The sequence below is a fragment of the Bradyrhizobium sp. STM 3566 genome, from assembly GCF_045571445.1.
GTDB lineage: Bacteria > Pseudomonadota > Alphaproteobacteria > Rhizobiales > Xanthobacteraceae > Bradyrhizobium > Bradyrhizobium vignae.
Window position 1 is genome coordinate 6,689,389 of the sequence record NZ_CP120692.1, and the last position, 57,671, is coordinate 6,747,059.

The following is a 57,671-nucleotide window of genomic DNA, read 5'->3' on the forward strand; positions in this document are numbered from 1 at the left end:
TCCCATCAATCTGCGGCCATTTGAGGCGAGAATTTCGGTCAGCCATTCATGAGCATCCCGCCGTTCACGTGAACGATTTGCCCAGTCATGTAGGACGCTGCGGGGCTTGCGAGGAAGACGGCCAGGCCCGCGATATCTTCGGGTACTCCCACCCGTCCCAAGGGGATCCGGCCGCTGTGCCGCGCTTCGGTCTCCTCTCGCGGGCGGCCGTGCATCGGCGTATCAATAATGCCGGGCGCAATCGCATTCACATTGATGCTGAGGGGAGCGCATTCATAAGCAAGCAGCTTCGTGACATCGTGAACGATCGCCTTCGACAAACAATAATCGGCTCCGCCCGCCTGGTAGTTGAAGACGGCTCCCCTCGATGACAAGGAGGAACCTACATTGACGATGCGCCCCCCTTTTGTCCTCATGAAGCGCTCAATGGTCAATTTTGAACAACGAAGGACACCGACCGAATTGATCTGGATCGTGCGTTCAATTTTTTCTGCGCTGCCGTTCAGGAGCGGCTGGGCTGATTTGATACCTGCATTGTTCACCAGCACGTCGAGCCGGCCAAAGCGCTTGCCAATCTCATCGAGCACTTGGACAACGTCTTCTTCGCGCGCGACATCCATGGCCATCGGCAATATGCCGTTGCCATAGGGCAATCTCACCAGAGTGTCCCTGAGGTGTTCCAGACTGGCATCGCTAGCTACGACGTTCGCCCCTCCCTGGCGAAACGCATTGGCAATGGCAGAACCGATGCCCCCTCCGGCGCCGGTCACGAGCACGGTTCTGCTTGACACTGAGAACTGTTCGATCATTCCAACTCCACGATCGTTTGAGATTTTAGAAGCTCGTCAACCGCCTGGGCGGTCGGCATGGAGCTTTGAGCCCCCCGCCGTGTTACACACAAGGCGGCCACGGCCAGCGCCTTCCTTACAGCTTCCCTCAGAGGCAGCCGTTGAGCCATCGAGGCGGCGAATGCTCCATTGAAAGCATCTCCCGCCGCTGTGGTATCGACGACTTTGACGGGAAAGGCCCGCAAGGCAAATGAGATCTTCGCATCGGCGTAATAGGCGCCCTGTGCTCCCAGCGTGATCAGCGCGGCTCTCGGCCCAAGATCAAGAAGCTTCGCGGCCGCGTGGGCGGCAGTCTCGAAGTCGCTCACCTCTACTCGCGTCAGTTCAAAAGCTTCAGTCTGGTTTGGCGTGACGAAGTCGACGCTTTTCCACGCCGCGACCGAAAGCCCTGGCCGCACCGGCGCCGGGTTAAAAATGAGCTCAAAGCCCTTGTCGCGCTTTATCTCGAAGAGCCGATTAAGCGCCGGGATCGGCATGCCCATTTCGGCCACGACGATTGCGTCGCGCTCTATGAACTTGGTTGCGCTCTCGACCATGTCTGGCGTCATCTTCGAATTGGCGCCCGGGTCTATGACGATCAGGTTGGAGCCATCGTCGCCAACCAGAACCAAGGCCGAACCCGAGACTTCGCCTGCACAGACTTTGATTGCGTCAGTGCGAACGCCTGCTTCTGTGAGTGAGTTAAGGAGCAACTGGCCGGCATCATCATCGCCGAGGCGCGTGTAGAAGTGTGGCCTCAGTCCAAGCCGCGCGGCCGCAACGGCCTGATTGGCGCCTTTTCCTCCAGGATGGCGGGTCAAAGCACCCATCAGACTTTCACCCGGCATCGGAAGCCGCTCGACATTGAAGCAGATATCGAGATTCGTTGTTCCGAAGAACATCAATGGCCTGTCAGTCATTTTACGGCACCGAAGGTAAGGCCACGTTCAAGGTGACGCTGACCGACCACGATCAGAATGACCGGAATAATCATCGTGCCCGCGTCCCGATTGGATCTGACTTTCTGTGACGCCAATCATAAACAGCGTCGTCATTGCTCTCGGCTCCGCAATCATCTCTCTGCTCGTCGGTATGCCCGCCGGCTACGTCCTGGCGCTGAACGCGATCGACTCGGGCGTGTCGAGGCAAGTGTCTCGCTTGCCGTCCTTGACCACGAAATCATGCACCCTGTACGACCTAGCAATCGGTGTTAGCCTGTCCCAATAGGCATCGTCCGGATAAAGCTCAGGCCTTACCTTGATGCCGGTGAGCTTCTCAAATTCCGACAACTGGGCTGCGACTGCATCAGCATACGGGTGAATGTCGTACGCCCACACGATTGACGCACCTTCGAACTGGCGCCAGTTGATGTCGTCCGCCTTGGCTCGGATCGACGCTACGGCCATTCCGGCAAAAAGCGTCGCGCAGATAAGAGCTGTTTTGGCGATATTGGCAGGACCGCCGCAACAGCCGGTAAGCTTCCTTGGCATAAATCCCTCCGATGGCTCTCTGGCCCTTAAACCAAGCCCTCCTTTTCAGGAGACCGTGTAATGACAAGGCTATCTCCTGTCTTTCCGTCGTAAGCGATTTTCCAAGATCTCATTGGGTAAGGTTGGGTAAGTTCGACAGTTCGGCAATTAAGAAACCGATCTACTGATCGCGGCACGCGTGCTCAACTTTTTTTCTACGCGTAAGCAAGGCTGGCGAGAGCCGACCTCAACAAATCAGTTGGCAGCTCAAAGACCTGGGCGCCTTGCAGCTTCGGCACGCAGGCGACCGTCCACCAACCTGAGCCAGTCAGCTTCGAAATGTGATGTGTTGTTCGTAGTGCCGTGCGCGAAACGGAAACGGCCCCAATTCTCGATGGCAGGTCTCACAGTCTTCTCGGGCCGGCTTCTACCCCTAAGGTGATCGGCACGGAGCATGCCGCACAGCGTCTTCAAAACCTTGACGGCATCGCCAAAGGTCGAGAGCTCGACGCTCTCCGACCCGGGACGAAAGGCGTTGCCGGCCACGCCCGCCTTCTGTTGGGCACATGGCTGGACGGCGCTCTTCGAACTGGCCGATATCGCCCAGAATGCTCGCGGCCGAAGATCGGCGACGGCGATCTCGCCCGTTGCGCTGGAGCGGTTCGTCGGATTGACCAATTGTTCGAGATCGAGCGCGACATCTATGGCTGAGCGCTGAGGAGCGGCTGCGGATCCGCCGGGAGAGAAGCGTGCCACTGCTGACCGACCTTGAGTCTTGGCTCCAGGCGGAATCTGCCTGGCTCCCCGGCGCGATAGCTACCCTACCAATTCGTGCAGGAGATCTCGCAGCTCACGTCAGTTAGCTTTCCGGGCGTTAGTTATCTTGGGAGATTACTCCGATGCTGATTATTGAAACTATTTTGAAGCCCGACCAGTTTGGCGGCATTGGACTTTTCTCCGCAACTCCTTTGACTAAAGGTACGTTAGTTTGGATTCACAACCCCCTCGTCGACATTACGGTGACACCTGAACAATACCAAACTCTAGCTCCAACATTTCAAGCTCTGCTTGATAAGCACGCGTATCCGAGAGACTACAAGGCTGATGATGGTGTTATAGAGTACAATGCCGACAACGCTCGGTTCATGAATCACAGCAGCCACCCAAACACATATCAAGACGATCATGGCCGTATTTTCACAGCCCGTGACATACAATATGGTGAAGAACTGACTTGCGATTACTTATCTTTCGATCCAGGGTGTGACTTATGGTGGAATAAGGAGCTATCGCCGAACGTTGGTGCCGCAGCGGCGTAGGCGCTAATGATTGGGGCAGGGTCCGGTGACCTTGATTTGTGAGCACGTTGTACGCTGTGATCGCGTGCAAAAGCGGTTCGTGGCGCCGGAATTCTGCGTATGAAAGCTGGTTTCGAGCGATTTCCCATGAGCGAGTGTGTGTAAAGGTGCTTTGCACCTAAGCAGCTAGCTTCGTCACGGGCGTTTCTGTAAAGAGGGTTGGCACGGAAGCGAGTTGGTGATTGCGTATTGACCCGCGATTCGGCGGTTCGAAGTCGGTGCATATGTTGGCCCCAGCAACTGCGCTCTGCTCGCCCGGAATAGTTTTAGGATGGAGGCTTCCCGAAATCTGATGCCGTCCAAACTGCCAACACTGAAAAGACGGCTCGAGAAGAGCCCTGCCGCGAGTCAGGATGTACTCAGGCGGTTCACGTGGGAGATCAGAGCCATTAATGTGTGTCTGGACGACCTTCGTTATTTCCAGGCGCATGCGCTGGGCCTTGCTGCACCACAAATGATGATCTTGATGGCCCTGATCGACTTGGAACAGGGCGACGGTGTTCCGGTAAATGTGGTTGCAAAGTTGATGAAGGTTGAGTCGGCCTTCATTACCAAGCATTCGAAACAGCTGGAGGATAAGCGATTCGTGCGACGTAAGCGCTGCGCGAACGATGCACGAATCGTCAACCTGTCGCTAACGGACAGCGCTCGCAGACGACTCGCGAGCATCGCGGCGCAGCAGGAAGAACTCGATCAGTTTGTTTCTGGTTATCTCGATATTGCGGACTTTGCAAAGCTGGCTAGTTGCCTTAGCGGGGTCAGGCAACGGCTGGAAAAAGCCCGCCTGCACGCCGCGTTAAAGATGCAAGAACCTTCAAGAGAGCAGCAGCTGCGGGACACCTAGCGGGTCAACAACTTGAGACGACGAACCTACTCGCCGCGCGATCGCAGCGAGCACAGCTCAACGCCTGGATCCGCGAGCTCGAATTTACTCGGCCGCTATGTAACAGCTCTAGCGCGGAGCCGTGTGACCAAATTCGGTCCTCCAGGCTATGGCTGTGCGCATGCTGAAGGAGCCATGCGTCCACAGAAGCTCCAACTCAGCGATTTAGCCGACTCTAGCAATCGTTTCCGCGTATCCTGCCCCGTGAGACGCTGAAGGCGCGGAATTCTGCGAGCGTCGCCCCCAGAGCGCTATCGCTATCCTGGACAGCTCATCGCGTCGTTCTCGGTTACGCAGTTTGGACTAATCATCAGAATGATTTCACCGTCTAATGTGAGGACAACTGACCGAGATGTGCTCATTTTGCCACAGCACCCTACACCTTTGCTTGATAGTTCTCTTCTGTTAGGAACACATCATTTTGCAGCCAACCAAGACGTGCCATCGAATAGCGGCCAGCACCATCGTCGATGTCTTGCAGCAGAGAAGCAGGGATTCCTGGACAACTACCCCTGCGGGCAACCGGCTGGTTGAGAGCCAAAGCGCTCCGTGATCAAGCGCGCCTGAGCGGGGGCGCATCGTATATTCTCGCGTTTTCGTAGCAATTGTCACATGACTCCTGTTGAAGCAATCAAACATTGGTACATGTCCCTGGACGACGAACTTCAATCAGATATCGCGTATATGTTCGTATCTCTCACGCTCGGCGACTGCCAGTTTTCGCCTACTGCAGCCGTTCGAAGACTGCTGCAATGGTTCGACCTGCGCAGCGCAGGCACGGAATATGAGGATGCGCTAGCCGCGGTCATGTTTCGCGCCTCGTTCGAATACATGTTTGCCGACCGCTTCACAGCTGCCGGTTGGGCCTTTCCCGAACAATTGTTCAAAGACGTGATCCGCGAGGCTGCTGAAGGGAAAGAGGCAAGCAAATTCGCAACGAGGGCATTTCGGTTGCTGCGTAACCTTCCGAACCGAAAAGCGAAATGGAGAGAGGCAGGTGAGAATTGGAATGCCTTGGTCAACTCGGTCCTCAACGACGATGCGCTGAAGCAATGGACGCACGAGCAACTCCTGGCGAGCGACTTCGGGTCGACGCAAAACTGAAAATACCCGGAAATATTGGAAGAGTGCCAATTCAGAATGAAATTGCCTGAGACCAGGCAGTGCGGCGATTAGAACGGCAACTTCCAAAGAGAGTAGAAGGGCCGGCCGAGAGCGCCCCAAAAGAGGACCGCCGCGACAGCGAAACGCATTGATCTAACCACTGGCCCGGTCTCCCTTACGGATATTTGGCGGCGTCGCATCCGCAACAAGCAGGAAAGCGGCGATTGCAAAAGGCTCAGGCGGTATCTCTGCTCGGAATTAGCGCCTAGCGGCCGAGTGCTCCCGAGGAGCCCATCAGAGCAGTGAGGCCGCCCAGGCTTGGCTTTGGTGACGATGGCGTCGACAACTGCGGAGGTAGACCCACGGCTGGTGGGCGCCTTCACTGTTGGTGTCCACCGGGATGCCGAGAACGTCGAGAGACGGAGGACAAGCGCCAGCTCTGCGCGGGGATGACCGTGCTCGACGTCAATCAGCCATTGACGGCTAACGCCAATCCGCTTGGCCAGTGTCGACTGGTCTAGCGTGAGGCGTTTGCGTCTGTCGCGAATGACGGCGCCGAGGTCGGCAGGTGTACCGATGAGCATCGCAATCCCAAATGTCGGCGATCGCCTACATTATTCTATGTCGCCGTTTGCTGACAGCCGATATGTCGCCATTCGCCAACATTCCAATTTGTCGTCGATCGCCGACATTTGCGGCCGGGAAGTAATGGTCTTTTCAAACGATGAAGAGAATAACCCCGCACTAACAAGCAATGCCGTTCCGCGCTGCGGCAAGTTCCCGGCCTGTTCGGTGCCTCTTGCTCGGATGTGACGCCGAATGGCGGCTCCTCGCGCCAAACCTCGATCCAAGAGGGGATATAGGAGGCGTGCCCCTCCCTCACCTCCGGTCGCAGGCCGAGACCGGCGGACAGAAGGCCCCGCCAAGCTCTACGACGAACTCTTCCACGGCATAGCCTTCATCGCCGATTTGCTTGCGGCCGCACTCGCGATTCAGGCGGCTCTCGTGGGCGTATGTCGTGCCCAACGCCACTCATTGCGCGCGTCGCGGCAGAAAATGGAAGTACGCGGCCCTCACCTTTTCAGGTGGTGTATCGACCTTCGCCAGAGTGCCTGCGAAGCCTGTCGAGATAGCTACTGCGATCGGGTCGGAGCGAGATGTAGAACAGTGCGGCGCGGCTCGGTGCTAATCGACCCGGGGGCTGAAACCAGGCCACTAGTCCCTACCACATCCGCACTGCCGTTGAGACTAGCGGAAAGGTGACTCGGCGCTGACTGATCTGGAGCAATAGCGCTGTCCCTGCCACATCCCGTTAACCCCAAAGGGCTCTGTATCTATGATAGCTTACCGCAAGCTGACAGGCCTTTGCGCATTCGGTCAAGAGTGTGTGGTCAATACCCGCTCAATCTGCCGCGGAAATTCCCGCAATCACTCAGACATGCTCTCAGTCTGTCAGCCGTCGCGGCTTCAGGATCACCCGGACGGTTCGGGCTGCTGATCAATGAGACATTGTCGGTTGCGGACCATACCGTCGTAGATTCTCCACCCGTTAGGGGCCAGGCCCCGCTGTGGCGTCAAATTGCGAATTCGGTGCTTTGCGTCTGCCCATCCCTCAGCCGTGCATATTGTACTGCTATGTTCGTTGCAGCTCCGTGTACCGGTCGATTGTCGGAGTGCATTTATGGAATTCCAGTAAGCCTTCAATCTGGGAATACTGCTGATGACGAACGGCGAGGCCCGATGATCATTGCGCCCCTAAATTGTAGTCATGCGACAGAGAATACATCATCGCGCGACTGAGCGACAAACTGGCGGTCAGCCATAGCTGGAAAGCAGCGGCGATACGACTTGGCGGCTGCATCGGCGGGACTTGATGGGAAAGGCGCTGTCCCTATCCGCATCCGCACTGCCAATGAAGTGAGCCTCGGAATCGAGAGGCTAACGCACCGGCTTTGCCCCTGGGGGCTGTTCACAGAGAATGCCTCGTGGGTGTCAACGAGAACTCGGCCTTGAGTTACGTACCCGGACTGATAGGCGAGACTGAGGGCGTAGATGATTGCTCGGATTCATCCACAGGGAGATCCATAGTCTGCGGAGAATGAGCAAACACGGGCTTGCTCACGCTGCTGCCGATCACGTCGTCCGCCAAGCGTCATCATTGAAGTAAATCTTAGTCCTCGACATCACTCATCGACAAGCCGCCGGGATGCATAAGTATATTCCAAAGAGATCCGGCGTGCCTGTTCAATGAGGTTGGCGGCGGCGCTATGCCCCCCGTCGATATTCTCATAGTAGAGGTACGGTTGGCCCAACGCAGCAAGCCTCGCCGCTGCCTTGCGGCCATGCGCTGGATGAACGCGGTCGTCCTTGGTGGACGTGAGAATGAAGGGGGCCGGGTAGGTCTTGCCTGGCACCAACCTCTGATAGGGCGAGTAGGCCTCGAGCCATTTGCGTTGTTCGGGTATGGTGGGATCGCCATACTCGCCGATCCAAGAGGCTCCGGCGCCCAGCTTGGTGAACCGCACCATGTCGAACAGCGGAACCTGTAAGATGGCCGCATTAAAGAGCTCGGGTCGTTGGGTGATTGCGGTCCCTACCAGCAGGCCTCCTTGGCTACCGCCGACTACGCCCAGCCGGCGGGGAGAAGTGATTTTGCGCCGGATCAAGTCCTCCGCGACGGCGATAAAATCATCCCATGTGCGCTGCTTCGTTGCTCCTTGGGCAGTCTGGTGCCATTGGGGCCCGAACTCACCCCCGCCGCGTAGGTTCGCGACAACATACGCGTTGCCCTGCTCGAGCCAGAGCCGTCCGGTGAGGCCCACGTACGAGGGGACGAGCGGGATCTGAAACCCACCATAGCCATAGAGAAGTGTTGGAGTTGATCCGTCAAACCTTGCGCTCTTGGGTCGTAGCAGAAAGTAAGGAATGCGGGTGCCATCGCGCGAGATTGCCTCGAACTGTTCGACGACAAGTCTCGAGGCGTCGAACCTCGGAGGTGTCGCTTTCAGTGCCTCAAGGCGTTCGGTTGCCGCGTCGAAGTACCAGAGCATCGTCGGGCTAAGAAAGCTGGAGACGGTGAACATCGCCTCGTCCGTTTCATGCGATGCTGCAGCCAGACCGACACTCGCATTCTCTGGAAGCGGGATCGGCGTGGCCCGCCAGGCGCCCTGATGGTACTTGTAGACGAACGCCTTACCCTGAACATTGTCGAGAATCGTTAGGATTAACAGGTTTCTTGTGGCGGTGAATCCGCTGAGCGCTTGTCGAGGCCCAGGCTTGAAAACGAGCGAGGGTCTGGCGCGCAGCGGATCCTGCTTCCATTCGGCCAGGTCATACGAGATGATCGAGCCAGCTGAGAAGGTGGTGTCTCCGGACGGCGGCATCCAGTCTTCGTTGAGCCTCACCAGCAGGCGACCACTGGCGATGGCCCCGATGGTCGCCTTCTTTGGCAGATTGAGCTTAGTCGGCTTGGCCCCAAAGAGAACATACTCATGTTCGAACGAACTGATGCCGCGCACCGCGCCGATCGCATGGACCCTGCCTTCACTGTCGTGCAGCACGAATGGAGTGGCCCCGACATCGGTTGGCTCGCCACGGAAGACCTCGCGCGCTTCCGCGAGCGACTGACCGCGCTTGATCTCCTTCACGACGAAAGGGTAACCGGCTTGCGTCATGGTCCCTTCGCCCCAATCTCGTGCAATTAGGACCGTGTCGCTGTTTACCCAAGTGACCTGCTGTTTTCCCTCCGGAAGTGCGAAGCCGTTCGTGACGAAGGTTTTGGCGACAGCGTCGAATTCCCGGACAAACACAGCGTCCTTTCCGCCGTCAGACAGGTTGAGCAAGCATAGGCGCTCTTCGGGCGGAAGGCAGCTCACCCCTTTAAGGACCCAGTTTTTCTTGTCCGCGTCGGCGAGAGCATCCACGTCGAGGATGGTCTCCCATCGAGGGCTCTGGGTGCGATAGCTTTCAAGTGTCGTGCGTCGCAAGACGCCGCGCACCTGGTTCTCGTCCTGCCAGAAATTATCGAGGCCGCGCCGTCCCAATGAGACGTACGGAATTCGGTCCTTGGCCTGAAGAACGTGGAGCGCTTCCCCGTAGAATCGCTGGTAACGTGGATCCGATTGCAGCGAACTGAGTGTCTTGGCGTTCTCGGTGTGAGCCCAATCCAATGCGCGCGACCCTTCGATTTCCTCAAGCCAAAGAAAAGGATCCTCAGCCCCGCTCGCAGGCGCTAGCGCATGCGACAGCCCTGCGGCCATCAAACAGCTCATGGATAGCGACGCTGCGAGAAAAAGCGAATTTTTCATGGGAGTGTCCTGAAGTTAGCCAGGCGGACTTGGGCCTCGTGCTAGGTGAGTGGAAGCATTTGGAAGATGCATACTCCGCTTCAAAGAGCTGGCATGCGGGAACCGCGTCCGTTAGCTTTACATGGTGCAAGCAGCGTGCCGCTTGAAAATTGGAGGTTCTCCAGTCGTTTCCAACCCATGTAAGTGTCGACTTTTGGACGTCGGTCTCAAACCTGACAGCCGGTTCTTAGCAAGAGCGGCATGTTGCGCAGCGCCCGCCTTGCTCATCGTCGCCAGTACGTAAATCTTCGACGATCGCTTGCGCGACCGTTCGGCCACTCACAACTCGGCTATGGGCAGCATCATCCGTCGACAGTTTCGACGTTAGGTGTGAAGTGCGAGCACAAGTCCGATCTTCGCGCCCTGCTGATCGTGTTGGCCGGCACCATCAGTGCACCGCGCAGGCTCCCGGTACTCGATGTGATTTGCTGCCTGTTGGCTGGAAGAGACTTGAAGCGATTGCCGTTGGGCAAGGCTTTTATCCGCCAGCCAAACGCGTAACCTGCGGCAGGTTCGGTGGCCGAGCCGGCATGCGCTCGATGCCACTATTTCTAGATTCCGCAGCGGGATCTCTCCTGAGCAATCGTGACGCGGAGAGCCCCAACATCACGTCGCGGGTGACTCCGAAATGGAGACGGTAGAGCCACCAGATTGCGCAGCACCGATCGAGATCGTACATGGCGCACGCGCGCCTTATTGCTACGGCCATCCGCGCCATCGGCTTCGTTCCTCGTATCATCTGGAAACCTCGACGTCTCGGGCCAAGCGTTCTCCATGTCGTGTTTTGATCGGCGATGGTTCGCTGTGAGCATGCATCCGCAATGGATTGGCAGCTCAGATTGCTGTTCGTCATGAGCTCTTTTCCGGGTTTCGAAGCTGGCTGCACACGGCTATGTGCATGCGATCTACCGTGACCCTACGGTGGAGGTACTGCTTGCAAAACGCCCAGATCTGGTAGGGCCCAATTGACAGTCCGATAAATACGCTCGCGCAGTCCCACTGCTACGCAGAGCGACTGCGCCACTTGCGACGGTCGGTTGCGGCTACGCGACCTTTGCTGCCACTTCCTTAAGAATACCTCCGCCAAGGCTATGTAGGGTCGCACCGGCAAAGGCTAGGCCGCTTCCCACGGCCGCCGATTTCGCTGCCCAATTTGCGCGAACCCAGTCGACATCGAGCGCTCAGTACTTGTTAGATCGCTCAGTCGCAAAGCAGCCGAGACGATCATCCCGCGCACGGCTAGGGGTGCGAGCGCTGGCCGCGTATAATGGCATTCCGCGATGTCCTCCAGTCCTCCGATCCTGCGTGCTATGGTGCAACCTCGGACTGGCGGACAGCCGGAGCTACATCGGTCCAGCGAAAGTAACATCCTCAGGCGAGGCAATACGGGGCTTGCAGCCCGCATGACGGGGCCGGCGCCACCAAGACCGAAATGCCAGGATGACCTTGCATCTGGTGGCTAGCCAGCGGGTACGATCATGCGTACCCACTGGCGTCGCGAGCAACCCACTGCTAAGCGGTGAATTGTCTATCCAGGTAAGGACAACCGAAATGACCGCAGGGTGCCAGTCCGGCGCGATCCGTTTCTCCCCGCCTTGCGTCTCATACCCGCGTAAGCCTGACGAACCCTCCTTCGGCTAATTCGGCTTTGTAGGCCCGTCCGTTAAGCTGGATTGTTGTGGGGTTATCAGCGGTCGGCATGAAACCTTCTTCGCGCAGCTTGTCCATCAGGGCAGGTGTGGCCCATTGTTGTGGTAGCGGCGTTCCGAAGCGCCGGTGCTCCGTAAAGAATGCTCCGAAGTCCGGTACCCCCTCCCGGCCGACCCCAACCACTTGGTCTTCCGCAGGGTTATGAACAAGAAGAACTCGATTGGACCCATCCAAACCGGCCGTGTAGCGGTGACCTCGGATTTTATAGGTCATCGTCGGCTGGTCCGAGTCCGGCAAGAGACCCTGGTGGAACAGCCTCTCGACCATGAAGTCAGGCGCGATTTGCGAACCGTGTGAAAATCTCTGGGGAGCGGCGAATGAGACATCTACCGCTTCTTCACGTGCGGCAGATGATGATGGTCCCGCTTCATTCATGATCTGACTGAACAAATCATGATCTTCCTGTGTCCAGACGTGCGCCGTTGGTGATCCTGGTGAACGGGCATGGTCGATCGGGTTCGGATTCATAAAGCTCTCCTTTCTATTATGAGAACAAGGCCTCTTGAAGATCTCCCCACAGGAGTGAGCTGAAGGTCGTCACGAATTCAGACATGGGCGGCTTCGTCATCGAGAGGCCACGTTCGAATGTTAAGGAGGTTGGCTTTCGAGAAGCTGACAAAGATCGAAGAAGGGAGGCAAACCCGCGACCGCATTTGCCACGTCGGATACGATCATCTCCGAGCCAAATCCCATTTCGCCTGATCTGCCGGTCGGCGTGCAGGTCTGCGTCGTCCATCGCATCGAGCGCCGCCGAACGCACGGACGACGGATGGTCCGGGTTTTGATTGTCGGCAGATGCGAGCGGCCCCTGAGCAGACTGGGTCGCCCGCTCGCTGGCTACCCGGCGGCGGCTGTAGCTGGAGCATCTATAAATGGCGATCTTGCAGGCGCGTGAGAAACCGCCGCAGGCGCACTGAGTGGGGGCAAGCGCTGGCGCTGAAGGCCGTGGCCCACTTCTCCTTAGGGTGTGGACGCAACCAGGCGCCCCTGAAAGGGCTCAAGTCGTGGTCAATCGTGTTCGGCGCATCCCAATTTGTCGCAAACTCGCGACAGCCGCGCAGTTTCTGCGGCGCCCGACAACAGCAGCAGGTCCGCATATTTGTCCTTGCTGGCCAGGCCAACCATCAGATCAAGGGCTAAATGGTTGGCGCAGAGGCCGGCATTTTTATTGCAGATGTTACGGTCCGCTTCGTCGTGACCGCTTCAGCCTACAAGTTGAATGGTGCAATGGCGATGAGGGACAAGTTCGGCGCGTGGAATGCAACAGTGCGACCTGCCTGTTCAAAATGTTTGGGTCAGGGAGCGCGCTTCAGATTAGGTCGAGGATGTCGAGGCAATCTACTCGAGAGAGGCTGGATCCGGTCCTTGATCCCGCAGACGAACGCTTGACGAGCCGCGCTGTGATGGGCGCAACCATCGGCAATATTCTCGAATTCTACGACTTCGGGACCTACAGCTTTTTCGCGATACAGATCGGCCAAGCGTTCTTCCCGGCAACCGACCCGTTCGCCAGCCTCATGCTGTCACTCGCAACCTTCGGCGCAGGTTTCGTGACCAGACCGATCGGGGCGATCGTACTCGGCTCGTATTCGGATCGGGTCGGCCGACGACCCGCGATGACCGCTAGCTTTACCATGATGAGCGCCGCGGTCCTATTGTTAGCTATGACGCCATCGTACGAGACAATAGGACTTGCCGCTCCGTCACTGGTCGTCTTCGCACGCTTGCTGCAAGGCTTTGCCCTCGGAGGTGAAGTGGGGCCGACGACCGCCTACTTGATGGAAGCGGCCCCCGCTGACGCCCGCGGTCTTACTGTCTCCTTTCAGCCCGCGAGCCAACAGACAGCTGCGACGGCTGGAGCGTTGGTTGGAGAAATACTGTCGCTCACCATGACGAGCGAAGCTCTCAATGCGTACGGATGGCGGATCGCGTTGTTGCTCGGCGCCGCTACGTTGCCGTTTGGACTTTGGTTGCGGAGCGCCCTGCCTGAAACGTTGCACCGGCCCGAGCACGTTCTGGTCACCCAGCCTTGGGGCCAACCACGTGCCGATCGTCGCATCATGAGCTTGGGATTTGTGATCCTGGCCAGCTGCACGATCACTACTTATGTTACAGGATATATGACCACCTACGCGATCAACACTCTCCACGTTTCCGCGCCGCTTGCCTTTGGTACTACGCTCATCAGCAATACGGTGGGAATTGCTGCAGCACTGCTGGGCGGCCTACTCGCCGACCGCGCAGGCCGTCGCCGCACCATGATATGGCCGCAGGTTACTGCATTGCTGATGACCTATCCGGTATTCTTGTGGATTGCAGAGAGTCGCAGTGCGTTCGCACTTCTAGGAGGTCTCGGCGCCCTCACCCTGATCGGAACGATTCCGTATAGCGCCTTCTACGTAAGCATGGCCGAAGGTTTACCCAGGAACCTTCGTGGTGGCGCTCTCGCGACGATTTACGCTTTAGCGATAGCGATTTTCGGAGGCACAGCTCAGCCAATCGTCACTTGGCTGATCCACCTGACCGGGAGCGCACTCGTGCCCGCATGGTACATGCTTTTCGCGAGCGCGGCCGGGCTCCTTGCCATGCTCATGATGCCGCAGACGGCGCCACTCAATTTTACACCCAGCCATAAATGATCCTTCCTGACGCCACGACGGCTACCCTAGGCATAGCGGGAAGAATGGACATCCATGACGTCCGAAATTCGAATCATCGGATCGTAGGACTATCGGTGCAGCATGGAAGAGCAATAGATACTGATGATTGATCAGTTTTGGATCGAGCAGGGGCTCGCAGCGGAACACAGCGTGGCGCTCTCAACGGCTTCTCCCGTCTACCCAACCTTCGCTGATGCGGCGGTTGCGCGTTAGCTACCGACTGGCTGAAAGTGAGCAATCGCTTCGAATAAGGTGGCGCCGCCTGCACCATCTGCCAGTGTAACTGTACGGCATGAGGGCGCGGCCGCTGTTGGAGCAAGCGGCCGCACGAGGATCGATCCTCATTCTCTGCTTGAGTTGTTTTGCGTTCTCAGTGTCGCACGCACGAGGGATCGGCCAAACAAAAAAACAGATCGCAGATACCATCCAGCGGGTCGTCCGCGCACTGAGGATACGAAGTATCGGCTACATGCACCCTGGCGGCCACCGGTTGCGCGGAAACTGTTGCAGCAAAAGAAGGCACCGCCGCCGTTGCGAGCGCGAGGGCGCTCGCCGTCACTAACACAGACTTTTTCATGCGAGAAATCGCTTCCCTAGGTTGGCCCCAACCCTCCTCGGGTCTATATGAGGACGCTGCAAGCGGTAAAATTGATTTTCTTGATCAGATCTATCTAGGGAATGGATAAGTCCGGACATCTCCGTAAGGTTCGATGTTAGCGCGCGCCGAACCTGCAATCTGCTTGATCGAACGCTGGAGGAGCCTCGGAGTAGTCGATGACGTCTGGGAGCACTCGAGTTAAGCTTGAATCGGACGGATCGTACGAGCAAGGCGACAGTAGGCTTGCATGCTCCCGCACATGCGGCGCCGCAAGGGGAGAGCCGTTGACCCGCGAACGTGTTCCCGAAGATCATGCAGCAATTGAGGAGCGGCTCTCGAGGCGATGGAAGACGAGTTTCACGCTCGGCTGAATCAACGGCTCGCCAAAGCAGTCCTGACGGGCAATGCCGAGCGAACGGTCGGGGCTCAAATTGTCGACGAGCTCGCTCGCGAGATCAAAGGCGCGGCGATGCACCGGGCGCTTACGGCTCATGGCGTCGAGCTAAAAAAGACGGTCAGACCTATGTACGGGTTGCTATCGTGAGCTCGGTCTTAACTCAATGGATAGCCTCCGCCAAGCTGATCGGCTGGTGGAGGCTGCTCTTCGGGCAATGCCGCCGTCGTGTGCTCGTGACGGCGGCTGAACACGCAGCGACATGACTGACCATACGCCCACATGTTGGGATTGTCGGACGGCTCCGCGCGACATCGCAGTTGAAGGGAAGCAGCTCCGACGCCACTTGGCTTGAGACGCTCGAGCAAGAACGACAGCCCCAGCATCTTGGGGGCCAAGGAGGCTTGATGCTGGGGCCGTCGTAGCCTTATGCAAGAGTAGCAAACAGGCCACGTTATTGTGCACCGCCCGATCCGATTCGTCAAAGCGGCCGTGATGCTCAGCTCCCGTGCCACCGAACCGTTCGCGATCCGTTGAAACTCCGCCGAAGGTTTGCGCGCCAGCTTGCCGCGGGCAAACAGGCGAAAGCACTGTTACATCCGAGCGGGTCGCCGCCGGCATCAGGTACATGTTTTCGGTCTGCAATGCTCAGCGGCCTAGCTTCTCGCCCGAGCGCCGATGTTTGCCACACCTCGGAATGGCAGCTTGCTTGTGGTCAATCCTCCGGGATGGCCCACTCGCTACCCCGCGCGTGAGGTGCATTCTTTCCCAGGCTCCATCTTTTTGTAAGATGGGCCCGAGATGGCTCGGCCCTGCTCCGGCAATCCACCGAGCCGATCCGAAGGCATGAAGGCTGCCACCGAACGGCTGCCCCCAAGACAACCCACTCACGAGATCCCCAGTCGAGCGATGTGCGCTGAAACGTGCCCGGGATCGGGAAGGGGCTGCCACGGCCGGCCAGCGGCGGCGCTCAACAAGGACCTACAAAACGCAGGCGTCAGCTTGCCGCGGTGGATCACGACGTTCTCGTGGCCCTCAGCGGCTCGCGCGTTCTGCCAATGCTGATTGTATCCGCGCTGTTCGTCGGACTTCACGTGGCATGCAGCGAATTCGCGATCGCTCAGCGTTGCCAATTGCCGGGCACGAACCGGCTGCTCGGTATGGATGTGCACCCACATCGGCCGTGGCATCGCGCCGCTGCGCAGCGCCTTCGGCTGCAGCTTGATCTCGAATAGCTTCCCTGGCTCTCCCTTTAAGGCGCGCGGCGGATCCACTGACTCCAGTTCCCCCGCCGCGCGTAACTGTTCGAGGTAGTTTTGCGATGGAAACGGGTAGGTCTTCATGCAATCGCTCGTGATCGCTGCCTTCTGCTCTTTCCATGATCTTGCCTGCCCCTGCAGCTCGGACAACATCCCGTTGAGCCGGACTATTTTGTCGTGCACCTCGGGAACTTGCGAAGGTGTGAGCAGGCCACGTCGGCGCGGCTCCTGCAGCGCGGTTACACAGCCATCAATTTCGTCGGCCTGCGTCCGCAAGCGCGTAATAACCCGATCCAAGACGTGTTCGGCGTCCTCAGGCTTCATCTGGCGCGCCTGCGAGACCGCTCTCTGCTGCGCCCGCAGGTCGAACTGCAGCAGCTTATCCAATCGCTCAAGTAATCCCGCCAGGGCTGCTTTGGACGGCGGCGCCTGCCACACCTGCAGATGCTCGGTTGCAGCGGATGAGGCGCGTGCTTCCTCCGTGGTCGCCAGCTTCTTGGTACCGAGATCTGAGCGCACGATAACCTTGCGCGTCGGAGCCGTAGCGGTATCGGGTCTAGCGAGTTGCGGCTCGGATGAGCTGGCCGTTGAACTCCCCTCGCCTGCAGCCGGTGCGCGCCTATCTCTTGCTTTTCCTTTTCCTTTTCTGCGACTTGAATTGCCTTGGCTCACCCCGGCAGTATTTTCCGGCAGCGCAGCCCAAGCCGGCGCTTCAATCGTGGCTGGCGTAGTTGGCTGCAATGCCAGCAGCCGCATGACCTCGTTCGCGGTCACCCACGCCCCTTCCACGATCTCGTCCAGCAACTGCAGGGGAACTTCAGCGCCCGTTCCGACCTGCCTCAGGCTGGCAACGATGCCGCTCAGCCCGGATGCAAATTCCGAAAGCCGCTCCATGACTCCTTCCAGAACGACGCGATGCTCCGCGTCGAGCGCTGCTCCATCGCTGTATAGAACGGCCTGGCTCGTCGAGACGAATGCCGGAAAAACGTCCTCGATGAAGGTCCCGAGCAGACGCACCCGCCCGCTCTCGTCCAAGAGGGCCTCGCGCACGTCTGGGTCGATCGTGCTCGCTCGGGAGTCAATCAAGAGCTCCGCGAGAGCGATCCGCGCTTGCAGATACATGCACTTTGTATTCAGAGCCCATCCGGTATGCAGTCTTAGTGCGGCCTCTTCGGCCTTGCGCATCTCGGGCGTGCTGCTTGGCAAGTTGGCAGTAGCCGCACAGACAGACTGCGTCCGCTCCGAGCGCAACACCTTTTTTCCCCACCATTCCATGCAGGCTGCATAGTGCTTCGCCACGCTTTTAAACGCGCCGATCACCTGGGCGGGCGTACCGCTGGCTCTGATCTTCGGGAGCCAGCCTAATGCTTCCTTTCTTTTGTCCTCCAGCTCGTAAATAATCCGGGTCGCCACTGCGTTACATTCTTCGGCCGCGTTCAGCGTGTCATCGCGGAGCCGGCGAGCCCGATCGTCGGGCAGAATGCGACGCGCCAAATTGGCAGGCAAATCCGCGTAATACTCCAGAACTGTTGAGCCTGCTTTGACGACTTGATCGATCAGCTCTTGCGCTTGTTGGAAGGTCTGGGCGTGCGTGGCCGCTCGACGGCTAGCTTCAAGCTCCTCGAGCAGGCCGCCCATTTTTCGCCTTGCTGCCTTGATCTCATCCCGGGTTGGCGCTGCCACATCCGAAGTTGGGTTGCCCAGCGCCGCGGTCCTGTCTTGAGGCCCAGAGCGCATCCGCTCCAAGACGGCATCGAAAGATTGACTGCGTCCTCCCGGGAAGAGGCTGGGCCCTCCGCTCGAACCGCTCACGTCTGTGGCGTTGCCGGCTCCTGCGGCCCCAGCTTCCGATGCGCCGGCGCGGCCAATGCCTGTCATGCTTCGTCTCCGATAAAAGTCGCGAATGTGCAGCCCGTCTGGATAGACCGCCTGACTGACGACTAGCTGACCAAAAGCGTTCTTGCGGATGCAAAAGAAAGCCGACATCACCTGAAGTTCCGTTTCCTCGGAGCTGAGGCGGAGTTGTGATTCAAGACCTCCGAGTCGAAGGGGGGCTTGATGGGGCAAAAGCTATATTGGCTGAGTGAGGCGGAGTGGAAGCGGATTGAACCGCTGTTGCCACGTGGGCGGCGCGGCGCCCATCGCGTGGATGACCGACGCGTTATCAGCGGGATCCTCCACATGCTGCGATCGGGCGCACGCTGGCGAGACTGCCCGGCAGATTACGGCCCCTACACGACCATCTATAACCGCTTCAATCGCTGGAGCCGCCAAGGCGTGTGGGGCAATATTTTCTACGCCTTGACCGGCTCAACCGGCCGGGTCGGGACAATGTCCATCGACGCGACCCACATCAAAGCCCACCCCTCGGCGGCGGGCGCAAAAGGGGGGACTTCCAGGAGGCGGTCGGCCGCTCGCGAGGCGGACGCACCACCAAAATCCACGCGCTGACCGACGATTATGGACGTCCGATCGCCTTCGTGATCACGCCTGGCAACTGCCATGACCTCACGGCGGCGCGCGATCTGCTGCCTGCCGTCTCACCTGCTCGACGATTGCTTGCTGACAGGGCCTATGACGCCAATAGCCTGCGTGAGTGGTTGGCCGAGCGCGGAACAAAGGCAGTAATTCCGCCCAACCCAACTCGCAAGCATCCGCACCGGTACGACGTGAAGGCCTACAAAGGACGCAATCTCATCGAACGCATGTTTTGCCGCCTCAAGGACTTCAGGCGGATTGCGACCCGCTACGACAAGCGAGCCGACAACTTCCTCTCGGCCATCCTCTTGGTCGCCGCCGTTACTTGGTGGATCAATTGAGTCCGGACCCTAATGTTGCTGAGAGAGCGATGCGGGTAACACCGTCGGTGGTAAGCAGCCGAGAGGTAACCGCGGCTGAGGTGCCCTCGCATCGGACGCGATCCGGTACGAGTCTTGCCCCTCTGCCGGTGGCTTCGTCCACGCCGACTGAGTCAAGTCGCCCCCAAAATTGGTAGGTAGCCGGGAGAACAGTCGGGGACCAATCGGCGAATTATGGTCAAGCACCTTATGGATTGGCAGCCCACGATCGCCACACTCGTCCTGCTAACGGTAAGGGGAGTTTGACATAAGAGCTTAACAATCTAGCGGCCGTACACGATGACGAGATGCTGAAGGACGATCAGCATCGACATTTCTCCTCGTCCCAGCCGGCTGATTCGACCTTCCGCAGATCCTCAGGCTGCATTTCGCAAAAGTGCGGCGCCTATACGGGCCCGGTGAGATCACCTTCATAGAAATATCGCAGCGAGCACACCAAACCCGCCGAGAACCAGCCCAATCAGCGAACCGGCCGTCGGCACATCTCTGAAGAGCAGAAATGTGAGCATTGGCTCCACGATCAGGATAGCTCCGACCGATATCGCGACAATGATCCAGATATTCTGCAGATGCATGTAGCCCAGCGCGTATCCGAAAACGAGGAGGATGCCGCCCAAGCATACCAGGAGAAACATCGGCCAAAGTATCGTCAGATCGCCACCGGTCTTTCCGAATTGCCTTGAGGCAATCAACTCGGCGCAAATCGAAAGCGCTTCTCCAAGGAAAATGGCCGCCACAGCCGCAATTTTCAACATCAAGGTCATCGGCCTCTGTGGTTCGGCTGCTCGAGGTGGCCCCAGAGACCTGCATCGGAGTAGCAGTTGAGTTCAATTTTCGGCATGCCAAATGCTTGCGAGTCGAGAGGCGCGCCTCACCTATCGCTTCTCGCAGGTCCTTCCAAGCGTCTGCCGGGCCGGTAATTGGCTTTCGACATGCAGCGTTGTTTCGCGTAAGATCACCCAATCTGCCTTGCTTGCACAAACCAAGATGGTTCAGGACAAGCCCGCTCCGCCGCCTGCCCTCTGCGTGAGCAAGCAAATCAGGGGCTAGGATGCAATCCGCACGGGAAGAGCGGAATAGCCGTGCACGAAGTTAGACGCAATCCGCTCGGGTTCGCCGACAACCTCGAACCACAATTCCGCGGACAAAATCTCTTCCCAGAGGACTCTCAACTGCAGTTGCGCAAGATGCCGACCAAGACAGCGATGGATGCCGAACCCAAAAGAGAGATGCTGGCTCACATTTTTGCGATCGATCACGAAATTGTTGGCGTTCTCAATGATCTCCTCGTCCCTGTTACCGGAGATATACCACATGACGACCTTGTCGCCTTTCCTGATCTGTTTTCCACCTACGATGCTGTCGATCGTGGCTGTACGGCGCATATGTGCAATTGGCGTCTGGTAGCGAATAATCTCCGACACGGCGCTCGAGATCAGCTTGGGATTGTCAATTACCTTTCGCAATTCGGAGGGGTACTGATTCATGAACAGGAGGCCGCCGGTAATTGAGTTGCGCGTGGTGTCATTGCCCCCAACGATCAGCAAAATCAGATTTCCGAGAAACTCGTTCGGCTCCATCTGGCGTGTGAAAGGAGAATGCGCCATCAGGGAAATCAAGTCGAGGCGCGGCTCGGCTTTAATGCGCTCGTTCCAAAGCCCGGTGAAATAGTCCAGGCACTCGGATAAGATTGCGCTTCGCTTGTCCCAGCTGTCGATCGCATGGCCCGCTTTCGGAGCTGTAACAGCGACGTCTGACCAATAGGTCAGCAGTCGCCGATTCTCAAATGGAAAGTCAAACAGCGTGGCGAGCATTTGCGTCGTCAACTCTATGGACACCATGTCCACCCAGTTGAAGGTCTCATTGCGCGGCAAGCCCGCGAGAATCGCCCTGACCCGAGACCGGATCAAGCTTTCGAGCTTCGTCAAGCTTACCGGTCCGACGATCGGGCTCACGGTATTGCGCTGCTCGGCGTGCTTGGGAGGCCCCATCTTGATGAAACTCGGGGTCCAGTGCTCGCCTGGCACGTCGACAATAGTGACACCTTCTTCTGACGAGAACGCTTTGTGGTTTGTGTCGACGGCCACGATATCGCGGTATTTCGTTACGGACCAATATGGACCATAAGCGCTGTCTCGACAGTAGTGAACGGGATCTTCCTTTCGCAGCCGCTCAAAGCAAGCCCACATGCTGTCGTCTTGAAAGCGCTTGCCCTCGCTTACATCCAGCTTGCTCAGCGGGATAAAACACGAATCCTCAGCCCCATAATCTTCCGATCGCCTTGTCATCATCATCCCTGCAGATTCTGCTCTCGAGAATTTACGGTGTGGCGCCATTCATCGTTTCGAGCTGCCGCAGCGCTTGGCTGCGACGGGCCGCTCGACCAGGCTACCTCACAGTGCAGCTCGCCTCGCCCTACCATGTCGGGCAGTCAGGATCGCATTGACTTTCCGAGTCGATCTACTCAGCGATCAATGAGAGCTATCAGCGCCGATTAGATGTGGTTATGCGCTGGAGGCAACATCAAGCCGAATGCACCTTCATAAGGTCGCCCGCGGCCCTCTGGTACCGTCGGAGCGGATCGCTTTCTCAAGGTCATGGATGAAAACTCGTCTGGCTAGGACGGTTCAGGCAGATCGATCCAGATATCCGAAGGACCCTTCACGAGAGTATCCTGATCTGGAACGTAGATACTGTCGAAGATCCCGAGACCATGAGCCGTTGCCGCTCCGAAAATTATGAAAGGGAGCTTGACTTGCTCCAGGTCTTCGAAATTGTCAGCACCGACGATCCGAACAAAATCGAGCTGAAAGTTTCGGAACTTGATCTGAGATGTGGCCGACGCGACCAGATCCTCGACCCTAGATACCCCTTGGGCGATCTCTTTCCTCGAATGGTCGAGTGCCCTAAAAAGGCACGACAGCTCATCAAGCTCGGAACGGCTAAATCGCCTTAAACGCGACGAAATGGGCACTCCGTTCTTGTATCTCACGGTCGGCACAAACCTTATCTCGCAATCCAGAAGGAGGTCTGCGACGGCGCGCTTCACCAGGATCGCCTGACCGATATCTTTCAGGCCGAAGTAGCTGCGAGTTGGCCTCGCATAGCAGATCCAGCGGACTGCCCCGGTAACGGCTTCCTTCAAATAGGCCTCAGGCCCCCCTAGACGCAAATGACAGTCGCCTTGCGATAGAAGGGTTCGATACCCAGGCGGGAACATTTCGGTGTCGTTGGAGGAGATCACGGCAGTTGCTCCCGAACGCAATGCAAGTCCAATATCCTCGTCCAAATTGAAATCGTAGCTCCCGCCTGGCCTAAGCTGGATTTTGTTCGGGTAGACTGTGACGATCGCGACGTCATTCTCCGATGCCGCCCTTCTGATCAGTTCTGCATGCCCAAGATGCAGGGCGCCGAGAGTATGTACTGTCCCGATAGTCTGCCCTGTTCTCGCCACCTCCCGGAGGAACGCTTTACCAGCGGAAAGACATGCAAAATGCATTTTCCTACTCCAGTCTCTTTGAACGCCAAAAGAGCGATCTGATCGGTCGGATCGCGCAGACAGTCTGCCCTGCCTATCGTATCGGCGGGCAATGGCCACGAGCCACATAGCGTTTTAGCGCCCGCTCACAGCTCGGACGGCCGCCCAGACCTGTCCTAAGCTCACCGACACTACATTCCCTTCTATTTTGTAGCGTTCGAAGCCGTCAGGTGGACCCTTCGCGACTCCGTCTGATCAACGATGAGAATTCAGTTAGATAGCTTGATGGCTCGCGTGGCTCATCCCCCTTCAGAGCGGCCTGTAGGCCCGGACATCGGTCTGCAAAGAATGGTGGCTCGAACGTGGTTATCTTAGCGCCCGAAAAGTCCACCTTTACGAAGCTGGCCTGGAACGGCGACATCCCACTCAGGTTCGCCTCGCGCAAGGACGATTGGTTCATGCGAACATACGCGGCCCGCGTTGCCTCCAGATTGGTTCTAGTCATTCCTGCCGCGAGATATGCCTGAACGAGATTCGATCCTTCGAGATTTGCCTCATCCAGTGCCATTGATCGTGGGGGATCACCGGTGATCATCGACCTGTAGAGATAAGCATTGGATAGGTCTGCGCGTTCGAGATCGCAGTCGCGCACAAAGGCACATCGCCCCCGAAAGCCCGATAATTTGACGGCTCGCATTGTGCTCTCTGTTATCGAAATGCATTCGCCTGATGCCAGAGACAGGTCCGCTCCGTCGAGCTGGCAGGAATGAAAGGACGCACCGTTGAGCACCGCACCGACAAGATTTCCGCTGGACAAGCTTACGGACAAAAGCCGCGCCTGGCTCAAGTCTGCCTGCTCAAGCTCCGCATTTGGAAGATTTGACAAGTGAATGTCAGCAAATGGGGCGCTCATGCCTCTCGCTCTAATGCGGCCGCTTACCTTTGAGAGTCTCAGATACGGAAGATGAGCGCCTTCGAGGACAAGACCATCGACCGAGGTGGGACGTACAATCGATAAGCAGCTCCCCTTTGACTGGAGGAACGAGCAAGACGCCAGATGTGCTTTCGTGATCGTGAGTTGGCTCAGCTTGGCAAACCGGAAGGAAGCGGAAGGAAGGAAACATTCATTGATGGTCGATCCCTGTAGCTCCGCGCCATCGAATACAGCATCACTCGCGTCGCATTGGTAAGCGAGAAGCCCGCTGAGCATGGCGTTATCAAAGCGCGCCCTTTTCATGCTGCAACCGTGAAACAGGCTGCCCGTTGCATCAATTACATTGCGTAGACTGGCATCATCGAAGTTGCAGACCTGCGCTGCAATCGCATGCATATACGCAAAATCGAACTTGGCCCCGCGGAAACTTGCCCTTTCTAGCCCCGGACAGATAAGGTTCGCCCCAGAAAGGTCTGCCCGATCCAACTTTGCTCCGTAGAGCTGCGCACGATTGAGCGTACAGCGTCGCAGCGGGAAATCTGACAAGTCATGACCGTTAAAGTTCTCGGAGGATAGCTGCAAGCCAATCCCGGTCCTTCTGATCGCCTCTTCGGTTCGCCTCCCGACGGCCGCCACCGCGCGCAGCCGATCGGCAGCTCGGCTCCAGTACCGAACAAAGTCGCCATCTGATGAAAGATTGTGTTTCGGATCTGACCAGTGCTCTGCCCCTTCATTCGCGGTGCACTCGCTATCAGGGTCGATCGTTTGCGACATGACGATTCCGTATTACCCGGATTACGGGGGGCCTGTTATCGACCTCTTTTGCTCCGCCTTGGCGGTACGCTATGCGACCTGTGGCCAACTCGTCGGCGAAATGGCGACACGATGCCTCGATGAAGCGCCTATTGTGTCGGTGACCTCCGCAGCCGGCGAGCTTGAGCACGGCAGCCGAATTCTAGTCATCCGCTCGCCAAGATTGTTCACTGAGCCCGCCAACGCTGACAACGCAACGGTCGTTCGACAATGCCGATATATCCGGTAGTTGCGGTTAGTCTCGGCGCTTGTAGGCAAATCCAAATCGCTCTCCATCAAGCCGAATGCAAAAAAGTTCAAGGTCTTGCTTTTTTCAGAATGGACCCACGGCTTCCGGGCGGAAACGTGATCGTTCACAGACCTGACGTCAGCCCCAACTTGGCGTTACCTCATGTCCGATAGCAATGACCGTGCCAGCCGCATCAGTCGCCACTAAGAGCTGAATAGACGTCATGGAATCGATATTGACGCCGAATGTTTTGAACCTGACAAACACGCTCTCGGTGTCAGGGACCGCACCATGAGCGCAATGCTAACGAGAAAGCGAAGCTTTTGGGCTCGTTTGCAGGAGCACAAGAGCCGCCCGTCCTTTTCCGGGCACGCAATCGATGAGTTGCAATCCGACATTTGCGGATCGCCGAGCTCGCCGATAGCGAGTGTTCGAACGCGGATAGCCCTGCTCGACCGGTCCATGTAGCGAGAACCCGTGCCACAGACTGTCTTGGTCGAGCGATGAACGAGCGCGCTATCGTGACCAACTCGCTGCACAAACGCGAATGCCCTCGCGATCGGCGATAGACAATTTATGATAGGGGTCGAATTCGAGGACATCGAAGACGTTCATGCGATGCCTTCTTCGAGGATCGTAGCTGGATGACGTATCTGGTGGTCGCGCACAAGACGCGGCATGGCGGCGATAAGGCTCTTGGTATATTCAGACTGTGGATGGCGAAATATCTCTTCAGTGGCCCCACTATCGACGATTCTCCCCCGGCGCATAACTATGACGCGATCGCTGATGTGACGAACAACACTGAGATCATGCGAGATGAAGAGATAGCTTATGCCGACGTGGTCCTTCAGATAGCCGAGCAGGTCCAAGACCTGGGCCTGGATCGAGACGTCGAGCGCCGAAACCGGCTCATCGCAGACGATGACGGCAGGATTTGGTGCGATCGCGCGTGCGATCGCAACGCGCTGGCGCTGACCGCCCGAGAGCTCGAGCGGTCGTCGTTCCAGCAAGGCCTCGGATAGCCCGACCAGATCGAGCAGCTCGAGAACGCGCTCCTGCCGCTTGCGCCGTGTCTCAACGTCACTCGAAAGGCTATCGGTTATGATGCGTCCGACCGTCCAACGTGGATCAAACGAGCCGAGAGGATCCTGGTAAATGATCGATAGCGACCGCCGCCGACCTCGCCGTTCGCGCTCGGCAAGCGCGGTCCAAGGGCGGCCTGCAAACTGAACGGCTCCCTCGTCAGGCTCCTCGAGCGCCAGGACCATGCGCGCTACCGTTGACTTTCCTGATCCGGACTCACCTACGATGCCCAAAGTCTCGCCGGATCGCAGTTCGAAGGAGACACCATCCACAGCCGCTCGTAAAGCGCCATCCGGGCCCTTGAAGCGCTTCACCAGACTTGTCGCTTCGAGCAGGATGGGACGAGATTTCGGCGGCGATTGCGCAGCCGGCTGCGTGTGCCGGGCAGGCGAGCGCAGAATAGTCGATGGTGAGAGGCGCGAGCCGCGCGGCCGGCCAGATGGCACGGCGTCCAGCAGCTGCTGAGTATAGGGGTGCCTCGGATCTTTGAATATCTGGACGGCGTTACCGCGTTCGACGACCTCGCCTCCTCGCATGACGATGACCTCATCCGCCGCGCGGGAGACCACTGCCAGATCGTGACTGATCAGAATCAGAGCCTTGCCTCTCGCTTTGGTCTCCTCAAGGAGTGACAGCACATGAGCTTGCGCCGTCACATCGAGAGCGGTCGTTGGCTCGTCGGCGATCAGGATGCGGGGATCGAGCGCAAGTGCCGAAGCAATGAGAGCCCGTTGACGCTGGCCGCCTGATAATTGATGGGGCAGCTGCTCGGCCTTGGTCTCGGGGTCAGGGACACCGACGAGCTTAAGGAGAGCAATGACGCGCTGCGCGAGCTCCTCGCGTGATGATACCGCACCGTGGAGGAGCAAGCATTCACCAATCTCTTTGCCGACCCGGCGAAGCGGGTCAAGCGAAACGAGTGCATCCTGTAATACAAAGCCAATCTCGTTGCCGCGGATGCGCCGCCAGGCACGATCGCTAAGACCCATCAGGTCCGTCCCGCCTAAGCTTAGCTGGCGTGCATGAACATTGGCGTAGCGACCAGCGAGCCCTATGAGAGCCCGCGCAGTCACGCTCTTGCCCGAGCCGGATTCACCGACAATCGCAAGACACCGTCCCGGTTGGAGGGAGAACGATATATTCCCCACAACCGCTTTCTCGTGAATGCCGCGACCGAAGGAAACACGCAGCGAATCGACCGTGAGGAGGTCTGGCGGCTGCGGGACAGGCTGGGGGCGACCCTGCGACATTCACTTTTTTCCTTCCAGACGGTCCTGTAGATGGCGCCCGATGATGGTGAGGCTCAGGGCAAACGCCGTAACTGCCAGACCGGGTATGATCTCCAGCCACCAGGCGTAGATTACATAATTGCGCCCGGCATTGAGCAGCGCGCCCCATTCGGCCGCCGGGGGAGCGACGCCAAGTCCTAGGAAAGCAAGCCCAGAGGCCCATATAATCGCCTGACCTACGCCGATCGTCATCATTGCCGTCAGCGGGTTCATGGCGTTGGGAAGAATATGCCTCCGGACAATACGGGGAAATGGATGTCCCAGCACCTTAGCGGCCTCTACATATCCTGTCCCCTTAATGGCAAGCATCTGGCCCCTGATCATGCGCGCATAGCCTGGCGCTGTGCCGATTCCGACGGCTATGACCTCAGTCAATACCGACGGCCCAAAAACAGACACGACTACTAGGGCGAGCAGGAGCGTGGGAATTGCGAAGAGCACGTCGATAATCCGGCTCAGGATGCTGTCGCATACGCCACCAGAAAGTGCGGCGGCGACGCCGAAAACGATCGCAATGGACATACTCAGCGCCGTCGCGCCTAGTCCAATAGCCAGGGATTGGCCAGCCCCCTCGATTACTCGAGAGTAAAGATCTCGACCCAATTGATCCGTTCCCAACCAATGGGCGAACGATGGTGACTGCAATGACGATCTCAAATCAATAGCGAGCGGATCGTGCGTCTGCAGCACCTTTGGCGCTAGAGCCGCGAGGGCAAAGAGGCCAATGATGATAAGACAGGCGGCAACTCGGAACGGAACATGGCGGACGATTGCCAGGACTTTTTTGATCGGCCGGGACACGGTGGCTTCGGCAAACATGCTCATGTCAAATTGATCCTCGGATCGACGACTCGGTAAGTCAGATCGACAATCAAACTGACAAGAACGAACAGGCCCGCAGAAATCAAAACAGCTCCCGAGACAATCGGAACGTCTCGCGAGGAGGTTGCAGCAACAAGGACTCCACCTAGGCCTTGACGGGCAAAAACCACCTCGATCACAATCGCGCCCGAGAGAAGTTTGCCGAGCGCCCAACCTGATAAAGTAATGCCGGGCAATGCGGCGTGGCGGAGGACATGGCGAAGCCTGACGCCGAACTCACTCATACCTCGGGCCCGCGCGGATGTAACGAACGGCTGCTCGAGCACGCGTGTGAACTCGTTCTGAACGACTTGTCCAAAAAAGCCCGAGAGTTCAAGAGCCAACGCAACTGTCGGCAGAATGAGCCCGACCGGAGAGCTTCCACCGATGACCGGAAAAATGCGCAGCTTTACCGCAAAAACAACCAGCAGAATTGTGGCCAACCAATAAGGCGGCGCGGTTGCAAAAAAGACCTGCGTGTCATTGAGCAACTTCGCCCATATGTTGTCTCTGCCGGCGATGAACAAGGTCGTCAGGATTGCGATAATCCATGCGAACAGCAGCGCGGTGACCGCCAGAACAATGGTAGGGCCGATCTGTTCCGCGATGATCCCTGCGACAGGCCGATGCTGCTGGTACGACTCGCCAAGGTCTCCATGTAGGATTCCCGATATGTATTTTCCGTATTGAATCGCGAGCGGTTGATCAAATCCGTATTTCGCATTGACCGCTGCAAGTTCTGCAGAGGACGCCAGTCCGACGTTGCCGCTTGTCACATTGATGATGATCTGCGCGCGATCGCCAGGCAGAACACACTGAATTACGAACGCAAATGTTGCGGCAGCCCACACCACGACTAGGCCTGACAGTATCCGACGCGCGAACCAAACTATAGAATGATGGGCTGCTATCTTCATGGCATCATTTGTCGTCAAAATGAGCGTCATAGAAGACAGGTTCGCCAACTGACCCGCGGTCCAGCCAAACGTCTTTCAGGTTCGGCTTAGTCGCCAAAGTTACGTCCAGCACCGTGAGGCCAATCACAGGAGCGTCATCCACGATCTTCCGTTCCGCCTGCTGGTAGAGGGTGGTACGTTCAACCGCATTAGACTCCTGCTCCGCCTTTTGAATGACGGCCCAAAGCGTCAGATCCTGGTAGCGTGAGGGATTGAAGCGATTTGACTCGCCATTCTGATCGGGCTTCCACGAGATTCGGAATATCTCGGCCCCGGGGGCAACCCAATAGAGGAGAACGACCTCATAATCATCAGGTCCGAGGTTTTTGCCGGCGAAGAAATCAGCCGGATTGGTGGGTTGAAGACGAACGTCAAAACCGGCCTCCCTTGCCTGCTGCTGGATAACTTGCAAGGCTTGCTCGCCATCCGGCTTCAGAAAAGCGCTCGAATAGGAAACGCGCACGATGAGCGGATTGCCGTGCTTGACACGAACTCCGTTCCGATTGCGCTCGGTCCAACCGGCCTGATCAAGCAGCTGATTGGCCTTCCGGACATCGTATCCATAGGAATGGCCGAGCTCAGGCAGGTATTCCGGCGAGCTCTGGCTTAGCGCCCCGTTGCCCTCGAACGGCAAAGAGCCAAGGAACGATGTGTCAACCGCGGCCCTTCGGTCAGTAGAATAGGCAAAGGCCTTGCGGACGAGCACGTCGTCAAATGGAGGCCGGGCCGTATACAACGCCAAGCGCAGGGGGGTGCCGCCAGTAAGGTGCCGCAATACGAAAAAGCGGGAGTTGGCGTCCTTCCATGCAACAGCCGGGATATCGTATATGGCATCGGTCTCCCCCGTGATCAGCGAGCCGTAGCGGACCGTCTGATCTGGCAAAAACTTCCAGGTGATCCCGTCAACGTAAGCTGGCCCTTGATGTTTTGCGGTGGCCGGGGCCGAATTGTAGTCGGGATTGCGGCGGAAGATGACTTCTCGCCCATGGTGCCACTTCTCAACAATGAATGGGCCGGAACCGACAGGGTTCTCGCAATTGACCGTAAGTCCACGTTTGAGTGCCGATGGCGAGAGAATGCCTTGCGAGGATTGCGCGAACACGTTCAGCAAGGGTTGGAACGGCACCTTTAACTTTACCTGCAATCTCAGAGGAGCAATTGCAGTTGCCGATTCGAAGCTATCGCCAAGATAGGGAGCGGCAGTCGGGTTGCGAAGATCGGGGTCGTTGCTGAGCCATCCGTTGATATTGTCTGCGATAGCCTGCGCATCGAGCGCAGTCCCATCGGTAAACTTGACATTTGGCTTTATCTCGAATGTGTACACCTTCTTGTCGTCGGAGATCGTCCAAGACTCGGCAAGCCATGGCACAATGTTGCCGCCCTCGCTGCGCGCAACCAGATTATCGCTGTACTGATGTTGCAGATACCATTGCTGCACCCAGCCCCCGAACAGGCAAGAAGGCTCTTGAAAATGCCCGTAACGAATAACGCCTCCTCGCTTTATGCTACCGGCTGAGGCTTCTTGAGCATGAATGCTTGACGGCAGTTGGGACAGGCCCAAGAGCACGAGAAGGGTCGCCTTCACGGTTCTAGCTGGATAGTTCGACTGTCCAGTGAAGCGCCTCGTTGACCGCGCATTCGACAAATGCATATCCAGTCTCCAAATCATCTGATATTCAGGAAGCGTCATAGCGGTGAGCTAGCTGTGGCTAGGGCCGGCTGGAATGGAATGGAAAGCCCGAAATGCTCTCGCAGCGTCTGCCCGCGATATTCTTTGCGAAAGAGCCCGCGCTTCTGCAGAATGGGCACCACATTGTCGACAAACGCTGAAGTGCCATCTTTCAGCACGTCCGGAATGATGTTGAAACCATCAACCGCGCCAGCGCGGAACCATGCCTCAATCGAGTCCGCGATCTGCTCGGGTGCACCCACGAGCAAGCGGTGGCCAACGGCTTGAACGCTGCTGATGATTTCGCGAACCGTCCGACCTTGACGCGCCAGAGTCTCAATCGTGCGATGGTGACCGACAGAAAACGGAACATCATCTGCAGTGGGCAAAATCTCCTCCGGGATTGGCTTTTCGAGGCTGAGCTTCTCGACCGCCACGCCCATGCTTCGTGCTAGAGCGACGATGGCGCGATCCAGATCGAGCAGTCCGTCAAGGCTTTCTTTGCGACGCGCCGCTTCTTCCTCGGTGCCCCCGATACAGGTGACAAGGCCTGGCAGGATGAGCGGGGCCGCAGGGCGGCCGAAGTGCCGAGAAAGCGCGCGCAGGCGCTCTGCCTCCTGCTGAGCCGTTGACAAGTCCCCGGCTGCCGCAAACACGACATCTGCACTGCGGGCGCCAAGCCGTAGTCCGGGATCCGAACCGCCCGCCTGAACGATAACTGGGTGGCCTTGGGGCGAGGCGGGATGCGTAAGTGGTCCTCGGATGCCGAAACTATTGCTAGCGGGATCGAGCAGGCGGAACTGGCTCTGATCTGCGTAAACACCCGCAGCCTGATCGGCGATGACCATCTCGCCGCTCCAGCTCAGCCAGAGAGCACGGACCGTTTCAACGAAGTCCTCCGCACGTCTGTAGCGATCCGCTCGCCCGAGCTCTCGACCGCCAAAGTTCGCAACCGTCGCCGGACTCGACGTCGTGACCGCGTTCCAAGCAACGCGCCCGCGGCTGATGACATCGAGCGATTGGAAGCGCCGGGCAAGATTGTATGGTTCGTTGTAGGTAGTCGAGGCCGTCGCAATCAGGCCAATTCGCTCCGTTTCACGTGCAATCACAGCGAGAACCAGCGTCGGTTCGAGCCCATTAAGCGGCGGCTGGTGCGTGATGTCGGAACTTATCGCGGGGGTATCGGCGAGGAATACAGCATCCAGCAGACCGTGCTCCGCAATCTTCGCAGCGCGGACGTAGTGCTCGATGTCGAAAAAGGCGCTTGGATTTGTGCCCGGCCAGCGCCACGCGGCGGAATGACCACCCGCACCATGAAGATTTAAGCCAAGATGAAGCATGGAGTTACCCGAAGACATCACAGCCCCTCATCGGCGGCTTCTGAGCTGCTTGGCGGGCTTTGTGGACAAGTTGATCTCGGCAGCAGCCTGCCCTTTCGCGCAAGCTCACCTTTCATGTGCTCCGGGCAATCGATTTGAGCGACAGACAACAAACAGTCGGATGATGGGAGAAGAATGTCACCAAAGAAGCCTTTGTTAGGTCTTGCCATCTTCTCCGAGCGGGCGCGGACGAGAAGAGCTTCGACCACGCAGGTTGCCGATTGACGCCCACGTAGCAGCTTGTTTCCAGCGGCTGGTTGCTTCCACACGAGTACACTCACATCGGCTCTCCAGAATTCATCAGAAGCCAGCTCCCTTTTAGGAAGATGTTTTGGATGGCATTCGCGATCCAAACGTTTGGACTCCGGGCCGGGCTAGCAATGATCAAGCTAGAGGATCTTTAGAGGTCCAGACCGTGCAAACGCAATAGTTGAGTATTTCAATCTACTATCGTCTCTTGGCATCCTCTTCTATTGCGATGTTTTACTTCCGATCGCTCAAATCTAAGCGTTCTCTGACCAGACTCACCGAACACGCTCTGCGTAATTGCGGCGACTGCAATTGGGAGCGCCGGCGCGATGTGAATGAGATGACCCGATGCGCTCGAGAGCACACGGCAGTTTTCGCGCGACATGATTGGTCAACCGCTTGCTGCTGCGCCGCAAAGTGACATCCGATCAATAAGGCATCGCCAAGCCAACCATCTAATAATGCGATGAACCATTCTAGATTATAGATGCAGCGTTACGCGCAACGGTTCGAAGCTGCGCTGGATTCGAGGATGCTGGAGCGTCGTTAATTCTCTCGCGCCCGGCATGTCCTCGCGTACTCTACGGGTGTGATGACGCACCGCCAATTTGCCAAAAACGCCCGTCTTCACGGCCCCGCGAGCACGCCGATATGTGCATCGGGACTCAGCTAGCTTGGACACAGGCGCCTTTGAGCATCAAGAAACGCGGCGCATCAACGTCGACGAAGTCACCCAGCAGGATATCGGACCGCGTCGCTTACCGGCACATGGGAGTGGGAGCCTCTTGGGCTGGATCGTTCGTGGTCTTGTCACGTCTGGTTGGCAATTCAACGTCTCGCGGCGGATGCCCGGATTGAAATTGCATCGAGCGGGTTGTGTTTTGCGACCAGCCTTCGCCGCGCCCGCGCGACTCCTCGCCCCAAACAGCAGTCCCAACAAAGCACAATGCGCCAGACCGGCGCAATCACGAGCCCGATGGCTGCGGCATCGACTACTCGGATCAGAGCTACCCCTGGACGAACCTTAACGACATCGACTCGCGCACAATGCAAGCTGGCCCAGATGAACTTATCACCCAGCGCAAGCTCACCGATTGCAGCGCTTTCGCGCACCGCTTCTCCCAGACCATTCACACCGCGCTGCCGTGGAGCTGGACAGGGGCGAAGGGTCCGCCAAACTCAACTCTGCAATGAACAACAGGCCCGCCAGCAAAGCGGCAAGGGCCCGAACTTTACTTGAACCTATGGGCCTGGTCAGCTATTCGACAGCTAAGCCCTTTAGCATAGCAACATCTCTCTCGGACTAGCAGGCCCACTTGATGGCTCAAGACCTGGAAGAGAAGGACCTGGATCCTGGCTCAGCCCGTTCCGTACCGCCTCAACATACCGTCCGCCGCAATTTTATCGAGAGTTGCGCCCGGCTCAGCCTCTGATCCTTATCGGACCAACTTTGCTCGATGACATTGACAAGGCAACCAGTGGGAGAAGGGAATGGACCCATTTGACAACGTCAACGCGTCCGCGGCTCGCATCAGTTACGTCGAGCCGCACCAGGAAGAGACTGCGCCGCAAGCAGACTTTGAGCTGCGGCTTGGAGAGCATCGGCCAGTCCTCCCAGCACCAGCTTCAGCCGGGGGTGGATCGTCCCGAACTGCAACGGAAGGCAATAGGAGAGCGGACCTTATCCCGAAGAGCGAACGATGCACAGCCGCAAACTTTGTAAGAGCGCGCGCTCAACTCGTCGCAACGCTGACCTGCGCGAACGTTGCGGAACTCAGAAGAGAAATCGAACTCGCTGCGCAGACATCAACGCCATGGTCAGGAGCGACTGGACCGTCGGCCGGCGGCGTGGATAGTAGCCGGGTTTACGACGACGTGGTGGCATCCTCATACGCGGAGCTGCAGCGCTTCCAAAACCACGCCAGCCATTGCAAGCCGCGCGGGTTGGCCAATCAAACCGCGATGGCCCATTTGCGTTCTATGGCGGCTGCGCGTTTCGACGCCGCCCCCTGGAATATCTGGGGAGGCCAACGACTTGATCTGGGTCGCGCAGCGGCAGAACACATGAGGGGCGACACCACTTCTTCGCCCTTTGTTTCATTGTCCGAGGAGGCCTCACAATTGCTCCTCTCGCCGGACGACGACAACGAGTATGGCGCCAAAGTGATCGCGGAAAATGCGAATGAGTTGCACACGTACACGGTGCCGAGGATCACCGCTTGGACGGCCGATGAGATCGTCAGTATTCTTGAAGACGGGACTGAGGATGATGAACCCGACCTGGCCTGGGTGAGCGATACCCCAACTGAGGAGCGCGAGGTACTGTTTCTGGGCGGGAATCTGGATGACTATCGGACCGCGAGCACATCGAATCCATACAGAAAGTCAGGCAAAGAAGATTGAGGGTGGAGGCTTAGCAAGATAACTCGGCTGTTTTCGATGCTCGGAAATCGAAAGCAGTCTTCTCTCCGTCTATAATGCTCCGGCCGAGCTGACCGTCGGGGGAGTCTCCGCGTACCCCACCCTGGAAAACCAGAGTTTTAGCCGAAGCCTGTACCGTCTTTACGTTCGCCGCACTTGTCGTCGGGCTCGAAAAGGCACTTACCGACCAACATTCTCTAACTTGTCGGCCGGCCAGGTCAGGTTTTGGAAAGCTAACGTGAATAGCGAGAGAACGAGGAAACGAAGCCCGCGGACTGCAGCATGGATCGATACGACGCGATCAACCCAGCGTATAAAGATTCCGCTGCGTCAGATACCAGGGCCGAACAGCCCAAAGAACCGCAAGCGGTGTTCGAGCAACACTTGCGAGATACGCGACAGCTTGGACCGGTATATTCCCATAGCGGGCTTTATGACATCACGGAACAAGACGATCGCCTCATCCAAGCAGCATCTGGTGCTGCCCTTGAACGAGGCCCACCGCCAAAGGCGATTACCATTGAAATCTATGACCGTCGGCTTCGCAAATTGGCGGAGCTGCTGAAGCAGTCTGGTCACTCGATTGCTGAGCTCGATGACGATACGTTGCTTGAGCGCTCTAAGCAGCTCCTGCCAGAAGACAAGGTCATCGTACCTGCACTGTCAATGGTGAGTAGGTACCGGGAGCCCAGCGATACCGCTCCGCCCCCCACAACTCATTATCGTCCGTCCAAGGAAGACGCCAACCTCATCAGAGAGGCGACTGATGCGGGCTTTGGTCGAGCAATGGACGCAAAAACCGCCGGAAATTACGCTAGCAGTCTTCGCAAGCTAGCGGCAGCATTGCGCCCCTTGTCGATCACCAAGCTCAGCCACAAAGCGCTGCTCGGCTATGCCGATGCTTTGTTTCCGAAGGATAAGAAACTGATCTATGCGTTGAACAGGCTGGATGACTATCGCCGCATCGCGGGGCGGGACAACTCGCCGGGTTACGGGGGCGATTCGCGCCAGTCAATGCAGCCGGCCGCCGATTTACCCGTCCAGCTTTTCGAACGTGAACAGCCGTTAGCGAACGCGGAGGGCTCATTGCCGGCGGGCGGTTTCAGTGCTCTGCAGTTTTGGGAGGGAATGGGTTTAACTCCTCGTTCTCCAGCGCGGCTTGTCGCACAGGATATGCTTTTCGACGCCGTGCGCCAAAACGATGTGCCTCCACCTGTCAGCTTCGATGCGCCGGTACTTTGGCAGGAAATGCGTGCCGCCGCCCCCTTGCCCCTGCAGAGTTTCGAACAGGAAGCGCTATTCGATGCCGCCGATCGCGAGGGCCTGCCGCCAGTCAGTGCACCGGTGCTTTGGCCGAGCATGAGTTCGGTCGCCCACTCGCCCGTGCAAGATGTCGCCCGCGATCAGCTCCTAGGTGCTGCTAATCGCGAGGCCTTGCCGACGACATCCAACGATGCACCGGTCTGTTGGCCAACCGCCGGCTCGGTCACCCCTCCGCACGTGCAAAGTGTCGTCCAGCAAGAGCTCTTCGATGCTGCGGATCGAGACCAGTTTGCGCCTGCTTTCGTTCTGGAGGTATCGAAGTTATGGCCGGCAATGGAGGCGACAACCGATAGCGCCGGCGGAGCGGATCCTTTCGATGCAGTGATTTGGCAGTCCAGCTCACGACCGCAGGGTCCCGCCTCTGAGAAAGACTTTTCACGAATGATGAATCAAGATGGGGAGACCGCCGGCGAGAGCTTTGACGCCTCCTTGGCCGTTACCGAAGGTTTTTCCCACGGCACCCAGCCTGCACCCGACATGCTGCGTTCCAAGCTCAGCCGGTGGGGTCAGATGCCGGATGCAGCACAGCGGGTAAAGACCTACGACATTCACGGTGAACGCTATTCGGGTGTGTTCGGACCGCGTGGGTATGGCGATCTTCAGCTCGTCCATCTGCGCTCTCCCGCTGTTGGCGATACATTTGACGTTTCGTTCGCAGCGCCCAACGATTTTTTCCATCGCACCCAGCCGGCTCCGGACATGATGCTTTCAGAGCTGGGCAAGTGGGACTTCTTGCCTAACGCGGAATATCCGCTCATGAACTATGAGATTGGCGGAGAACGCTATACAGCCGTGCTGGGGCCGAGAGGATCCAATGACGTTCAACTCATCCATCACCCAAGGTTCGCTTCGAGGAGTGACGCTGCGCTCGTGTCGCCGGCGGCTCCCCCGCAAACCTACGGTCTCTCATCTGGGTTTGATCTTCCCTCTTGGTTAGAATTACAGGCGGCGAACCTTCAACTGCCGTCCGCCGCGCCCGTCCCGGGCCATCACTCGTTCCCACACGTGCCTGAACTCGGAGAATTTTTCGGCAACGATTGGAGGCACGGCCCGCGAGAAGCTTCGCCTCGCGTGATTGACATGCTCCAAAACCTTGGCCTTCTGCCGAGCCAGGACGTCCCCATGACCTGCTTTTTGATCCATGGTGAGCCCTACACGGCTGAAAGCCTACCCGGTGGCCGCGTTCTTCTCTTCCATCGGCCGCAATTTGGCTGAACAATATGCGGTCGACACCGCGGGCAGCCGCTCAAGCTCGCGATCCACGTTGGATCGCTTATTTTGGTAAATCAGGAGCGCCTCAACGAATGATTCGGGCGGGAGCAACCCTGTACCGCCCGTTCACAGCGATGATCTTAGGCGGGATCGTTCAATCACTTTACGGCTGCATTGGGCAGCACGGAAGTTTCAAGTGAAAGCCTTCCAAAAGACGCGGGGTGAAAGATACGAGCGCATCCAGGGGCAGCCGCGGGACGCGCGAAATCATGGCGAGTCCGCCGCTTGATCGGGTTGTAAATACACTCCTCAACAGCCGCGGAGGGCGTGGGGACGTACCTTGCCCAGCTCATCTAGAGCGTTCAACTGAGAAGCCTTGGCTCCAACCCAGATGATGACAAGCCGGACCGCCGATGCTCCAATCGCTGAGATCGACGGGAGATCGACGGCGCTCATGACTTACCTTGGTCGAACAGCAGCAAGTTGCCGCAACCCGCTCCTTCGCAGACGAAAAGACGGCCAGAAAACCTCCGCCTCCCTGAGATCGAAGGGATCCGAGTCATAGTGCGACGGTCTCTACAGAATTAAAGAAGCAACTCTTCGGAGCGCCCCTCTTCTCTGTGCTCTTCGTTACCAGATGAACTTTGCGCCATCCGGGACTTCGCAGATGAATTCGCCTTGATTCACAAGTTCGGTGGTTCCGACAACAAGCTTCGAGGCTCGCACCGTCAGCTTGCCTTCGCGGCTAAGACTATGGCGGATGTACTCGGTCACGGCATGCCCAGAGCTGTCGACGGTTTGATGAGCATTGGCGAAGCTGATTCCGTTCTGGGCCGTCACCCTGAATGCGTTGATAACCAGACCGGCCTGCGTCGCCGATGCAGGCTTGCCACCCTCCGCGGGGTTACAGCGGCTCATGTCCAGTATGAGCTTCACATTCTTTCCCGTCTGCAGCGCATTGAGCACCTCGGTGTATTTCGGTGAGGGCTCATCGGCTCTCGCCAAAGTGCCAGCGCTCGCGACCGAAAGCAAGGACGACAACAGGATCGTCAGTCCTTTGCCGGTAATCTTCATATGCTCTTCTCCCTCGGTAAGTACCACAGCTTACGTTTTTCAAGATGTCGTGCTGGCGACTTGTTTGGTTTTCATTCAGCAAGCGCGCCCGCACCTGTACAAAAGCAGCCTGCCGCAATCAGGCGCAAGTGGTTGTGACGGCTATTCCGACGTCACAACCTCGTAGGTCAGGTTTTCTAGGGGCTTCGGCTCGCGGGCGTCGACTAGAACGATTCGTTTGATGGTCGGCCGTTTGGAACACAACACGGCGAGCGGTCGCGCTCGCCAACCGCCGGCCCTTTAAGCGAGAAAATGCAGCCGTCACATCTGCACAAGCAGACGACCTACGAAAGAATAACTCGATCAGGCGCATCCGCTTGCTTGTCCTTCTTAGTCTCAAGGACCGTCTACTCGAGGCGAGGCGTCCGCAATGAGGTGGTGGAGCGAACGCTTCGCGGCGGTCGATGCCCCCGATCTGAACCTAATCGAATCAGCAGTGCCAGAAGCCACAAGGCAGCGCTTAAGCTAAATGGCGTTTATGGTCCGTCAGCTTCCGGAAAGCTGGAGCTGCAACAATCCGCGCCGACAGGCGGCACTTCGAAGGAGAGTGAGATGAATGTCGATCCACGGAATGCCCCAGACAATTCCTTTGAGGTTCACCAGCCGCACCACGTCGATGGGCAGCAGGACGGGCTTAGCGCCTACACCAGCGCACCGACAAGTTCAGACGCTCAAGCAAGCTTTGAGCGGCAGCTGAATGACTTGGCTCCAGACGACTTGAATTCGCGCTATCCAACCTCGGAGTCGGTCTCCTTAGCGGCAGATCCTGCGAGCGCCACGCCCTCATCTGCGCCAAACGAGGCGGCCTCGGAACCCAGTCGCTATCCAGCCGCATCATTCGTCAGTGCGCGCGCTCAGCTTGCCGCAACACTGACAGGTGCCACTCTTGAAGCACTTCGGCACGAGATCGCACTTGCCAAGCAGCAAGCAGCACGTTGGTCATCGGCGATCGATGGTGACATTGATCGAGACCGCGTATTCGACGACGTAGCGGGGTCGTCATATGTCACGCTGCGGCGTTTTCAAAATCAGGACAATCATTGCAAGCCGCGCACGGAAGAAAACACGAGCGCAATATCGCATGTCCGCAACACAGCTCGGGATCATTCTTCCGTTGGAGATCCTCTGGAGCGGTATCCTATGGACCGAGCGCGCCAAGCTGGCTGGCATATGCGCGGCAAGACAACAGCATCACCCTTCGTATCGTTGGTCGAGGATCCGACAAAACTCGTCGTCTCTCGCGATCCTTGGGCGAGAGCGATCGCCAACAATGCGGACGCGCTGCACACCTACACCGTACCGAAGTCCACTATCTGGACGCCGGACGACGTGCTGAGGAGCATTGCGCTTGGAATGAATGCCGAAGATCAGGACACCATCGATGGGGACGTCGATTTAATGTGCTCACTGGGTAGAACGCCAACTCGAGAAACCGAACGCCTGTTCCTGGGCGGCAATTTGGAAGGCTACCGGACCGCTAGCGAGGCAAATCCCTACAAGCGCGAGGGTAATGAGTAGATGGTCTGTCGACTGCGCCGTTTGGCGGGTTCGTAGGCGTCAAGCACCAAAACACAGCCCAAGGAGGAACTAGAAAACGGCACACCAGCTCCGCCTCACGCATAACAGCTTGAGCATAATGGCGGCGTGACCGATGGCACGATCAACTCGCCGATCGACCGGTACAGCGGCTGAGGGCTGCGACGAAGAACGCGCCTCCGACGGTCGGGAGGACGCCGGATCATCCTCTCTCCCCAGCCCTCTCGTTGGAGCATCCTTGCATCTTGGATGTGTTGTGACACCGCCCGGCATCAATTTGTTAGCCGCCCCTCGCGGCTGACGGGCGGCTTTGATGAGGTAAGCCGCTGAACGCTCCCCGCCTTAGCTAGATCGGCCTGACATTAACCGCGCGGTCAACCAACAGGTGTTTCGGCCGTGATCGTATCAGTTATTCACTCGTCCGCAGCAAGCGGCGCTGTTGCAGTACGGCCGATCCGCCCCCTGGATGCGTTCCATCAAAACAATCGATTTTGCCGAGCACACCTAAACGCCCCATAGTCGATCGCAATGTATGGAGGCCGCATTCAAGATGACGTCTGGCAATCGATTCTCTCCTCAGTCCCTTGCCGCACAACTTTGCTCGCACGACGCTCCTGTCGTCGGGTGGACGCATCCCGCGCCTCGCCATGATATTCCCGCTAAATTGCCACGTATGAGGCGGATCGGATCGCCCGATCCTGGCGTCATGGTTTGCGCAAAGCCTGATAACAACGACTGGCTCTTCGCGCAGGTCAAAGGGGTTTCTGGCGCTACTCTCAATTGGATGGACAAATGCTCACGACGTAGGAAAGAGCGAGACCGACCGTCACGCGCAGGTCGACGGCATGGCCGAACTGTGTCGCCGTTTGCCTCGCAACGATTCCGAATTTGAGGGCACCGCTACAAGGAGCCTTTAAGGGCACTTGAATCTTACCCAGCGTCAGATTGTAGGATTTCCGACAGTCTCGCGACAGAATCCGCTCGCGTGAATTCTTCCTGACAGGTAGCAACACTTGCGAACGTCTCAACACCTCAATGCTCGGCCGATCCGCCTCGTCACAGTGCTCGACTGCTCCCCTTCAAAGCTTGCGTCGTTCATCTGCTCTGTGAGCGCAGGATGCCGCACCCTCCTCGCAGCCAGACCAGGATCCAGCGCGCGAGAACAACGCGGACAATCGCTCTTTCGCCTATGCCGACCACAGGCCGAGTCCAAGCTCGAGATTAGATCATTCTTTCGCCGTTCACCCCGTCTGACGAAACGGAGCCGGCGTAACCACCTCAGGCAATGCATGATGGCAACGCCGGACTCAATTTGTCCTCCGTTGGCCGCATTTGCTCGACTGCGGCGGATAACGTCTCCGGAGCGACCGAAATTCGGGGCAGTTGACATCTTGCTTGGCTATCATCGGCTAGCGAGAGGATGTGTATCCCGCCGATGGGGCGCGTGTTGATCCTCTCGTCGCGCATCTCGGCCTTTTCCAGCCCATTGGCGGATGCTTAGCGGGTGAAGTGTCCTCAAACGCGGAACACTTGCGTTGTCGTGACGTGACGACATTACGGGCTCAACAGCCTTGCAGGACTGACCGCGGATCAAGACGAATCAGGGAGTTTCCATGTCGGTTTCGCAAGTCTGTTCGGCGGCAAATACAGCCGCTCTCGCCTGCGCTTTCGTTTCGCTCGGGCGGTTTGGCGCTATCGCTACTGCAGGCGCTCGCGTAGCGCATGCAGGAACCGCTATGCTCGGCCTACAGATGCATCAGCGCGCGGCCAGGACTCTCAGCCTCGTCAGAGATTGCAGAGCTCTTGCCGGCGTAAGGGAAATTGTGAGCCGCGCCGCCCGCGCAAGCTATCCGCCGCAGGTCTCCACCTATCCCATGACGATGGACGCGCAGACATGGGTCGCCTGCCAACAAGCCCTTGCGTGTCGTTTACGGCTTTTCGATTTCACGCCAAAGCGGCAGCCTCAGGGTTCCGCCGACTCTCATGGTCAAGCGTGACACGCTCAAGTCCTGGCGAGGATGGACGAGAGGCGATGAATGCGAATTCTCCTGGTTGATGATCATGCGGACTTTGGCCGCGCCGTGAAGGAAACGCTCTTAAATTGTGGGTTCGTCGTCGACGTGACGCGCACGCTGGATGAAGCGTCGGCCGCGCTCGATTGCGCGAACTACCACATGGTCCTGCTCGAATCGGTTTTGCCCGATGGAGACGGATTGGACTGGCTGAAGCAGTTGCGGCGCGAGGGACGATCAATGCCGGCTATGATGATGAGCAGTCTCAATGATCTCAGCCGGCGGATTGCAATTTTCAATGCGGGCGCAGATGATTTTCTGCCAAAGCCAGTGTCTATCGACGAACTCATTGCTCGCATGCGAGCTATTTTGCGACGATCAACGCAGATGACGGCGCCGGTGGTGACATTCGGGAATCTGCATTTCGATCCGATCGCGAGACAGGTCTCCGTCGGTGGACGAGTACTGAGAATTGCGCGCCGCGAAGTGTGCATTCTCGAACATTTGCTCAACCGCGCGGGCCGTACCGTGCCCCGCACAGCGCTCGAAGAAAGCTTGTATGCATTTGACGACGAGGTCTCGACCAATGCGCTGGAGGTCGGGATTTACCGCTTACGAGCGCATTTGAACCAGGCCGGGGCAACGCTCAGGATCAAGACCGCGCGCGGTGTCGGCTACACCCTTGAACTCATCGGCGCAGCATCGGCTGCCTAGCAGTCTCACTTGAAGGCAACAATCCCTTGAACGTCGTTAACAATGACGCCGCCGCCGATGAGCCGTCGGTGGTCGCCAGCAGCTCGCACTCTGCCGCTTTTCCCCGCCTCTGCTACGCCCTGTGCGCAGTCGCTCTGCTACTTCCGCTTGCTGCCGCAGCTCAGGCAAAGCGAGAGGGCAAAGGAGAACCGCCACGTGCTGCGCCTGGCAGCACCACCGGCACGCTCAACCTTACCTCCTCACAGGGAAAGACAGTTCATCTGACCGGACCGGCTGCGAGCATTTTTATTGCCGACCCGGCCATTGCGGATTATCAGGCGCCTTCGAACACCACGATTTTCGTCTTTGGCAAAAAGTCGGGACGGACTAGCCTGTTCGCGCTAAACGACAATGGAGAGGCTCTCGCCGAGCTGCGTGTTGTCGTCACCCAACCGATCGAGGATCTGCGGGCCGCGCTGAAGGCCGAGGTCGGCGACTATCCGATTCAGGTCAGCTATACCCCGCGCGGTGCGATCCTTAGCGGTACGGCGCCTAATGCCGAGGTCGTCGAGACCGCTAGGAAGGTCACTGAGCAGTTTCTTGGGGCTGGCGCGCTGGTAGTCAACAAGATCCAGGTCGCCGGCTCATTACAGGTGAATCTCAGCGTCCGGGTGGCAGAGGTCTCCCGCAGCGCGGTCAAGGATCTCAACATCAACTTCACCGCCTCGAGCCCAAACGGCGCTTTCCTTGTCACCGGCAAAGGGGGAGGGTCCGGCGCAGCCGGCGGCGGCGGCACGATCGGGATTGGGTTTAGCGCCGGCAACACCAACTTGAGCGCTGTTCTGGACGCTCTCGCAAGCGAGCACCTAGCCTCAATCCTGGCTGAGCCGAATCTGACGGCGATGTCCGGCGAAGCGGCAAGCTTCCTCGCCGGCGGCGAATTCCCCATTCCGGTGATGCAGGATAACCGGCAGGTTTCGGTCCAATTTCGCCAGTTCGGCGTGAGCCTCGAGTTCGTTCCGACGGTTCTCAACAATAATCAGATCAACGTCCGGGTGAAGCCCGAAGTCAGCGAACTGTCGAGCGAAGGCGAAGTCAAAATCAGTGGCATGGCGGTCCCTGCCCTCTCGACTCGGCGGGCGAGCACCGTGGTCGAGCTCGCCAGCGGTCAGAGCTTTGCAATCGGCGGCCTCATCAGGCGCAACTTCAACACTGACATCGGCGAGTTTCCCTGGCTTGGTGATGTGCCCATCCTGGGCGCACTTTTTCGCTCCTCATCGTTTCAAAAACGTGAAACCGAACTGGTCATTATTGTCACGCCCTACATCGTGCGGCCCGCATCGAATCCGAACAAGATGAGTGCGCCAAGCGACCGCATCTCGCCGCCCTCAGACGCGGGGCGGATTTTGACGAACACGGTGGCCCGGCCGCCACGAGAGCGCGATGCGCCTCGCGCCAGCGCGCCAGGACTGACCGGCAACGCCGGCTTTATTATCGAATGAGGATCGTCAAATGACATTGCGACATCTGTGCTACCCGATCTTTATTGCGGCAATAATGGGTGGCTGCGCAAATACGGCCTCGATCCAGCCCGCGCCGGCTGACCAAGAGATCCAGGTCGAGCAGAAGAGTAGCGTGCTGTTCCTGCAGAGCCTTCGTGGCCCCGAACGGCATCGGCTGCGAAGCTTTATTGCAGCGACCAGTCGCGGCCGGCGGGATGCCCTCCATGTGAGGGTCATCGGCTCACCCAGACTCATCGCACAGGTCGCCGACGAGGCTCGCGCCATGGGTGTTGCCAATTACAACATCCTCCTGTCCGCTTCTCGTGTGGATCTGCCGGCTCGTTCCGGGGTGAGGATCGAAGCGATCACTTTCGAAGCTCATCCTCCGGTCTGCCCCTCGCTCTCCATCGTCGGTCCTACGGTGAACGAGAATTCGTTCAACCCGACCCTTGGCTGCTCAGTCCGGAATAACCTCGCGGTCACGATCAATGATCCTGGCGACCTGTTAGGCAATCACGCTGTCATGCCGACCAGTGGTGATCGTGCAGTGCTTCCCATCACCGCACGTGGGGCAACGACGGTGGGCAACAGGAGCAATTTGGAGGATGACACCCATACCAGGGTTGCGCCAGAAACCCAATAAGCTGCTCGTAGAACCCGAACAGCATGAACGTCGGTTGGCATTCTGTTTGGAATCGGCCGACGAGCCTCCTGGACTCCAGCCTTTGCTCGGTCTTTTTTTGGGGATCGTGCAGCTCGCAGATCAGGTTCTGGGACAGTTCGGTCATTGCCCAGTGGTTTGAGCGCATCGATGTTTGCGCGACGCTAAACGAGGCCGGCGGCAAAGACTGCCTTTGCAACCCTCTCGAAACACTCCATCGGAACGGCCTTGCCCATCGTACCTTTTCGGATCAGCTGACGCGCCAACACATGATCCTCGACAATGCTCAGACGTTGGGCGCGCGCCTCCGCCAGCAACTGTGAAGCCGTTTCGCCCTCGCCGCGGCACACCAGTACCGGAACGCCGGTCTCGCCCCGAACGTAGCGCAGCCCAATCAATGTCGCTCGCCCCGTCAGTATCAATGTCGCCCGATGGACGCCGAGCGGAGACTCGTTCGCCGACTCCCGGCGGAGCCTGCGGTGTTCACCCTTGATCTGCGGATTACCATCCTGTTCCTTGGACTCGCGCTTGGCTTCGCTCTGCGTCATGCGCATGTCGCGCAAGAACAACCAACGCTGAATGAGCAGATCAGCCAAGCCGCCAATCAGAAGAGCGCCGGCAGCGATCGCGATCAGCACTTTGAGCTCTTTAAAGACAAAACCAAAGCAGCTCAAATCGCACACGGGCAAGTATACCAGTGCCCTCCAACTTGCGAGCACAGTGAAAACGAACGTAGCGCCAAGAACCAAAACTTTGACGATAGACTTTCCAAGCTCGACAGCCGACCGCTGGGAGACAATCCGCTTCAGCCCTTTGACGGGATCCAATTTCTCAAAGCTGGGTTTAAGCGGCTCAACCGAAATCGTTAGCCCCCCGCCGGCCAAGACACCGGCCAGAATCGCCGCAACCACCGCCGCACCTAGGATGGGGGCCGCGGCTGCTATAGAAAGGTCTATCAATCCGAGCAACGCCTTCCGGGCCGCACTGTTGAAGGGCTGTTCCTGCAGCTTGTCGATGAGCCGCACGGCTTCGCGCCATCCGTCTTCGATCGAGCTGGCCCTGAAGCACAGGCAACCGAAACCAGCGCAAAGGCTTGCCGCGGTCACAAAGTCGGCGCTGCGCGGGCTCTGCCCTTTCTTACGCGCGTCCCTCAGCTTCTTGTGACTTGGTGGAAGGTTTTTCTCTTCGCTCGTGTCGTTCATTTCAAGAACTTCTCGAGCCACTCCAGCACGTCGTTGAACCGAATGATCTCTGCTCCCATATATTCGATCAGGAAGACGGCGTAGCTGACCATGATGGTGCCAAAGGCGGCATTCTTGATGGTCGGAGAGAGATCGTTCAGCTTGATTTGCGGCGCAAAGCGCCCCAGCAGCATGAGGGATACGTCAATCAGAAGCAGCAGAGCCAGCACGGGCCCGGCGACCACGAGGGTCGTGTGCATGATATGGTCAAGGAGCCCGATAAACTCCATTGCCCCTTGCTGGGTCAGGGGCGGTAGCAGCCGATACACGGGCCAGATCAGATAACTTCCATAGAGGCATCTGACCATGGTCTGCAGACCCCCTGATACAACGAAGATCGTAACCGCGGCAGTCCCGAGAAAGAGCCCCATCGCGGCGGTTTGACTGCGTGTCGCAGGATCGTCCACCTGGCTGGAGATGCCGCGCTGGGTATCAATGATGTCACCAACGGCCTGGATGCTCCAAAGCGGTATACTAAGCAGAAAACCGAACAGCAGGCCGATAAATATCTCCTTCAAACCGAGGAGCGAGACCGCAATCATACGGGTGCCCGGATCTAGCGTCTGCAATCCGTTCCTGATCTGCATCAAGCAAGGCAATCCAATCACAACTGTCGCGCTTGCGCGGATAATCCCGCCAATGTGCGGTCGCGTGAATACCGGAAGAACCAGCATAATCCCGAGGGCCCGGGCCGCGCCAAGACCGGCCGCAACGACGAACTCGACAGCAGTCTGAATCAGAGTTTGCGTCTCGGTGGCTGACAAGGCATCCATTTGAGCTCAGCTCGTCGTTCCTTCAGCCAATGCAACCGTCGCACTCACGTCGTCATGGTGTGAGACGTCAAGAACTCTGCAGATCTCGTGTCCCAGCGGTTGCAGAGCGACGACTATCCATATGACTACAGCCATCCGGCGCAGAGGTATGACCATTCGATGAGAGCACCGGCGAAATCTCGCGCGGCCTGCAAGCCACGCTTCTTCCGCTCTCACCGAGCGCGGTTTGAAGATCTGAGGGCCTCAAAGCTTCCATCAATTTCGCAGTCTATGGAGATCGGTCTCGAGCGGCACCTTCATTCGTAGGCTCATTCACCAGAATGCCAGACTCGTGGGGCCGCTTGCAATCAAAACGGTTTGCCCGTTCACTTGCGTCGACAACTCGCCAGGCTGTGCATCGAGGACCAGGTCTCAGCAGGTAATTCCATCACATCGTAAGCAAACCTGAATCGAACGGATAGAAATTCCAAATGGGGTCATTCTTCCTCCGAATACGGCAGGCTCATAGAGCCGAACAGGACAGTTCGGATGTTTATCCGTCTCAGAATAGTGAGGCGAGCTTTCGATAAGCTGACGAACTCGCCCTTTTGTGGTTCGCAATGAACGCCAACAAACGCGACGCTATAGCTGAAACTTAGACAGGCCTGCGTTCCGCGCGCACTAATACCTCGCTGTGAGCGCGGGGAACTCAGTGAAGATATGCTGGGCTTGCTCGATCAGCGGCGCGCTCAGCACCGGAGCAAACAGAACGAGCACGGCGACGACGACGAGGAGCTTCACGGTAAGCGGCAAGGTTTGATCCTGGAGCTGGGTTGCTGCCTGCACGATGCCAATACCCAATCCGGCCACGAGGGCTGCCAGGAGCGGCGGTAGAACCCAGATCATGAACAGGACTAATGATCGGCTCAGATGGGTGAGGATGCTCGCCTCGTCCATCTCACCCCCCCGGGGATGCGTAGCTTAAGACCAATCCGTGCATGAGCCGCGACCAGCCGTCGATTGTGACGAACAGAAAGAGCTTGAAAGGAACGGATATCATTGTTGGTGATACCATTGACATGCCCATGGCCATCAGAATTGTCGTCACAATAAGGTCGATCGTGATGAACGGAAGATAGAGAAGGAAACCGATTTCAAACGCACGCTTAAGCTCCGAGATCAAAAACGACGGCACGAGGATCGCAAAATCATCGGCTGTTGCGTTGGCGCGCATCTCCTCCGACCAGATATGTTCCGTCGACGACAGGAAGAACGTGCGCTGCTCCTCAGTGGTGAACTTTTTGAGATGGGCGCGCAGCGGCTCGCTGCCCTCCTTGGCGGCGGTCAACCAGTCATCGGCGGTTTGGTAACGAAGTTGCGTATTGGTCACGCGGTTGTAGGTTTGCTCGAATACTGGGGCGCCTATGAACACGGTAAGGATCAATGCAGCACCATACAGAACGATATTCGGTGGTATGGACTGAGTGCCGAGCGCGTTGCGGATCAGGAAGAGAACGACGGAAACCTTGATGAACGCCGTTGTTGTGACAACTGCGAACGCCAGCAGGCCAAGACCGGCGGTCGCCGCAACAAGCGCAAGGATGCTCGGTTGAATGTCAACCATTGACCGCCAACTTGCTAAGTAACCGGATGCCCAACGCTTCACCGACACGTACGATGTCGCCGCGGCCGATCAATTGACCATTGGCAACAATATCGACCGGACCGTCCACCGGCCGGCCAAGCTCGAACACGTGCCCCTCGTTGATGCTTCTCAACGTACCCAGCGGGATGGGCCAGCGGCCGCATTCGAACACAAGCGTGATCTCAATACTGTCGATGTCGGCTTCCGAGAGCGGGATTGCTTGTTCAGCTTGCGGGCGTATCGTCATATTTGCATACCTTAGAGGATGGGACTGCAGGCGGAATGGTCCCCGAAGGATAAGTCTGTCGCCCGCGACCTGCGCCGGCGCCCACAACTTGTCCGCAGCGAGGATGAGCTGGCCATGAGCAAAGGGAATGACTTCGGGCAGCAGTGCGTCGCCGGGCTGTGCTTGGCGAAGAAGCTTGATGGGCGCGCGCAGCGAGCCGATCTCTCTCGCAATTACGACCGGCAATTCCGAAGAACTCTTACCTAAATCTCGCGGTGATTGGCCGATCAGCTCGCCTAAGACACGAAACGCAGACGGAACCAGACCGTCAAGAGGCGCGAACAAGAACAGGCGAGCCTTGGCCGCCAGCGGCCCGAAAGTAACGTCGAACTCCAAATAGGGGTCTTTGGCCGTTGCGTCTTCGACGCGGATCAGCTGCAAATTCCGCGCGAGCGCGATCTCGAGTGGAGCGAGCCAAGGTTCCAGTGCAAGTTCGAGGAGGAGCGAGCGGGTTGGGTCGGAAGGTAAAGTAAGGCCAGACTGGACCGTTGAAATCAGTGCCTCGACGAGAAGGCGGGGCAAGGACAACACAGCGGTCTCGCCTCCGGCGCAAAATACGCAGTCGAGCACCGACATGGCATATGGCTCGGCCTGCCAAACAAGCCGGCTCATACGGATCGATAGCGGCTTATCGCCAATGCGGCTCTGCAGAACCGTGCGCGGTGCGGCGGTCTCGTTGAGCCAGGAGACCACTTCATGCGACAGCTTTGCCGCTGGCTGAAATAGTGCGGGTTCACCCATGGCATTTATCGACAGGTTCCGCGGGTGCAGCTCGCGACGCGGTAAGAGAACCAGCCATTAGTTCGAGCCATCGACCGTCTGGCTGCGCGAACCACCCTGATATCGGAGCAAAACCTCATCGTCGGCATCGACTTCGGCTGCAAACTCCGAACGGACAGCGGTAGTGCGCTGGACATCGCCCTCAATCTCCTGCCATTTCTGGCTCGCCGCCGACCGCTTGGCCCATATGGTGCGCGCCTCATTCACTGCCCGCTCGGCCTGCTCATGCGCGATGCGCGCCTGCTCACGCGCCTGGCGTGCCGATTCGATCTCTGCTGCCAGCCGCCCAAGGACGACTTGACAGCGACGATCGAGCTCGGCCACGGACATCATCTCGAGGGACACCAGCTCCTGATAAAGTTCAGCTTCGGCCTTGGCGCGACGATTCTCAGCGCCTTTAAGATTCTCAGACGCTCGCTGCAGCGCTGCGACCGCAATTTGGCGCCTGTCTTCCATGTTCGACAATTCACGAAGCGCGCTTCGCTCTCTCATGTCTTTCACCAGCCGCAATTTTGACGCTTGTACGAGATTCAGGCCGTCAGACGCGACATCCATGAAACGGTCTCCTCAAAGCTACACGGCTCGTCCTGTCCCTGGCGCAAGAATGCGCGCAGTTCCTCGATTGACTCGATTGCTCGATCAGTCAGTGGATCGCTGCCTGGCTTGTATTCACCGACCTTGATCAGAAACTCAGCCTCATTGTAGCGCGAGAGCAGATCGCGGAAGGTGGATGCCGCCTTGCGATGTGGACCAGAGGCGACCGCATCCATGACACGACTTCGGCTCGACAGCACGTCGATGGCGGGAAAATGCTCTCGCGAGGCCAGCGCGCGCGAAAGAATGATGTGACCATCGAGAATTCCGCGCGACTCTTCGGCAATCGGATCGCCCGTGCCGTCACCTTCGACAAGCACGGTATAGAATGCCGTGATCGAGCCCCGCTCGCCCATACCGGCTCGCTCCAACAGACCAGGAAGCAGCGCAAAGACGGAAGGAGGAAAGCCGCGCCGGGTGGGAGGTTCGCCGGCGGCAAGGCCGATTTCGCGCATCGCACGGCTAAATCGCGTCAGCGAATCCATCATCAGAACGACCCGCAGACCTTGATCACGAAAATACTCGGCGAGTGCGGTCGCCATATGAGCGCATTGCGCCCGCTCCATTGCCGATCGATCGGATGTCTCAACGACAACGATCGTGCGAGCGAGAGCATCTCCAATATGACGTTCGATGAATTCACGCACCTCGCGTCCACGCTCCCCTATGAGCGCAACCACGGTGACATCGGCGGCTGCGCCTTTTACAATTTGCGACATCAGCGTCGACTTACCGCAACCGGCATCTCCATAGATTCCGATCCGCTGACCTTCGCCACACGTCAGAAGTCCGTCCAGCACGCGAACGCCAAGCGGAAACGGCTGCTCGATGCCACGCCGCCTCATCGGGTTGGGCGCCTTGCCGCGGAGCGGACAAGTGTGGACCGTCTTTATCGGCCCCTTGCCATCGAGTGGACGGCCGAAGCTATCGATCACGCGGCCGAGCAGGTCGGGCCCGACTGACACTTCCTGCATGCGCCCGGTCGGGAGCACTTCCGCGCGGTGGGACAAGCCTACCATATCGCCAATGGGCGTCAGCAACACCCCGTCCGGCAGCAAACCGATGACTTCCGCCTCAAGCGACCATCCGGAAGCGTGATCCTGCAGCAGGCAAAGTTCTCCAACACGGGCCCCTGGCAACACGGCATGGAGCAAGGTGCCGATCGCACGCGTGATCCGTCCCCGCACGGCACGCGTATCGACATCCTTTGCTGCGAATCTCAGCGATGCTATCGCCGCATGCACATCTCCTTCTCCGCCGGCTTGATCTTGGCCTGATCGTTGCATCGTCACGGTTAGCTTTCCTGAGAAGATGGATTAAGGCCGAGACGCAATGTGCGGAGCTGCGCGGCAAGTCCTAAATCGACACTGCCGAACTCACTCCACAGAACGCACTGGTCCGGCCCCACGGCAGGGTCCGGATCAATTCTGACTTTCGGCCGACCATTCGTTCCATCGAACGCCAGGAATTCATGTCTTAGTGCATCAGCGTTCACAGGAGACACGTGAAGGCATACTTCTCCGCTGCCATATCTTTTCTCGACGGCGTGACGAACGGTCCTTACCAACATCTCACCCGGATCAAAGGAGCCCAACAAATCGGTCAATATCTCAATGACGAGCTGTGGTAACTCCTGTTGCAGAACGGCTTTTCGCCGGGCCACATCGGAAGCAGCTCCGGCAATCAGCCGTGCTATTTCGTCCGAGCCTGACCTTAGACCCTCGCAGTGCCCGCGCTCCCGCTCCTGCTGATAGGCCTTCCTTGCCCAACTGCGAACCTGCCGCAGGTATCGCTCGGCTAGCGCGCGCGTCTGCACCGCATCGTACCAGATGCCAAGTTCCGCGGCTGGTATGAGCCGACCAAGCGGCCGTATCCGCGGGCTATCTGGCAAGACTGTTTCATTGGCCGTCATGCCGCTGGCTCCTCCGTGGCCAAGTGGGCCACCACCAAAGACAGTAACTGACCCGCTGAGTTGTGGTGTTCGGCTGCTGGGGATTCTGCGGTGGTCCCCACAGGTAAGCGGAAAAGAACGCGCACACGGTCAAGCTCTGATGCGTCCTTGAGCCAAGCGCCAAGGCAGGCACATCCGTCATGTTCAATCTGGCTCGCCAGCTTCTGCGGATCGTCAATCGATGTGGTTGCGACGGCGTTGGATAAGTGTCGGATTGCGAAAGCATGTGCTTCGGCACCAATATTTTCGATCAGAATCGCTACATCATGTCTTGACACAAACTTCAGCACAGAACGGGCATGCCAGATACTGCCAGCCAGCAGCGCCGCTCGACGCGGATCATGCCCGAGCAGAACGTCCCTACCCCAATCGGTTCCGTTCGAAACCAGCTCCTCACTACTTAGCAGCAATTCGGCCAGTCTTTGCTGCAGTCTGGGAGACTTTTGCAACTGCAGCACTGTGGCGGTCGACAGGCGCTCATCAAGATGGCCGGCAAACCGGCTGGGATGGATCAAAGCGGCAAGCTCACGCAGGCGATCGGAATGCGGGTTGAGTGAAAAACTTGTGTTAGTCGATGCCATCGATACGGACCTGCTGCCGCTATTTCGGATCGGAGGAGAGCTTTTTGCCGGCGGACTGGACCGCTGGGTTGCTGGCATCTCTGCCGAGACTCGTCACTTTGCGCCAGGATTGACGAAGCTGTCGCCCACGTGTGCTCAGCAGCACGTAAGATAGAATGCCCAACGCGGCGAGCCCACCTCCTGCACCGATCGCAATGTGGGTTGCATTGAACTTGGTTGGTTCGGCGGAAGCTGCCGCTGGCACAACGGAGACCTCATGCTGAGCCCGCTCAACCGGCACGAACACGACCACCACCTTGTCGTATGATAGACCTTCGATGCTGTTGGCGACGAGCATCTTGATCTGCGGCAGCAAGGCTGAGAGCTTCGCGTTCGAGGCGTATCGAATGAACACCGACGCCGAAGATGGGGTTGCATCCTGTCGCAAAAGATCATTCTTCGGCAGAACGACATGAACACGGGCGGAGAGAACACCATCGATATCGTTGATCGTACGCGACAATTCTTCACTGAGAGCATAGATGTAGCGGGCTCGCTCCTCAACCGGAGATGCAACGAGGCCCGCCCCCTTGAACACCTCACCAAGGCTCTTGAAGGGTTGGCGCGGCAAGCCCTGGTCATTCAGAAGCTCGATCGAGTAGGCGAGCTGCTTTTCTTCCACCTGAATTGTGCTGGTCCCATCCTTACCGACAACACGGATGGCATCGACGCCCTTGCTCAGGAGCAGCCCAAGCATCTCGTTGGCTTCGCGCTCTTGAACTTTGGTATACAGATCAGCTTTGCAACCGGCGAGGGCCAGCAAAACCGGCAACAGGACGAGAGCATGAAGCCGCTTTCTTGCGGGGCAGCCGTTACCGATCTTGTCTTTCGTCAAGACAGCCAACGGCCCGCTCAGCCCGCCGATAGAAGCTTGTTCAGAGATGAACTGACAGCACCTGTCCCCTTGGAGAGGAGCGAAACCTGGATGACGCCGCTGTAAACATCCCGCAGATTCGCCAGCGCCGAGTCGAAATGATCCGCACCTTCCGGTTTGCCCGCTGGATGTACCTCGACTTGCTGAACACGCAAGACTGGTTGCGCTGCCGGCCCAAGCTGGAGACCCTTGGTAGGATCAGGCTCACCGACGAGCGTCGGCGAAACTGCACCCGACGGAAATGGTTTGCCCTGATGGATAGCAGAAATGCTCTGAAGGACGCGATCGCCGAGCGGGCTCGCCGATATGACTGCGCGCTGCACTTCCGCCAGCAATGGAGCTGGCGTGCGCTCGGTCACAGAAGAGGTGACACCTTGGTTCGAGGCCGCCTGCGCAAGACTCTGATCAAACTGGGCGTGTGCCGGCGAACAGCCGTTGGAGGCACACTCGACGGAGTTGACAGGGGTCGACGTAATGCCAAACAAGATGGAGGAAATCATTTCTGTCACGTAGTGAGGTGAGCCGTCAGTTCACACGAACGGGCCGGCAGCCCTAGAGAAGCAAGCTGACCAAAAACTGACGAGCAGCTGTCATCCAATGATCACGGTCAGCTTCCATTTTTCGACGAAGCAGCGGCTTCCAAATTTTGGGACGAATTCCGGTGCTTGTTCTCAAGCGTAAAAAGCAGGAATGCTCATTCCATCCACAAGGCGGCACATCTTGAAGAAACTTCTCTATGCTGGTGTTTTCATTTGCTTGGGCGTCGTCGAGGCGCTCGGCGCTCCCCTGGCGCTGCCATCGACGCCTTATAGTTACACAGTTCTGGATCAAGACCTCGCGGCCGCACTGCAGGAATTCGGCAACAACCTAAATATCAGAGTCAATGTCAGCACCGGGGTGAAGGGGCGGATTCGCGGGCGACTGCCCGATCTCCCACCGCGAGAGTTCCTCGAACGGTTGATCAATCTCTACAATCTTCAATGGTACTACGATGGGCTGGTGCTCTATGTATCCGACGCGCATGAGGCGCAAAGCCGCCTTTTGGTCTTGAGTCCAATCAGCTTTGATGCGCTCAAGGCGGCACTCGATGCGCTCAACATCTCCGACGAGCGTTACATCGTGAGAGCCGTACCGGGAGATGGCCTCGTCTTCGCCTCTGGTCCACCCCGCTTTGTCGCGCTTGTGGAGCAAACACTCAAAGGACTTGCGGCGGAGGCACAGGCACGGCGAAACCCGAGCGGTGGCGAAAAGCCACCGCACGAGTCGGTTTTGATGCTGTTTCGGGGATCCTCCAGCGTGGTCATTCGCGAAGGACGACCGAATGACGCTCCTTCGCCGGAGGCACCACATCAAGACGGCATGGTCCATCTACCCGATGCAGGTAAGAAATGACCTGATGACAACAGATCGCCTACGAAGAGGTGCCATGCGTCTGTCTATGCCCTCTGTCAGCTTTTCGAAAGCTACTGCTGCCAGTGTCCAAGCGCGGATATGTAGATGGTCGATGCCGCAGGGCGGCGCAAATAAACGTCCAGGCCGGAGCCACGGACGCGAACCAGAGTCCTGGCCAACAGCATCGGTGACCGTGCTTTGCCGCTTTAGCACCTCGTGCGAGCTTTTGAACAACTCGACGAACTCTGCCATGCAAATGAGCTTCGTCGCAAAAGAATGAAAGCCCCTCCGTTGTCCAAAAGGAGGAACAGGATGGACTTCAACGCGCTAAGCCCGGCGGACAACAGCCCAGCATCCCAACTCGTCCTCGTTGCCCGCCGGTCCGAGAGAGTCGCATTGCATAAAATACCCGAATACAGCCAGGACCTAATTTGGCAGGAACTCGGAGGCAGATCATCGCGTGTCGAGCCATCATTGAGCGGCGGCGAGCGGACCAATTCCCAACAGCCGATCGCTCAGCACCGCGTGGACGCCTCCGAGTTCGGCAACGACCTTGTTTGGCAAGATCCGGGTCACCTCAACGCTGGACCGTCTCAAGCGGACTCGCGTGCCCGCACGGGTTGCTCCGCCGGAACTTGGAGATTTCGCCATGGCGAACGGCCGTCGCGCCAGGGGCGAGTGGGTCTTCACTGGCCAAACCGCTACGCTTGCTCAGATCGAAATGCTAAGAAGCCGCAATCTCATACCGACCAGGGCTCACAGACAATCACGTTCACCAACCTGGGTGTGCCTGTCAGGGCGGAATGGCGAGAAGAAGGTTCAATTCGTATCAACCATCGCTAGACTCTGCCCTTTGGCCTGTAGGCTCGAGCGAACACTCGCCAAGCGGATAAGCATGATGACATGAAGAATGCCAGGCGCAGCTGAGCTTCGATCCGCTCGGGGCAACATGGTCGGCACAATACCGCCGGACTCTTTCGAGCATCTGCGCCAGTCAATCTGATACGATCATTCTGTATCTGGCTCATCGGGCAGACGCCAACACTCTCGTTGGGCGCAGGCGCGAGGTCGCTAGGCGTGGGTGATTTCACCATCAGATGCTGCGGAGACCTGCGACGTTGTTGCAGGAATCAGCGCACGTGACCATCCGCAGAGCGGCAGACTCGGGTTCATTGATTCGACCTAGTTAGCGTGGAGGCGAGCGATCGAAACAAAACAGGCAAGCCGATTCCGATATCAAGAACCATCACCGCCTTTCACACTGTCATTTCGCGCCTCGTTATGAAACCTCTGAATGCCGTCAGCTTTTGGAAAGCTAATCGAACCTACCATACGGCGTGAATATCTAGACGGCGATGTGCCTATAGATTGTAGCGGAACTGAGCGCTGGGGCGCACTGAGCAATCGGAAGCAATTGGTAGGAGCCATCGATCCTATCAACATTTATTGCTCGTTGTTCGTCGCGATTCTCGGGCTGCGCCACATGCCCGGCCTGTGGTGCGATCTCAAATCAGAGGACCTATAATGTCAGTCAACAACCTGTCGCTAACCGCCAGCTCCACTTTGTCCGGGCTGGCGCCCGGGCCCTCATCGGCGCGGGATCTTTCAAATTTCGAGGCGATGCTGGCTAGTTTCTCGTTGAAAGACAAGCTCGATGACCATTGCGCACCGCAGGATCCGGCGGCTGCAGACTCAGCCAAGCAGCTGACGGAGGAACTCACGCAGGAGGTGCGGAACATCCTCCCGCCGGAGATCAAGGCCGCACTGGACGCAGGTCAGCAGGCGCCAGAGCCATCCTCCACGGAGTCCTCCTCCGCTGAGAGCGCACCAAAGATTGCAGAGGCACCCGTACAAAGCTCCAGGATCACGTGGAACAGCGGCACGTTGACTCATGCCGAGCTGCAGATTGTGTCGGTGCTGAACCGACACAAAGACAAGTGCCCGCTGGATTGGAAATCTCTTGGAGATTTGGCCAACGATCCCTCCACACCACCGGATCTAAAAGCGGCGATCGAGGCTCTGCAACAGGACCCAGAGCTCTTCTATGCGATAGGCTCGCAAGGTGACGGCCGCTGCGGCGGGAAGATTAAAGCAGGTGATCTCTCCAGCTTCTCCGATCACCACCCTCAGGTTGGTGCGTTCCAGGAGCAGCGGGCAAAGAACTATACGCAAAACTACATCCCTTCCGACGGCACCCGGAATGGCGAGCCATCGGTTATGACCCAGACCGATGCATTGCGCGAGCTCTATCGGTATTCCGACAACCTGCCTAAGAACCTGAGCCTTGCGGATTTCAAGCGGATCGTCGACGGCGAAGCCAAAACCGGCAAATGCCCGCCGCAGGTTCTCGCGGCCGCTCAATACTTCCTCGATCACCCGGACGAATGGAAGCAGCTGTATGGTGGCTCGATAGACAAGGTCCACAAAGAGGACTTCCTGCAGATTGCTTCATCATCGATGAATCTCACGCAAGCCGAGCTCGATACGCTCAATACGATCAACAAGAACCAAAACGCTTTCTTCGGGAACGGTGATCTGACCCGGGAAAAGCTGGCGAGCATGGTCGATGATAAGAGCCTCACGCCCGAGGTGCGAAAGGCGGCCTCCCAGCTGCTCTCCGATCCCGTGTTGTTCGGGTTGATGAACAACGCAAT

General features: G+C 57.9%; 45 protein-coding genes and 1 pseudogene (2 of these 46 only partly in view). 16 read left to right on the plus strand and 30 right to left on the minus strand.

From position 1 onward, the window contains the following. The 4 genes from P6U27_RS31810 to P6U27_RS31825 form a co-directional block, all read right to left on the minus strand. Positions 1-46, minus strand: partial view of an HAD-IIA family hydrolase gene (locus tag P6U27_RS31810; RefSeq protein WP_407193265.1) — the start only. It extends 782 nt beyond the left edge of the window; 46 of the gene's 828 nt are visible here — the first part of the coding sequence; it begins with the start codon at positions 44-46; its stop codon lies off the left edge, out of view. Continuing rightward, the gene (locus P6U27_RS31815; RefSeq protein WP_407193266.1) at positions 39-809 is read right to left on the minus strand and encodes an SDR family NAD(P)-dependent oxidoreductase; all 771 of its coding nucleotides are present in this window, start codon (positions 807-809) and stop codon (positions 39-41) included. Before P6U27_RS31815 ends, P6U27_RS31810 begins: the two co-directional genes overlap by 8 nt. Next, positions 806-1,747, minus strand: a complete 942-nt coding sequence (locus P6U27_RS31820) for a ribokinase (protein WP_407193267.1) — start codon at positions 1,745-1,747, stop codon at positions 806-808. The genes P6U27_RS31815 and P6U27_RS31820 overlap by 4 nt, the downstream gene beginning before the upstream one ends. A 183-nt stretch (positions 1,748-1,930) precedes the next feature. Further along, on the minus strand, positions 1,931-2,317 hold the full coding sequence (locus tag P6U27_RS31825; protein WP_407193268.1) for a hypothetical protein: 387 nt from the start codon (positions 2,315-2,317) through the stop codon (positions 1,931-1,933). Positions 2,318-2,746: 429 nt separating this feature from the next. On the opposite strand from P6U27_RS31825, the pseudogene P6U27_RS31830 reads away from it, so the two are divergent. The 5 genes and pseudogenes from P6U27_RS31830 to P6U27_RS31850 form a co-directional block, all read left to right on the plus strand. Continuing rightward, positions 2,747-3,099: pseudogene (locus P6U27_RS31830) on the plus strand (transposase); the annotation flags it as partial. A gap of 96 nt (positions 3,100-3,195) precedes the next feature. After that, the gene (locus P6U27_RS31835) at positions 3,196-3,615 is read left to right on the plus strand and encodes an SET domain-containing protein (protein WP_407193269.1); all 420 of its coding nucleotides are present in this window, start codon (positions 3,196-3,198) and stop codon (positions 3,613-3,615) included. 331 nt (positions 3,616-3,946) lie between these two features. Beyond that, the gene (locus P6U27_RS31840) at positions 3,947-4,498 is read left to right on the plus strand and encodes a MarR family transcriptional regulator (RefSeq protein ID WP_407193270.1); all 552 of its coding nucleotides are present in this window, start codon (positions 3,947-3,949) and stop codon (positions 4,496-4,498) included. A 651-nt stretch (positions 4,499-5,149) separates the two neighbouring features. Next, positions 5,150-5,641: a hypothetical protein gene (locus P6U27_RS31845; protein ID WP_407193271.1), complete on the plus strand. Its 492-nt coding sequence runs from the start codon at positions 5,150-5,152 to the stop codon at positions 5,639-5,641. A 576-nt stretch (positions 5,642-6,217) separates the two neighbouring features. Next, on the plus strand, positions 6,218-6,454 hold the full coding sequence (locus P6U27_RS31850) for a hypothetical protein (RefSeq protein ID WP_407193272.1): 237 nt from the start codon (positions 6,218-6,220) through the stop codon (positions 6,452-6,454). Between the two features lie 66 nt (positions 6,455-6,520). Here P6U27_RS31850 and P6U27_RS31855 read toward each other — a convergent pair whose 3' ends face one another. Together P6U27_RS31855 and P6U27_RS31860 are read right to left on the minus strand one after the other, a co-directional pair. Beyond that, positions 6,521-6,673, minus strand: coding sequence for a zincin-like metallopeptidase domain-containing protein (locus P6U27_RS31855; RefSeq protein ID WP_407193273.1), 153 nt, complete (start codon positions 6,671-6,673; stop codon positions 6,521-6,523). A 1,151-nt stretch (positions 6,674-7,824) separates the two neighbouring features. Continuing rightward, positions 7,825-9,948, minus strand: coding sequence for a prolyl oligopeptidase family serine peptidase (locus P6U27_RS31860; protein ID WP_407193274.1), 2,124 nt, complete (start codon positions 9,946-9,948; stop codon positions 7,825-7,827). A gap of 240 nt (positions 9,949-10,188) precedes the next feature. Between P6U27_RS31860 and P6U27_RS31865 the strand changes: the two genes are divergently transcribed. Continuing rightward, positions 10,189-10,488, plus strand: a complete 300-nt coding sequence (locus tag P6U27_RS31865; protein WP_407193275.1) for a hypothetical protein — start codon at positions 10,189-10,191, stop codon at positions 10,486-10,488. Positions 10,489-11,589: 1,101 nt separating this feature from the next. On the opposite strand, the gene P6U27_RS31870 is transcribed toward P6U27_RS31865, so the two are convergent. Continuing rightward, positions 11,590-12,165 (minus strand): hypothetical protein, encoded by a 576-nt coding sequence (locus tag P6U27_RS31870; protein WP_407193276.1) that lies wholly within the window; start codon positions 12,163-12,165, stop codon positions 11,590-11,592. An 857-nt stretch (positions 12,166-13,022) separates the two neighbouring features. On the opposite strand from P6U27_RS31870, the gene P6U27_RS31875 reads away from it, so the two are divergent. Further along, positions 13,023-14,336 (plus strand): MFS transporter, encoded by a 1,314-nt coding sequence (locus P6U27_RS31875; RefSeq protein ID WP_407193277.1) that lies wholly within the window; start codon positions 13,023-13,025, stop codon positions 14,334-14,336. A gap of 929 nt (positions 14,337-15,265) precedes the next feature. Here the strand turns inward: P6U27_RS31875 and P6U27_RS31880 are convergent. Further along, positions 15,266-15,430 (minus strand): hypothetical protein, encoded by a 165-nt coding sequence (locus P6U27_RS31880; protein ID WP_407193278.1) that lies wholly within the window; start codon positions 15,428-15,430, stop codon positions 15,266-15,268. Positions 15,431-16,236: 806 nt separating this feature from the next. Further along, positions 16,237-18,486, minus strand: a complete 2,250-nt coding sequence (locus P6U27_RS31885; RefSeq protein WP_407193279.1) for a hypothetical protein — start codon at positions 18,484-18,486, stop codon at positions 16,237-16,239. 180 nt (positions 18,487-18,666) lie between these two features. Between P6U27_RS31885 and P6U27_RS31890 the strand changes: the two genes are divergently transcribed. After that, positions 18,667-19,427 (plus strand): IS5 family transposase gene (locus tag P6U27_RS31890; RefSeq protein WP_407193280.1). Its coding sequence is split into 2 segments (ribosomal slippage): positions 18,667-19,003 and positions 19,003-19,427, totalling 762 coding nucleotides; the frame shifts between segments, so codons are not numbered across the junction. A gap of 449 nt (positions 19,428-19,876) precedes the next feature. Here the strand turns inward: P6U27_RS31890 and P6U27_RS31895 are convergent. The 9 genes from P6U27_RS31895 to P6U27_RS31935 all read right to left on the minus strand — a co-directional run bounded on the left by P6U27_RS31895 (position 19,877) and on the right by P6U27_RS31935 (position 32,139). Continuing rightward, the gene (locus P6U27_RS31895) at positions 19,877-20,230 is read right to left on the minus strand and encodes a hypothetical protein (protein WP_407193281.1); all 354 of its coding nucleotides are present in this window, start codon (positions 20,228-20,230) and stop codon (positions 19,877-19,879) included. Positions 20,231-20,512: 282 nt separating this feature from the next. Further along, positions 20,513-21,754 (minus strand): cytochrome P450, encoded by a 1,242-nt coding sequence (locus P6U27_RS31900; RefSeq protein ID WP_407194517.1) that lies wholly within the window; start codon positions 21,752-21,754, stop codon positions 20,513-20,515. A gap of 329 nt (positions 21,755-22,083) precedes the next feature. Beyond that, positions 22,084-22,965 (minus strand): pantoate--beta-alanine ligase, encoded by an 882-nt coding sequence (locus tag P6U27_RS31905; RefSeq protein WP_407193282.1) that lies wholly within the window; start codon positions 22,963-22,965, stop codon positions 22,084-22,086. 205 nt (positions 22,966-23,170) lie between these two features. Then, positions 23,171-24,652, minus strand: a complete 1,482-nt coding sequence (locus P6U27_RS31910) for a pentapeptide repeat-containing protein (protein ID WP_407193283.1) — start codon at positions 24,650-24,652, stop codon at positions 23,171-23,173. A gap of 879 nt (positions 24,653-25,531) precedes the next feature. Beyond that, entirely contained in the window at positions 25,532-27,256 is a 1,725-nt protein-coding gene (locus P6U27_RS31915; RefSeq protein ID WP_407193284.1) for a dipeptide ABC transporter ATP-binding protein, read from the minus strand. After that, the gene (locus tag P6U27_RS31920) at positions 27,257-28,120 is read right to left on the minus strand and encodes an ABC transporter permease (RefSeq protein ID WP_407193285.1); all 864 of its coding nucleotides are present in this window, start codon (positions 28,118-28,120) and stop codon (positions 27,257-27,259) included. Next, complete coding sequence (locus P6U27_RS31925) at positions 28,117-29,103, minus strand: ABC transporter permease (RefSeq protein WP_407193286.1); 987 nt, start codon at positions 29,101-29,103, stop codon at positions 28,117-28,119. The genes P6U27_RS31920 and P6U27_RS31925 overlap by 4 nt, the downstream gene beginning before the upstream one ends. After that, positions 29,078-30,697, minus strand: coding sequence for an ABC transporter substrate-binding protein (locus P6U27_RS31930; RefSeq protein ID WP_407193287.1), 1,620 nt, complete (start codon positions 30,695-30,697; stop codon positions 29,078-29,080). Before P6U27_RS31930 ends, P6U27_RS31925 begins: the two co-directional genes overlap by 26 nt. A gap of 101 nt (positions 30,698-30,798) precedes the next feature. Then, positions 30,799-32,139: an NtaA/DmoA family FMN-dependent monooxygenase gene (locus P6U27_RS31935; RefSeq protein ID WP_407193288.1), complete on the minus strand. Its 1,341-nt coding sequence runs from the start codon at positions 32,137-32,139 to the stop codon at positions 30,799-30,801. Positions 32,140-33,900: 1,761 nt separating this feature from the next. Here P6U27_RS31935 and P6U27_RS31940 point away from each other — a divergent pair. Both P6U27_RS31940 and P6U27_RS31945 read left to right on the plus strand, forming a co-directional pair. Further along, positions 33,901-34,812, plus strand: coding sequence for a hypothetical protein (locus P6U27_RS31940; protein ID WP_209294974.1), 912 nt, complete (start codon positions 33,901-33,903; stop codon positions 34,810-34,812). Between the two features lie 300 nt (positions 34,813-35,112). Continuing rightward, the gene (locus tag P6U27_RS31945) at positions 35,113-37,368 is read left to right on the plus strand and encodes a hypothetical protein (RefSeq protein WP_407193289.1); all 2,256 of its coding nucleotides are present in this window, start codon (positions 35,113-35,115) and stop codon (positions 37,366-37,368) included. A gap of 627 nt (positions 37,369-37,995) precedes the next feature. Here the strand turns inward: P6U27_RS31945 and P6U27_RS31950 are convergent. Continuing rightward, positions 37,996-38,439, minus strand: coding sequence for a VirK family protein (locus P6U27_RS31950; protein WP_122405438.1), 444 nt, complete (start codon positions 38,437-38,439; stop codon positions 37,996-37,998). A gap of 591 nt (positions 38,440-39,030) precedes the next feature. Here P6U27_RS31950 and P6U27_RS31955 point away from each other — a divergent pair. From P6U27_RS31955 to P6U27_RS31970, 4 genes are all read left to right on the plus strand, one after another. Next, a complete protein-coding gene (locus P6U27_RS31955) occupies positions 39,031-39,996 on the plus strand; it encodes a hypothetical protein (RefSeq protein WP_407193290.1) in 966 nt (321 codons plus the stop codon). 2,054 nt (positions 39,997-42,050) lie between these two features. Continuing rightward, positions 42,051-42,740, plus strand: coding sequence for a response regulator transcription factor (locus P6U27_RS31960; RefSeq protein WP_129143711.1), 690 nt, complete (start codon positions 42,051-42,053; stop codon positions 42,738-42,740). Between the two features lie 26 nt (positions 42,741-42,766). Further along, positions 42,767-44,221 (plus strand): type II and III secretion system protein family protein, encoded by a 1,455-nt coding sequence (locus P6U27_RS31965; RefSeq protein ID WP_407193291.1) that lies wholly within the window; start codon positions 42,767-42,769, stop codon positions 44,219-44,221. A gap of 10 nt (positions 44,222-44,231) precedes the next feature. Further along, entirely contained in the window at positions 44,232-44,864 is a 633-nt protein-coding gene (locus P6U27_RS31970) for a CpaD family pilus assembly lipoprotein (protein ID WP_407193292.1), read from the plus strand. 182 nt (positions 44,865-45,046) lie between these two features. Here the strand turns inward: P6U27_RS31970 and P6U27_RS31975 are convergent, their stop codons facing one another. From P6U27_RS31975 to P6U27_RS32025, 11 genes are all read right to left on the minus strand, one after another. Beyond that, on the minus strand, positions 45,047-46,084 hold the full coding sequence (locus P6U27_RS31975) for an EscU/YscU/HrcU family type III secretion system export apparatus switch protein (protein WP_122405443.1): 1,038 nt from the start codon (positions 46,082-46,084) through the stop codon (positions 45,047-45,049). Continuing rightward, a complete protein-coding gene (sctT, locus tag P6U27_RS31980) occupies positions 46,081-46,896 on the minus strand; it encodes a type III secretion system export apparatus subunit SctT (protein WP_407193293.1) in 816 nt (271 codons plus the stop codon). Before sctT ends, P6U27_RS31975 begins: the two co-directional genes overlap by 4 nt. 660 nt (positions 46,897-47,556) lie before the next feature. Continuing rightward, positions 47,557-47,832 (minus strand): EscS/YscS/HrcS family type III secretion system export apparatus protein, encoded by a 276-nt coding sequence (locus tag P6U27_RS31985; protein ID WP_025038819.1) that lies wholly within the window; start codon positions 47,830-47,832, stop codon positions 47,557-47,559. Between the two features lies 1 nt (position 47,833). After that, positions 47,834-48,499: a type III secretion system export apparatus subunit SctR gene (gene sctR / locus P6U27_RS31990; RefSeq protein WP_129143715.1), complete on the minus strand. Its 666-nt coding sequence runs from the start codon at positions 48,497-48,499 to the stop codon at positions 47,834-47,836. Continuing rightward, positions 48,492-49,547, minus strand: coding sequence for a type III secretion system cytoplasmic ring protein SctQ (gene sctQ, locus P6U27_RS31995; protein WP_122405446.1), 1,056 nt, complete (start codon positions 49,545-49,547; stop codon positions 48,492-48,494). The genes sctR and sctQ overlap by 8 nt, the downstream gene beginning before the upstream one ends. A 57-nt stretch (positions 49,548-49,604) precedes the next feature. Further along, the gene (locus P6U27_RS32000; protein WP_209294976.1) at positions 49,605-50,141 is read right to left on the minus strand and encodes a hypothetical protein; all 537 of its coding nucleotides are present in this window, start codon (positions 50,139-50,141) and stop codon (positions 49,605-49,607) included. Next, complete coding sequence (sctN, locus tag P6U27_RS32005) at positions 50,117-51,466, minus strand: type III secretion system ATPase SctN (protein WP_245162788.1); 1,350 nt, start codon at positions 51,464-51,466, stop codon at positions 50,117-50,119. The genes P6U27_RS32000 and sctN overlap by 25 nt, the downstream gene beginning before the upstream one ends. Before the next feature lie 8 nt (positions 51,467-51,474). Continuing rightward, positions 51,475-52,092 (minus strand): type III secretion system stator protein SctL, encoded by a 618-nt coding sequence (gene sctL, locus P6U27_RS32010; RefSeq protein ID WP_122405448.1) that lies wholly within the window; start codon positions 52,090-52,092, stop codon positions 51,475-51,477. Further along, positions 52,089-52,712 carry a nodulation protein NolU gene (locus tag P6U27_RS32015; protein WP_122405449.1) on the minus strand — a complete coding sequence of 208 codons (624 nt, stop codon included), beginning with the start codon at positions 52,710-52,712 and terminating at the stop codon, positions 52,089-52,091. The genes sctL and P6U27_RS32015 overlap by 4 nt, the downstream gene beginning before the upstream one ends. Positions 52,713-52,731: 19 nt before the next feature. Further along, positions 52,732-53,586, minus strand: coding sequence for a type III secretion system inner membrane ring lipoprotein SctJ (gene sctJ, locus P6U27_RS32020; RefSeq protein WP_407194518.1), 855 nt, complete (start codon positions 53,584-53,586; stop codon positions 52,732-52,734). A 17-nt stretch (positions 53,587-53,603) separates the two neighbouring features. Then, positions 53,604-54,125 carry a nodulation protein NolB gene (locus P6U27_RS32025; protein ID WP_407193294.1) on the minus strand — a complete coding sequence of 174 codons (522 nt, stop codon included), beginning with the start codon at positions 54,123-54,125 and terminating at the stop codon, positions 53,604-53,606. A 190-nt stretch (positions 54,126-54,315) separates the two neighbouring features. Between P6U27_RS32025 and P6U27_RS32030 the strand changes: the two genes are divergently transcribed. After that, positions 54,316-55,017: a secretin N-terminal domain-containing protein gene (locus P6U27_RS32030; protein ID WP_122405450.1), complete on the plus strand. Its 702-nt coding sequence runs from the start codon at positions 54,316-54,318 to the stop codon at positions 55,015-55,017. A 1,620-nt stretch (positions 55,018-56,637) separates the two neighbouring features. Then, on the plus strand, positions 56,638-57,671 hold the 5' portion of the coding sequence (locus P6U27_RS32035) for an HrpF/NolX family T3SS translocon protein (protein WP_407194519.1). 670 nt of this gene lie beyond the right edge of the window; the window shows 1,034 of its 1,704 coding nt (coding positions 1-1,034); its start codon is at positions 56,638-56,640; its stop codon lies off the right edge, out of view.

Coding starts and splice junctions, on each gene's coding strand:
- P6U27_RS31885 (WP_407193279.1), bottom strand. CDS start 18,486: ATGACAGGCATTGGCCGCGCCGGCGCATCGGAAGCTGGGGCCGCAGGA.
- P6U27_RS31820 (WP_407193267.1), bottom strand. CDS start 1,747: ATGACTGACAGGCCATTGATGTTCTTCGGAACAACGAATCTCGATATC.
- P6U27_RS32000 (WP_209294976.1), bottom strand. CDS start 50,141: ATGGATGTCGCGTCTGACGGCCTGAATCTCGTACAAGCGTCAAAATTG.
- P6U27_RS32015 (WP_122405449.1), bottom strand. CDS start 52,712: ATGGCATCGACTAACACAAGTTTTTCACTCAACCCGCATTCCGATCGC.
- P6U27_RS31955 (WP_407193290.1), top strand. CDS start 39,031: ATGAATGTCGATCCACGGAATGCCCCAGACAATTCCTTTGAGGTTCAC.
- P6U27_RS31870 (WP_407193276.1), bottom strand. CDS start 12,165: ATGAATCCGAACCCGATCGACCATGCCCGTTCACCAGGATCACCAACG.
- P6U27_RS31945 (WP_407193289.1), top strand. CDS start 35,113: ATGGATCGATACGACGCGATCAACCCAGCGTATAAAGATTCCGCTGCG.
- P6U27_RS31920 (WP_407193285.1), bottom strand. CDS start 28,120: ATGAGCATGTTTGCCGAAGCCACCGTGTCCCGGCCGATCAAAAAAGTC.
- P6U27_RS31970 (WP_407193292.1), top strand. CDS start 44,232: ATGACATTGCGACATCTGTGCTACCCGATCTTTATTGCGGCAATAATG.
- P6U27_RS31900 (WP_407194517.1), bottom strand. CDS start 21,754: ATGACAAGGCGATCGGAAGATTATGGGGCTGAGGATTCGTGTTTTATC.
- P6U27_RS31860 (WP_407193274.1), bottom strand. CDS start 9,948: ATGAAAAATTCGCTTTTTCTCGCAGCGTCGCTATCCATGAGCTGTTTG.
- P6U27_RS31875 (WP_407193277.1), top strand. CDS start 13,023: ATGTCGAGGCAATCTACTCGAGAGAGGCTGGATCCGGTCCTTGATCCC.
- sctL (WP_122405448.1), bottom strand. CDS start 52,092: ATGACGGCCAATGAAACAGTCTTGCCAGATAGCCCGCGGATACGGCCG.
- P6U27_RS31815 (WP_407193266.1), bottom strand. CDS start 809: ATGATCGAACAGTTCTCAGTGTCAAGCAGAACCGTGCTCGTGACCGGC.
- P6U27_RS31925 (WP_407193286.1), bottom strand. CDS start 29,103: ATGACGCTCATTTTGACGACAAATGATGCCATGAAGATAGCAGCCCAT.
- P6U27_RS31835 (WP_407193269.1), top strand. CDS start 3,196: ATGCTGATTATTGAAACTATTTTGAAGCCCGACCAGTTTGGCGGCATT.
- sctR (WP_129143715.1), bottom strand. CDS start 48,499: ATGGTTGACATTCAACCGAGCATCCTTGCGCTTGTTGCGGCGACCGCC.
- P6U27_RS31935 (WP_407193288.1), bottom strand. CDS start 32,139: ATGTCTTCGGGTAACTCCATGCTTCATCTTGGCTTAAATCTTCATGGT.
- P6U27_RS31910 (WP_407193283.1), bottom strand. CDS start 24,652: ATGTCGCAAACGATCGACCCTGATAGCGAGTGCACCGCGAATGAAGGG.
- P6U27_RS31975 (WP_122405443.1), bottom strand. CDS start 46,084: ATGAACGACACGAGCGAAGAGAAAAACCTTCCACCAAGTCACAAGAAG.
- sctT (WP_407193293.1), bottom strand. CDS start 46,896: ATGGATGCCTTGTCAGCCACCGAGACGCAAACTCTGATTCAGACTGCT.
- P6U27_RS32025 (WP_407193294.1), bottom strand. CDS start 54,125: ATGATTTCCTCCATCTTGTTTGGCATTACGTCGACCCCTGTCAACTCC.
- sctN (WP_245162788.1), bottom strand. CDS start 51,466: ATGCAACGATCAGGCCAAGATCAAGCCGGCGGAGAAGGAGATGTGCAT.
- P6U27_RS31865 (WP_407193275.1), top strand. CDS start 10,189: ATGTTGCGCAGCGCCCGCCTTGCTCATCGTCGCCAGTACGTAAATCTT.
- P6U27_RS32030 (WP_122405450.1), top strand. CDS start 54,316: ATGCTCATTCCATCCACAAGGCGGCACATCTTGAAGAAACTTCTCTAT.
- P6U27_RS31940 (WP_209294974.1), top strand. CDS start 33,901: ATGGACCCATTTGACAACGTCAACGCGTCCGCGGCTCGCATCAGTTAC.
- P6U27_RS31850 (WP_407193272.1), top strand. CDS start 6,218: ATGAGCATCGCAATCCCAAATGTCGGCGATCGCCTACATTATTCTATG.
- P6U27_RS31960 (WP_129143711.1), top strand. CDS start 42,051: ATGCGAATTCTCCTGGTTGATGATCATGCGGACTTTGGCCGCGCCGTG.
- P6U27_RS31895 (WP_407193281.1), bottom strand. CDS start 20,230: ATGACCTTGATGTTGAAAATTGCGGCTGTGGCGGCCATTTTCCTTGGA.
- P6U27_RS31915 (WP_407193284.1), bottom strand. CDS start 27,256: ATGTCGCAGGGTCGCCCCCAGCCTGTCCCGCAGCCGCCAGACCTCCTC.
- P6U27_RS31845 (WP_407193271.1), top strand. CDS start 5,150: ATGACTCCTGTTGAAGCAATCAAACATTGGTACATGTCCCTGGACGAC.
- sctQ (WP_122405446.1), bottom strand. CDS start 49,547: ATGGGTGAACCCGCACTATTTCAGCCAGCGGCAAAGCTGTCGCATGAA.
- P6U27_RS31905 (WP_407193282.1), bottom strand. CDS start 22,965: ATGCATTTTGCATGTCTTTCCGCTGGTAAAGCGTTCCTCCGGGAGGTG.
- P6U27_RS31825 (WP_407193268.1), bottom strand. CDS start 2,317: ATGCCAAGGAAGCTTACCGGCTGTTGCGGCGGTCCTGCCAATATCGCC.
- P6U27_RS31840 (WP_407193270.1), top strand. CDS start 3,947: ATGCCGTCCAAACTGCCAACACTGAAAAGACGGCTCGAGAAGAGCCCT.
- P6U27_RS31950 (WP_122405438.1), bottom strand. CDS start 38,439: ATGAAGATTACCGGCAAAGGACTGACGATCCTGTTGTCGTCCTTGCTT.
- P6U27_RS31985 (WP_025038819.1), bottom strand. CDS start 47,832: ATGGACGAGGCGAGCATCCTCACCCATCTGAGCCGATCATTAGTCCTG.